Source organism: Nocardia rhizosphaerae (genome assembly GCF_042650365.1).
Classification (GTDB): domain Bacteria; phylum Actinomycetota; class Actinomycetes; order Mycobacteriales; family Mycobacteriaceae; genus Nocardia; species Nocardia rhizosphaerae.
Genome location: NZ_JBHSBA010000015.1, coordinates 1 through 56,421 on the forward strand (window position 1 = coordinate 1; position 56,421 = coordinate 56,421).

General features: G+C 69.8%; 53 protein-coding genes, 2 rRNA genes and 1 pseudogene (1 of these 56 only partly in view). 37 read left to right on the forward strand and 19 right to left on the reverse strand.

Annotation, left to right across the window (positions count from 1 at the left end; translation table 11 throughout):
• From ACFOW8_RS22160 to recN, 9 genes and pseudogenes are all read left to right on the forward strand, one after another.
• A 23S ribosomal RNA gene (locus ACFOW8_RS22160) occupies positions 1-165 on the forward strand; the annotation flags it as partial.
• Between the two features lie 95 nt (positions 166-260).
• A 5S ribosomal RNA gene (gene rrf / locus ACFOW8_RS22165) occupies positions 261-377 on the forward strand.
• A 359-nt stretch (positions 378-736) separates the two neighbouring features.
• Entirely contained in the window at positions 737-2,050 is a 1,314-nt protein-coding gene (locus ACFOW8_RS22170) for a hypothetical protein (protein ID WP_378553204.1), read from the forward strand.
• Positions 2,019-2,877, forward strand: a pseudogene (locus ACFOW8_RS22175) (tetratricopeptide repeat protein); the annotation flags it as partial. The gene ACFOW8_RS22170 and the pseudogene ACFOW8_RS22175, both read left to right, overlap by 32 nt.
• Before the next feature lie 775 nt (positions 2,878-3,652).
• Positions 3,653-4,546, forward strand: a complete 894-nt coding sequence (locus ACFOW8_RS22180) for an HAD-IIA family hydrolase (protein ID WP_378553206.1) — start codon at positions 3,653-3,655, stop codon at positions 4,544-4,546.
• Positions 4,547-4,559: 13 nt separating this feature from the next.
• Positions 4,560-4,844: a hypothetical protein gene (locus ACFOW8_RS22185; RefSeq protein ID WP_378553208.1), complete on the forward strand. Its 285-nt coding sequence runs from the start codon at positions 4,560-4,562 to the stop codon at positions 4,842-4,844.
• 1 nt (position 4,845) lies between these two features.
• Positions 4,846-5,667: a TlyA family RNA methyltransferase gene (locus ACFOW8_RS22190; protein ID WP_378553210.1), complete on the forward strand. Its 822-nt coding sequence runs from the start codon at positions 4,846-4,848 to the stop codon at positions 5,665-5,667.
• Positions 5,664-6,608 carry an NAD kinase gene (locus ACFOW8_RS22195; protein ID WP_378553212.1) on the forward strand — a complete coding sequence of 315 codons (945 nt, stop codon included), beginning with the start codon at positions 5,664-5,666 and terminating at the stop codon, positions 6,606-6,608. The genes ACFOW8_RS22190 and ACFOW8_RS22195 overlap by 4 nt, the downstream gene beginning before the upstream one ends.
• A complete protein-coding gene (recN, locus tag ACFOW8_RS22200) occupies positions 6,598-8,367 on the forward strand; it encodes a DNA repair protein RecN (protein WP_378553214.1) in 1,770 nt (589 codons plus the stop codon). The genes ACFOW8_RS22195 and recN overlap by 11 nt, the downstream gene beginning before the upstream one ends.
• A 26-nt stretch (positions 8,368-8,393) precedes the next feature.
• Here the strand turns inward: recN and ACFOW8_RS22205 are convergent, their stop codons facing one another.
• On the reverse strand, positions 8,394-8,813 hold the full coding sequence (locus ACFOW8_RS22205) for an SRPBCC family protein (protein WP_378553216.1): 420 nt from the start codon (positions 8,811-8,813) through the stop codon (positions 8,394-8,396).
• 202 nt (positions 8,814-9,015) lie between these two features.
• Here ACFOW8_RS22205 and steA point away from each other — a divergent pair, with 202 nt between their 5' ends.
• The 12 genes from steA to ACFOW8_RS22265 all read left to right on the forward strand — a co-directional run bounded on the left by steA (position 9,016) and on the right by ACFOW8_RS22265 (position 21,350).
• The gene (gene steA, locus ACFOW8_RS22210) at positions 9,016-10,215 is read left to right on the forward strand and encodes a putative cytokinetic ring protein SteA (RefSeq protein WP_378553219.1); all 1,200 of its coding nucleotides are present in this window, start codon (positions 9,016-9,018) and stop codon (positions 10,213-10,215) included.
• On the forward strand, positions 10,212-11,153 hold the full coding sequence (locus ACFOW8_RS22215; RefSeq protein WP_378553220.1) for a copper transporter: 942 nt from the start codon (positions 10,212-10,214) through the stop codon (positions 11,151-11,153). The genes steA and ACFOW8_RS22215 overlap by 4 nt, the downstream gene beginning before the upstream one ends.
• A 78-nt stretch (positions 11,154-11,231) precedes the next feature.
• Positions 11,232-12,953, forward strand: coding sequence for a CTP synthase (locus ACFOW8_RS22220; RefSeq protein WP_378553222.1), 1,722 nt, complete (start codon positions 11,232-11,234; stop codon positions 12,951-12,953).
• A gap of 22 nt (positions 12,954-12,975) precedes the next feature.
• Positions 12,976-13,638 (forward strand): NUDIX domain-containing protein, encoded by a 663-nt coding sequence (locus tag ACFOW8_RS22225; protein ID WP_378553224.1) that lies wholly within the window; start codon positions 12,976-12,978, stop codon positions 13,636-13,638.
• A 210-nt stretch (positions 13,639-13,848) separates the two neighbouring features.
• Positions 13,849-14,775, forward strand: a complete 927-nt coding sequence (gene xerD / locus ACFOW8_RS22230; RefSeq protein WP_378553226.1) for a site-specific tyrosine recombinase XerD — start codon at positions 13,849-13,851, stop codon at positions 14,773-14,775.
• Between the two features lie 245 nt (positions 14,776-15,020).
• Positions 15,021-15,854: a ParA family protein gene (locus tag ACFOW8_RS22235; RefSeq protein ID WP_378554637.1), complete on the forward strand. Its 834-nt coding sequence runs from the start codon at positions 15,021-15,023 to the stop codon at positions 15,852-15,854.
• Positions 15,851-16,756 (forward strand): segregation and condensation protein A, encoded by a 906-nt coding sequence (locus ACFOW8_RS22240; RefSeq protein ID WP_378553228.1) that lies wholly within the window; start codon positions 15,851-15,853, stop codon positions 16,754-16,756. Before ACFOW8_RS22235 ends, ACFOW8_RS22240 begins: the two co-directional genes overlap by 4 nt.
• 58 nt (positions 16,757-16,814) lie before the next feature.
• The gene (gene scpB / locus ACFOW8_RS22245; RefSeq protein WP_378553230.1) at positions 16,815-17,468 is read left to right on the forward strand and encodes an SMC-Scp complex subunit ScpB; all 654 of its coding nucleotides are present in this window, start codon (positions 16,815-16,817) and stop codon (positions 17,466-17,468) included.
• Between the two features lie 8 nt (positions 17,469-17,476).
• Positions 17,477-18,868, forward strand: coding sequence for a pseudouridine synthase (locus ACFOW8_RS22250; protein ID WP_378553232.1), 1,392 nt, complete (start codon positions 17,477-17,479; stop codon positions 18,866-18,868).
• A gap of 5 nt (positions 18,869-18,873) precedes the next feature.
• Positions 18,874-19,578, forward strand: coding sequence for a (d)CMP kinase (gene cmk, locus ACFOW8_RS22255; protein WP_378554638.1), 705 nt, complete (start codon positions 18,874-18,876; stop codon positions 19,576-19,578).
• Positions 19,575-20,993 (forward strand): ribosome biogenesis GTPase Der, encoded by a 1,419-nt coding sequence (gene der, locus ACFOW8_RS22260; protein WP_378553234.1) that lies wholly within the window; start codon positions 19,575-19,577, stop codon positions 20,991-20,993. The genes cmk and der overlap by 4 nt, the downstream gene beginning before the upstream one ends.
• Positions 20,994-21,074: 81 nt before the next feature.
• A complete protein-coding gene (locus ACFOW8_RS22265; RefSeq protein ID WP_378553236.1) occupies positions 21,075-21,350 on the forward strand; it encodes a YggT family protein in 276 nt (91 codons plus the stop codon).
• On the opposite strand, the gene ACFOW8_RS22270 is transcribed toward ACFOW8_RS22265, so the two are convergent.
• Positions 21,276-21,929, reverse strand: coding sequence for a TetR/AcrR family transcriptional regulator (locus tag ACFOW8_RS22270; protein WP_378553238.1), 654 nt, complete (start codon positions 21,927-21,929; stop codon positions 21,276-21,278). The two genes, ACFOW8_RS22265 and ACFOW8_RS22270, sit on opposite strands and share 75 nt — an antisense overlap.
• Positions 21,930-22,027: 98 nt before the next feature.
• Here ACFOW8_RS22270 and ACFOW8_RS22275 point away from each other — a divergent pair, with 98 nt between their 5' ends.
• Entirely contained in the window at positions 22,028-22,915 is an 888-nt protein-coding gene (locus ACFOW8_RS22275; RefSeq protein WP_378554639.1) for an alpha/beta fold hydrolase, read from the forward strand.
• A gap of 31 nt (positions 22,916-22,946) precedes the next feature.
• Here the strand turns inward: ACFOW8_RS22275 and ACFOW8_RS22280 are convergent, their stop codons facing one another.
• Together ACFOW8_RS22280 and ACFOW8_RS22285 are read right to left on the reverse strand one after the other, a co-directional pair.
• Positions 22,947-23,570: an NAD(P)-dependent oxidoreductase gene (locus ACFOW8_RS22280; RefSeq protein WP_378553240.1), complete on the reverse strand. Its 624-nt coding sequence runs from the start codon at positions 23,568-23,570 to the stop codon at positions 22,947-22,949.
• Positions 23,571-23,691: 121 nt separating this feature from the next.
• Entirely contained in the window at positions 23,692-24,903 is a 1,212-nt protein-coding gene (locus ACFOW8_RS22285) for a KasA/KasB family beta-ketoacyl-ACP synthase (RefSeq protein WP_378553243.1), read from the reverse strand.
• A gap of 72 nt (positions 24,904-24,975) precedes the next feature.
• Between ACFOW8_RS22285 and ACFOW8_RS22290 the strand changes: the two genes are divergently transcribed.
• Entirely contained in the window at positions 24,976-25,533 is a 558-nt protein-coding gene (locus ACFOW8_RS22290) for a TetR/AcrR family transcriptional regulator (RefSeq protein ID WP_378553245.1), read from the forward strand.
• Between the two features lie 45 nt (positions 25,534-25,578).
• On the opposite strand, the gene ACFOW8_RS22295 is transcribed toward ACFOW8_RS22290, so the two are convergent.
• Positions 25,579-26,703: a homoserine dehydrogenase gene (locus ACFOW8_RS22295; RefSeq protein WP_378553247.1), complete on the reverse strand. Its 1,125-nt coding sequence runs from the start codon at positions 26,701-26,703 to the stop codon at positions 25,579-25,581.
• Positions 26,704-26,902: 199 nt separating this feature from the next.
• Between ACFOW8_RS22295 and ACFOW8_RS22300 the strand changes: the two genes are divergently transcribed.
• The gene (locus ACFOW8_RS22300; RefSeq protein WP_378553249.1) at positions 26,903-28,159 is read left to right on the forward strand and encodes an aspartate kinase; all 1,257 of its coding nucleotides are present in this window, start codon (positions 26,903-26,905) and stop codon (positions 28,157-28,159) included.
• Between the two features lie 75 nt (positions 28,160-28,234).
• Entirely contained in the window at positions 28,235-29,086 is an 852-nt protein-coding gene (locus ACFOW8_RS22305; protein ID WP_378553251.1) for an alpha/beta fold hydrolase, read from the forward strand.
• 6 nt (positions 29,087-29,092) lie between these two features.
• On the opposite strand, the gene ACFOW8_RS22310 is transcribed toward ACFOW8_RS22305, so the two are convergent.
• Positions 29,093-29,809 (reverse strand): GNAT family N-acetyltransferase, encoded by a 717-nt coding sequence (locus ACFOW8_RS22310; protein ID WP_378553253.1) that lies wholly within the window; start codon positions 29,807-29,809, stop codon positions 29,093-29,095.
• Between the two features lie 668 nt (positions 29,810-30,477).
• Here ACFOW8_RS22310 and ACFOW8_RS22315 point away from each other — a divergent pair.
• Positions 30,478-30,714 (forward strand): hypothetical protein, encoded by a 237-nt coding sequence (locus ACFOW8_RS22315; protein WP_378553256.1) that lies wholly within the window; start codon positions 30,478-30,480, stop codon positions 30,712-30,714.
• Positions 30,715-30,732: 18 nt separating this feature from the next.
• Here ACFOW8_RS22315 and ACFOW8_RS22320 read toward each other — a convergent pair whose 3' ends face one another.
• On the reverse strand, positions 30,733-31,575 hold the full coding sequence (locus tag ACFOW8_RS22320; RefSeq protein WP_378553258.1) for an SDR family oxidoreductase: 843 nt from the start codon (positions 31,573-31,575) through the stop codon (positions 30,733-30,735).
• A 104-nt stretch (positions 31,576-31,679) separates the two neighbouring features.
• Here ACFOW8_RS22320 and ACFOW8_RS22325 point away from each other — a divergent pair, with 104 nt between their 5' ends.
• Positions 31,680-32,411, forward strand: coding sequence for a PaaX domain-containing protein, C- domain protein (locus tag ACFOW8_RS22325; protein ID WP_378553260.1), 732 nt, complete (start codon positions 31,680-31,682; stop codon positions 32,409-32,411).
• A 210-nt stretch (positions 32,412-32,621) separates the two neighbouring features.
• Here the strand turns inward: ACFOW8_RS22325 and ACFOW8_RS22330 are convergent, their stop codons facing one another.
• Together ACFOW8_RS22330 and ACFOW8_RS22335 are read right to left on the reverse strand one after the other, a co-directional pair.
• Complete coding sequence (locus ACFOW8_RS22330) at positions 32,622-32,921, reverse strand: hypothetical protein (protein WP_378553262.1); 300 nt, start codon at positions 32,919-32,921, stop codon at positions 32,622-32,624.
• A complete protein-coding gene (locus tag ACFOW8_RS22335) occupies positions 32,867-33,697 on the reverse strand; it encodes an SDR family NAD(P)-dependent oxidoreductase (protein ID WP_378553264.1) in 831 nt (276 codons plus the stop codon). Before ACFOW8_RS22335 ends, ACFOW8_RS22330 begins: the two co-directional genes overlap by 55 nt.
• 55 nt (positions 33,698-33,752) lie before the next feature.
• Here ACFOW8_RS22335 and ACFOW8_RS22340 point away from each other — a divergent pair, with 55 nt between their 5' ends.
• On the forward strand, positions 33,753-34,736 hold the full coding sequence (locus ACFOW8_RS22340) for an alpha/beta fold hydrolase (protein ID WP_378553265.1): 984 nt from the start codon (positions 33,753-33,755) through the stop codon (positions 34,734-34,736).
• Between the two features lie 200 nt (positions 34,737-34,936).
• A complete protein-coding gene (locus tag ACFOW8_RS22345) occupies positions 34,937-35,677 on the forward strand; it encodes an HAD family hydrolase (RefSeq protein ID WP_378553267.1) in 741 nt (246 codons plus the stop codon).
• Here the strand turns inward: ACFOW8_RS22345 and ACFOW8_RS22350 are convergent.
• From ACFOW8_RS22350 to ACFOW8_RS22370, 5 genes are read right to left on the reverse strand one after another with little or no spacing between them, the layout of a single operon-like run.
• Positions 35,624-36,847, reverse strand: a complete 1,224-nt coding sequence (locus ACFOW8_RS22350; RefSeq protein WP_378553270.1) for a peptide synthetase — start codon at positions 36,845-36,847, stop codon at positions 35,624-35,626. The genes ACFOW8_RS22345 and ACFOW8_RS22350 overlap by 54 nt on opposite strands.
• Before the next feature lie 28 nt (positions 36,848-36,875).
• Complete coding sequence (locus ACFOW8_RS22355) at positions 36,876-37,919, reverse strand: NAD-dependent epimerase/dehydratase family protein (RefSeq protein ID WP_378553271.1); 1,044 nt, start codon at positions 37,917-37,919, stop codon at positions 36,876-36,878.
• Positions 37,916-39,577 carry a fatty acid CoA ligase family protein gene (locus ACFOW8_RS22360; RefSeq protein WP_378553273.1) on the reverse strand — a complete coding sequence of 554 codons (1,662 nt, stop codon included), beginning with the start codon at positions 39,575-39,577 and terminating at the stop codon, positions 37,916-37,918. Before ACFOW8_RS22360 ends, ACFOW8_RS22355 begins: the two co-directional genes overlap by 4 nt.
• Positions 39,574-40,476, reverse strand: a complete 903-nt coding sequence (locus ACFOW8_RS22365; protein WP_378553274.1) for a 3-oxoacyl-[acyl-carrier-protein] synthase III C-terminal domain-containing protein — start codon at positions 40,474-40,476, stop codon at positions 39,574-39,576. Before ACFOW8_RS22365 ends, ACFOW8_RS22360 begins: the two co-directional genes overlap by 4 nt.
• Before the next feature lie 9 nt (positions 40,477-40,485).
• On the reverse strand, positions 40,486-41,535 hold the full coding sequence (locus ACFOW8_RS22370; protein WP_378553276.1) for a 3-oxoacyl-ACP synthase III family protein: 1,050 nt from the start codon (positions 41,533-41,535) through the stop codon (positions 40,486-40,488).
• A 706-nt stretch (positions 41,536-42,241) separates the two neighbouring features.
• Between ACFOW8_RS22370 and ACFOW8_RS22375 the strand changes: the two genes are divergently transcribed.
• Entirely contained in the window at positions 42,242-42,673 is a 432-nt protein-coding gene (locus tag ACFOW8_RS22375; RefSeq protein WP_378553278.1) for a DUF779 domain-containing protein, read from the forward strand.
• Between the two features lie 175 nt (positions 42,674-42,848).
• Complete coding sequence (locus ACFOW8_RS22380) at positions 42,849-44,084, forward strand: cytochrome P450 family protein (protein ID WP_378553280.1); 1,236 nt, start codon at positions 42,849-42,851, stop codon at positions 44,082-44,084.
• A 45-nt stretch (positions 44,085-44,129) separates the two neighbouring features.
• Here ACFOW8_RS22380 and ACFOW8_RS22385 read toward each other — a convergent pair whose 3' ends face one another.
• The 3 genes from ACFOW8_RS22385 to ACFOW8_RS22395 all read right to left on the reverse strand — a co-directional run bounded on the left by ACFOW8_RS22385 (position 44,130) and on the right by ACFOW8_RS22395 (position 47,394).
• Positions 44,130-45,335 carry a cytochrome P450 gene (locus ACFOW8_RS22385; protein WP_378554640.1) on the reverse strand — a complete coding sequence of 402 codons (1,206 nt, stop codon included), beginning with the start codon at positions 45,333-45,335 and terminating at the stop codon, positions 44,130-44,132.
• Between the two features lie 95 nt (positions 45,336-45,430).
• Complete coding sequence (locus tag ACFOW8_RS22390; RefSeq protein WP_378553281.1) at positions 45,431-45,844, reverse strand: roadblock/LC7 domain-containing protein; 414 nt, start codon at positions 45,842-45,844, stop codon at positions 45,431-45,433.
• A complete protein-coding gene (locus ACFOW8_RS22395) occupies positions 45,841-47,394 on the reverse strand; it encodes an ATP-binding protein (RefSeq protein ID WP_378553283.1) in 1,554 nt (517 codons plus the stop codon). The genes ACFOW8_RS22390 and ACFOW8_RS22395 overlap by 4 nt, the downstream gene beginning before the upstream one ends.
• A 473-nt stretch (positions 47,395-47,867) precedes the next feature.
• Here ACFOW8_RS22395 and ACFOW8_RS22400 point away from each other — a divergent pair, with 473 nt between their 5' ends.
• The 5 genes from ACFOW8_RS22400 (at position 47,868) to ACFOW8_RS22420 (ending at position 51,793) form a co-directional block, all read left to right on the forward strand.
• Complete coding sequence (locus tag ACFOW8_RS22400) at positions 47,868-48,701, forward strand: alpha/beta fold hydrolase (RefSeq protein ID WP_378553285.1); 834 nt, start codon at positions 47,868-47,870, stop codon at positions 48,699-48,701.
• A 133-nt stretch (positions 48,702-48,834) separates the two neighbouring features.
• Positions 48,835-49,707, forward strand: a complete 873-nt coding sequence (locus ACFOW8_RS22405) for a siderophore-interacting protein (RefSeq protein ID WP_378553287.1) — start codon at positions 48,835-48,837, stop codon at positions 49,705-49,707.
• 91 nt (positions 49,708-49,798) lie between these two features.
• Positions 49,799-50,260 (forward strand): MarR family winged helix-turn-helix transcriptional regulator, encoded by a 462-nt coding sequence (locus ACFOW8_RS22410; protein WP_378553289.1) that lies wholly within the window; start codon positions 49,799-49,801, stop codon positions 50,258-50,260.
• Positions 50,257-50,634: a DUF5313 family protein gene (locus ACFOW8_RS22415; RefSeq protein WP_378553291.1), complete on the forward strand. Its 378-nt coding sequence runs from the start codon at positions 50,257-50,259 to the stop codon at positions 50,632-50,634. The genes ACFOW8_RS22410 and ACFOW8_RS22415 overlap by 4 nt, the downstream gene beginning before the upstream one ends.
• Positions 50,635-50,680: 46 nt before the next feature.
• Positions 50,681-51,793, forward strand: coding sequence for a glutamate--cysteine ligase (locus tag ACFOW8_RS22420; protein WP_378553293.1), 1,113 nt, complete (start codon positions 50,681-50,683; stop codon positions 51,791-51,793).
• Between the two features lie 12 nt (positions 51,794-51,805).
• On the opposite strand, the gene ACFOW8_RS22425 is transcribed toward ACFOW8_RS22420, so the two are convergent.
• The gene (locus tag ACFOW8_RS22425) at positions 51,806-54,685 is read right to left on the reverse strand and encodes a UPF0182 family protein (protein ID WP_378553295.1); all 2,880 of its coding nucleotides are present in this window, start codon (positions 54,683-54,685) and stop codon (positions 51,806-51,808) included.
• A gap of 78 nt (positions 54,686-54,763) precedes the next feature.
• Complete coding sequence (locus tag ACFOW8_RS22430) at positions 54,764-55,576, reverse strand: SAM-dependent methyltransferase (RefSeq protein WP_378553297.1); 813 nt, start codon at positions 55,574-55,576, stop codon at positions 54,764-54,766.
• A 34-nt stretch (positions 55,577-55,610) separates the two neighbouring features.
• On the opposite strand from ACFOW8_RS22430, the gene ACFOW8_RS22435 reads away from it, so the two are divergent.
• On the forward strand, positions 55,611-56,421 hold the 5' portion of the coding sequence (locus ACFOW8_RS22435; protein ID WP_378553299.1) for a cytochrome P450. 368 nt of this gene lie beyond the right edge of the window; the window shows 811 of its 1,179 coding nt (coding positions 1-811); the start codon lies at positions 55,611-55,613; its stop codon lies off the right edge, out of view.

Consider the following 56,421-nt stretch of genomic DNA (forward strand, 5'->3'; position numbering starts at 1 on the left):
GGATAACCGCTGAAAGCATCTAAGCGGGAAGCCTGTTCCAAGATGAGGTTTCTCTCCCACTTGATGGGTTAAGGCCCCCTACAGATGATGGGGTTGATAGGCCGGAGCTGGAAGCACGGTAACGTGTGGAGGTGACTGGTACTAATAGGCCGAGGGCTTACTATCGAAGGTGTTACGCGTCCACTGTGCGGTTTTGAAACAACACACGACTACAGCTGCAGGCCGTCAGGCTGGCGCGGTTGTGGATAGTTTCATAGTGTTACGGCGGTTATAGCGGTGGGGAAACGCCCGGTCCCATTCCGAACCCGGAAGCTAAGGCCACCTGCGCCGATGGTACTGCACTCGACAGGGTGTGGGAGAGTAGGACACCGCCGGACAAACTGTTGCGATAGGGGACCCAGAACTGGGTCCCCTATCGTCGTTTGTGGTCCGGAAGCCGGCCACACCACACCGGGCGGACACTGCCCCGTCCTCCGCCCGTGGTTGAATTCTCGTAGGCGGGGCCACGACAACACTCCCCGGCGCCGGGGAATCCAGAAAGGGAACGCCGTGTCGGAACACAACGACGGACGGAAGCCTTTCCGCAGGGACGGAGACGCCCGCGGTTTCGGCCGCCGCGGTGAACCGGCCGACCGACCCCGCAGCGGAAACGACGATACCCGTGGCGGTTTCCGCCGCAATGACGACACCCGCGGCGGTTACGACCGTTCCGAAGGCAAGCGCGGCGGGTCCGATCGTGACGATCGCGGCTACCAGCGTCGTGACGACACGGGCCACGGCGGTTCCGGCTACCGGCGTTCCGACGACGATCGCCCGCGCGGCGGCGATCGTGGCGGGTTCCGTCGCGACAGCGACGATGGCCGGCGCGGCGGAACCGATCGCGGTGACCGCGGCGGGTTCCGTCGTGACAACGACGACCGGCCCCGCGGTGGCTTCCGCAGGGACGAGGGCGACGACCGGCGCGGTGGTGGTTCCGATCGCGGTGGTTTCCGGCGCGGCGACAGTGGTGATCGAGGTGGTTACCAGCGTCGTGACGACGCGGGTCGCGGCGATCGCGGTGGTTTCCGCCGGAACGAGGGCGACGACCGGCGCGGTGGTGGTTCCGATCGCGGTGGTTTCCGGCGCGGCGACAGTGGTGATCGAGGTGGTTACCAGCGTCGTGACGACGCGGGTCGCGGCGACCGTGGTGGTTTCCGCCGGAACGAGGGCGACGACCGGCGCGGTGGTGGTTCCGATCGTGGTGGTTTCCGGCGCGGCGAGGGCGATGACCGTTCGCGTGGTGGTTCGGATCGTGGTGGTTTCCGGCGCGGCGACAGTGGTGATCGAGGTGGTTACCAGCGTCGTGACGACGCGGGTCGCGGCGATCGTGGTGGTTTCCGCCGGAACGAGGGCGACGACCGGCGCGGTGGTGGTTCCGATCGTGGTGGTTTCCGGCGCGGCGACAGTGGTGATCGAGGTGGTTACCAGCGTCGTGACGACGCGGGTCGCGGCGACCGTGGTGGTTTCCGCCGGAACGAGGGCGACGACCGGCGCGGTGGTGGTTCCGATCGCGGTGGTTTCCGGCGCGGCGAAGGCGATGACCGTGCCCGAAGTGGGTCGGATCGTGGCGGTTTCCCTCGTGATGAGGGCGACGATCGTTCGCGTGGTGGTTCCGGGCGTGGCTTCCGTCGTGGCGAAGGCGATGACCGTGGCCGCGGTGGTTCCGAGCGCGGTGGTTACCAGCGTCGCGACGATCAGGGGCGGGGTTTCCGCCGGGAGGACGATCGTGGGCGCGGTGGATTCAAGCGGGGCGCCGAATCCGGTACGGGCCGTGGTCGATTCGTCGGCGAGGACGGCGAGCCGCTCGACGGCACCTACCGTGAGAAGCGCCGCGAGCGCGACGGCGATGTACTCGGCGTTGTCGCGTCGGCAGCCGCTGTCGGCGACACCGAGGCCGAATCGGCTGACGCCGGCTCGGATGTGGTCGACCAAACCGCCACGCCCGCGTCCACTGAGCAGTTCGACGACTCGCCCGCGGACGAGGAACAGCCGGAGCCCGCGAACCAGGTAGCTACCGAGCCGGCGCCCGCCGACGCGGACGCAGACACGGCTGCGGCCAGCGAGAGCGAATCGGCGCCGGCGGCGGAGTACGAGGAGCGGCGACGCGGCGGTGAGGGCGCCCGTACTCCGGGCGGCCGGTCCACCGACCGGCGCGCGGCTCGTCCCGACGAGCCCGATATTCCCGAAGACGTAGAGCCCTCCGATCTGGACCCAGCCGTGCGGCGCGACCTGCTGACGCTGGACAAGAACAACGCCGAAACCGTCGCCCGCCACCTGGTGATGGCGGTCGAGCTGCTCGAAGACGATCCGCGGCTCGCCTTGGCGCACGCCAGGGCAGCCCGGCAACGGGCAGGCCGCATCGCCGTGGTGCGGGAGACCGCGGGCGTGGTCGCCTACCACGCCGAGGAATGGGCGGAGGCGCTCTCGGAACTGCGGACCGCGCGCCGGATGTCGGGTGGATCCGGGCTGCTCGCGGTGATGGCCGACTGCGAACGCGGACTCGGTAGGCCGGAGCGGGCCATCGAACTCGGTCGCAGTGAGGAAGCACAGCGGCTCACCGGCGACGAAGCCACCGAGCTGCGGATCGTCGTCGCCGGTGCGCGGATGGACCTCGGTCAGTTCGACCAGGCCGTGGTCACCTTGCAGACCTCCGACCTGGATCCGGCACGGACCGGTTCGAGCGCCGCGCGCCTGTTCTACGCCTACGCCGACGCGCTCGTCGCGGCAGGCCGCACCGACGAGGGCCAGCAGTGGTTCCTCAACGCCGCCGCGGCCGATCTCGACGGCGAGACCGACGCCGAGGACCGCGCCGCCGAACTGACCGGCGACGCACAGTAGCGTCCGCTCCGGTGGCGTGCCGTGGGCCGGGACCCGATCAGAGGCCCGGTCCACGGCTCGTCGCAGCCACATACCCGCCACGGTCCTGGCTTGCGTTCCGCCGCACGCGCTGCGTCAGCGCGTCTCCGGGCGGTCCGACACCGCAGGTGTGCCCAGATGAGAGCCGTCGCGTCGGCTGCGTCCCCATACTCTCCGCGCACTGTCGCGTCTGTCCGCGGTGCCGCCTGCCCCAGCTTCCGTGTTTCCTGGGCGGGCGGCCCAGCCTCGTCGCCGACGGTTTCGTCGCTGCAAGTCCGCGCTCGCTTCGTCGGGCCGAGCTGCCATGTGGTGTCGCTTGCCTCGCCTCCTCAGCTACCGTGCCTCGCGTCGGCCAGGTGGGTGCGCCGGTTGCTCTCATGGCGCGGCTGATCGTGATCGATACACGCACCGGTGCGGCAACGCGCGGGCGCACCCCGACACCTCTCGTCTGTGCACGACAGACGGCCGTACTGCCTGGCCACGTCGGGTACTTCGCGACGTACGCACGCCGGCGGCCTGCCGTGGTGCCGGCACCGGTGGTGCCGAGGAGCGGCACGGAGTGAGCCGGTGACGAACGGCTGGTGAGCTGCCTCACCGCGCGGGACCGAAATCGGGCACACCGTGCACCGGCATCCGCCGCATGCTCGATCATGAAGGGGCGAGCACTGTTCGGCGACTGCGGGAACCGAAGTTGTCGGTGACCTCGCCTAGGGTCGGGAGCTGTACTCGGCCGGCAGTGACGACGGAGTGAGGGTGTGTGAATCAGCTACGCGATCGATACGACGCTTTGCTGCTCGATCTGGACGGCACGCTGTACCGCGGGCCGGAGGTCATCGACGGAGGGCCGAAAGCGCTTGTTCCGAACGGTGATTCGGCGCAGCGGCTGGTGTATGTCACCAACAACGCCTCGCGCGGGCCCGATGCGGTCGCCGCGCACCTGGCCGAGCTGGGCTACCCGGCGAGCGCCACCGACGTGGTCACCAGCGCGCAGGCCGCCGCCAGGATGCTCGCGCACCGGCTGGAACGAGGGCAGCAGGTACTCGTGGTGGGTACCGACGACCTCGCCGCCGAGATCGCGGCTGTCGGTCTGGTCCCGATCCGGCGGTTCGGTGACACGCCGCCCGCCGCCGTCGTCCAGGGACACTCCCCGGCCACCGCCTGGCCCGACCTCGCCGAAGCCGCCTACGCACTGCGGGCAGGGGCACTGTGGGTCGCCGCCAACACCGACCGCACCCTGCCGAACGAACGCGGACTGGCACCGGGCAACGGCTCCATGGTCGCCGCCCTGCGGACCGCATCGGACTCGGAACCACTCGTCGCGGGCAAACCGTTCGCCCCGCTGATGGAGGACGCGCTCGAACGGTCGGGGACGCCGAACGCGCTGGTGGTCGGCGACCGGCTCGACACCGATATCGAGGGCGCCAACGGGCTCGGGCTCGACTCGCTGCTCGTGCTCACCGGCGTCAGCACGCTCGACGAGCTGCGCACCGCGCCGTCGGCGCGGATACCAACCTTCGTCGCCACCGGGCTGGAAGCGCTCAACGAGGAGCTCGTGCCGGGCGATGTCACCGTGCCAGAGGTCGCGGAGTTGTTGCGGCGGTATCCCGGCCGGGCGGTCCGGGTGCGCGCGGCCGATTCCGAAATCCGATAGCGTTGACCACACGATGAATACTCCGAGTTCACCGCCGACCGGCGCGTCACAGCCACCTCGCCCAGGGATTCCGCTGCCCGGCAGTCACCTGCCCGGAGCCCAGGGACGGCCGGAACCGGCCGATCCGAACCGGATCAAAGCCGAGGTCGACGCCCTGCTCGCGGAACTCGGGGCGGCCGCGGTACCTGGCCCGGCGGAGAACACCGAAACCGGTGCCGACATCACGCGGCGCGCCCGCATCCTCGAACAGGCGCACGACGTGCTGGTCGACGCACTCGCGACCGTGGACAAGATCTGAGGTGGCCAGGCGAGCGCGGGTGGACGCCGAACTGGTCCGGCGCGGCTTGGCTCGATCGCGAGAACACGCGGTCGAGCTGATCGGCGCGGGCCGCGTCCTGATCGCAGGCAGCGTCGCGGTGAAACCGGCGACGGCGGTCGAGGCGGGGACACCGCTGATCGTGCGGGCCGAACCCGACGAGGTGTCGTGGGCGTCGCGGGGCGCGCACAAACTGCTCGGCGCGCTGACGGCGTTCGAGCCGCGGGGACTCGACATCGCGGGCAAACGGTGTCTGGACGCGGGCGCGTCGACCGGCGGGTTCACCGACGTGCTGCTGTCGCGGGGCGCAGGCGAGGTGGTCGCCGTCGATGTCGGCTACGGGCAGCTGATCTGGCGGCTGCAGAACGACGAGCGGGTGCAGGTGTTCGACCGCACCAACGTCCGCACCATCACCCCCGACAGCATCGGCGGCACCGTGCAGCTCGTCGTCGGTGACCTGTCGTTCATCTCGCTCGGCCTGGTGCTGCCCGCGCTCGCGGCCTGCGCCGCCGACGGCGCCGACCTGCTGCCGATGGTCAAACCGCAGTTCGAGGTCGGCAAGGAACGTGTCGGCTCCGGTGGCGTGGTGCGCGACCCGGCACTGCGCGCCGAAGTCGTCGGCGGGGTAGCGGCCGCGGCGGCCGCGCTCGGCCTGCGTACCGAGGGCGTGGTGGCCAGCCCGCTGCCCGGCCCGTCGGGCAATGTCGAGTACTTCCTGTGGCTGCGTAAGGTCGGTCCGTTCGAGTACGACGCCGCGCGCGTGACGGAGCTGGTCGCCCGCGCGGTCGAGGAGGGTCCGCAGTGAACACCGACGACGGCGGCAGGGAGATCCTGCTCGTCGCCCACCCCGGCCGCGCGGAGATCATCGAGACCGCGCACCGGGTCGCGAAGATCTTCGCCGAGGCGGGTATCTGCCTGCGGGTGCTGGCCGACGAGGCCGACAGCACGCGCTTCGAGAACGAGCCTGCGGGCTATCCGGTGCGCGTGGTGCCGCACAGCCCGTCCGCTGCGCTCGGCTGCGAGATGGTCCTCGCGCTCGGCGGTGACGGCACCTTCCTGCGTGCCGCCGAACTCGGCAGACCGACCGGGGTCCCGGTCCTCGGAATCAACCTGGGCCGCATCGGTTTTCTCACCGAGGCCGAGGCCGAGCACCTCGACGAGGCGCTGGCCCAGGTGGTCGACCGGGACTACCGGGTGGAGGACCGGCTCACCATCGATGTCACCGTCCGGGTCGACGACACCATCGTCGAACGCGGCTGGGCACTCAACGAGGCAAGCATCGAGAACGCCCAGCGGATGGGCGTGCTGGAAGTGGTGCTCGAAGTCGACGGACGGCCGGTGTCGGCGTTCGGCTGCGACGGCATCCTGATCGCCACCCCGACCGGATCCACGGCCTACGCATTCTCGGCGGGCGGGCCGGTGGTGTGGCCGGAGCTCGAAGCGATGCTGGTGATTCCGAGCAATGCGCACGCCCTGTTCGCGCGGCCGCTGGTGACCAGCCCGGACTCGCTGATCGCGGTGGAGACCGTGGCGACCGGGCACGACGCCATCGTCTTCCTCGACGGCAGGCGCACCCTTGCGCTGCCGCGTGGCGGACGCGCCGAGGTGGTCCGCGGCGCCCGAGCGGTGCGGTGGGTGCGGCTCGATTCCGCACCGTTCGCCGACCGGATGGTGCGCAAGTTCCGGCTGCCGGTCACCGGCTGGCGGGGTAGACAGCGAACGGAGAACAGCCGCGATGCTGACTGAGATCAGGATTGACGGGCTCGGCGTCATCTCGACCGCCACCGCCCAGTTCCACACGGGACTGACCGTGCTCACCGGTGAGACCGGCGCGGGCAAGACGATGGTCGTCACCAGCCTGCACCTGCTCAGCGGCGCACGGGCCGACGCGGGCCGGGTGCGGCTCGGCGCGGCCAAGGCGGTGGTCGAGGGACGGTTCGTCGTCGACGACGTCAACGAGGCCGCGAAGGCCGCGGTCGACGAGGTGCTGGAGTCGGCGGCAGCCGAAGCCGACGAGGACGGCAGCGTGATCGCGGTGCGCACCGTCAACAGCGACGGCCGTTCGCGCGCGCACCTGGGCGGGCGCGGGGTGCCCGCCGCGGTGCTCGGTGAATTCACCTCGCGCCTGCTGACCGTGCACGGGCAGAACGATCAGCTGCGCCTGCAGCGCCCCGAACAGCAGCTCGCCGCACTCGACCGGTTCGCGGGCGACGGGGTCGCCGGGTTGCTGCGCAAATACCAGGTGCAGCGCCGGTCCTGGCTCGATGCCCGGACCGAGCTGCTCGAGCGCACCGCGCGGAGCAGGGAACTGGCACTCGAGGCCGACCGGCTCAAGCATTCGCTGGCCGAGATCGACGGCATCGCACCGGAACCCGGCGAGGACACCCGGCTCGTCGACGAGATCCGCAGGCTCAGCGACCTCGATTCGCTCCGTGAGGCCGCGGCCGCGGCACACGAGGCACTGTCCGGTCCCACCGACGCCGCCGCCGACGGCGGTGGGGTGCTCGATCTGCTCGGTGGGGCAAGGGCCCGGCTCGACGGTGCCGACGATCCGGCACTGAGTGGCCTCTCGCCGCGCCTGGGTGAGGCGATCGCGGTGGTCGTCGACGTGACCACCGAACTCAGCGGCTATCTGTCGGAACTGCCGTCCGACCCGGGCGCGCTGGACTCGATGCTCACCCGCCAGGCCGAACTGAAATCGCTCACCCGCAAGTACGCGCCCGATATCGATGGCGTGCTCGCCTGGGCGGCGGAGTCCCGTGCCCGCCTCGACTCCCTCGACGTCTCCGAGGACGCGCTCGCGAAACTCGCCGGTGAGGTGGAGACCGCGGCCGGGAAGGTGCGGGAGGCGGCCCGCAAGCTCAGCGCCGCGCGCGCGAAGGCGGCGGGCAAGCTGGCCGCCGCGGTGAGCACCGAGCTCGGCGGCCTGGCGATGGGTAAGGCCCGGCTCGAAGTGCGGGTGCGTCCGATGCAGGCCGGTGCGCAGGATTCCGCGCCGCTCGAGCTCGACGGCGCGACGCTGCACGCCGGGTCCACCGGGGTCGACGAGGTGGAGTTCCGGCTCTCCGCGCATTCCGGCGCGCAGTCGCTGCCGTTGAGCAAGAGTGCCTCCGGCGGTGAGCTCTCCCGGGTGATGCTGGCGCTCGAGGTGGTGCTCGCCGGGTCGGAACACGGCGCGACCATGGTGTTCGACGAGGTCGACGCCGGGGTCGGTGGCCGCGCCGCGGTGGAGATCGGCAAGCGGCTGGCCCGGCTGGCCCGCACCCATCAGGTGATCGTGGTGACCCACCTGCCGCAGGTGGCGGCCTTCGCCGACACGCACCTGGTGGTGAACAAGTCCGACGACGGAAAAGGCAAGGTGGACAGCGGAGTTCGCAGGCTGACCGACGAGGAGCGGGTGGTGGAACTGGCCCGCATGCTGGCCGGTCTCGACGACACCGAGACCGGCCGCGCGCACGCCGAGGAACTGCTGGAAACCGCACGGGCGGAGCGCGCCCCGGCCTGAGCGGACAGCTCAGGCCGGTATCGAGCTCAGCGCAGCGCCTTGCGCACGCCGCCGAGCAGCTGGTTGGTCAGCTGTCGCAGGCCGAATTCGAGGACCGGAGCGGGCACGGGCAGGGACGGCTCGGATTCCATCGTGTAGACCACGCGGGTGCCGCCCGAGCTGGTGTCGGCGAAGGTGATGATGCCGACGTGCCGCTTCACCGGGGCGCCCTTGACGATCTTGTATTCCATCCGCTCGCCGGGGACGAGCGCGGTGATCTCCTCGGTGACGCCGGCCTTGCCGAAGCCGAGCAGATGCTGGGCGCCGACGCCGGTGGCCGGATCGCCGGGCTTGATCAGCTTGACCTGAATCGGCAGATGCGGGCTCACGGCCTCACGCTCGGCGAAAAGGCGGTAGACGATGTCGCGGGGGGCGTCGAAGACCGTCTCGACGGTACTGCGGGGCATGGTGTCTCCTGTCCGAGATATCTGTGACCCGCAGCATACGGGTAGTCCCCGGTCCCGGGTCGATCCGGCCGTCGTCGACGGATCGCGGTGCGGCCAGCGGCCCGGAACCCGCGCCCCACCGGGCAGTGTTGTGATGCTGTGAGATAGCTGCCGTTCGGCGCGCCTCCACCAAAGGTTGAGGGTTTGCGCCCATCATCGGCACATGAGGATGCCGGCGTTGTTGTCGAGGAATACGGAAACGCTGCCCGGTGTCACCGGGATCGCTCGGGTGGATCGGGACACCAAACGGTTGTTGCGGCGGGTCAGTCCAGGGGACGTGGTGGTCCTCGACGAGACCGACCTGGACCGCCACACCGCCGACCGGCTGGTGGAGGCGGGGGTCGTTGCGGTGATCAACACCTCGCCGTCGATCTCGGGCCGCTATCCCAACCTCGGCCCAGAAGTGCTGGTGGCCAATGGGATCGTGCTGATGGACACGGTGTCCTCGGATGCCTTCGGCAAGATCAAGGACGGCACCAAGATCCGCATCGACGCCGGCATCGTCTACGCCGACAAACTGACCAAGAAGGAACCCGAGGTCCTGGTCGAGGGCATCGAGTTCGACGAATCGGCCATCGCCGACCGGATGATCGAGGCGCGCAACGGCCTCGCCGACCACCTCGACGCCTTCGCAGGCAACACCACCGAATTCGTCCGCGCCGAGAGCGCGCTGCTCATCGACGGCATCGGCGTCCCCGAGGTCGAGCTCGACCTGCGCAACCGGCACGTCGTGGTGATCGCCGACGGCCCGGACCATCTCGAGGAACTGCGCAGGCTCAAGCCCTTCATCAAGGAGTACGCGCCGATCCTCGTCGGCGTCGGCCGCGGTGCCGACACCCTGCGCAAACTCAAGTACACGCCGGACCTGATCGTCGGCGACCCGGACGAGATCAGCACCGCGACCCTGCGCTGCGGCGCCGAGATGATCCTGCCCGCCGACACCGACGGCCACGCCAAGGGCCTCGAGCGCATCCAGGATCTCGGCATCGGCGCCACCACGTTCCCGTCGTCGGGTTCGCCCGCGGATCTGGCGCTCATGCTGGCCGATCATCACGGTGCGTCGCTGATCGTGCTCGCCGGGGCCCCGGCCTCGCTGGAGGACTTCTTCGACCGCGGCCGCCGCGACAGCACCCCGGCCACCTTCCTGACCCGGCTGAAGGTCGGCGCCAAGCTGGTCGACGCCAAGGCCGTGTCGACGCTGTATCGGCACCGCTCCTCCGGTGCGGCGCTGGCGCTGGTGGTGCTGGCGGCACTGATCGCGATCGTGGTGGTGATCCTGGCCTCGCACAACGGATCCGAACTGCTGGACTGGGCGATCGAGTACCGGGACCGGCTGGTGCACTGGGGCCGGGGTCTGCTGTGATCTCCTTGCGTCAGCACGCGGTCTCGATCGCCGCGATCTTTCTCGCTCTCGCCGTCGGCGTGGTCCTGGGCTCGCAGACCCTGGCCGCGGACATGCTCTCCGGATTGCGGTCGGACAAGACCGATCTGCGCGGTCAGGTCGACACGCTCACCACCCGCAACGCACAGCTCGGCGCCGAACTCGACGCCGCAGACCGGTTCATCGCCGGGTCGGCGGGCCGGATCCTCGGCGGTGCGCTGGCCGGCCGCAGTGTCCTCGTGTTCAGCACCCCCGACGCCGATCCCGGCGATATCGACGGGGTGAGCAGGGCACTCGAGTCCGCGGGTGCCGCGGTGACCGGACGGATCGCGCTGACCGAGGCGTTCGTCGACACCGGCGAGGGCGACCGGCTGCGCTCGGCGCTGACCAATATCGTGCCCGCGGGCGCGCAGCTGCGGACCGGCGCGGTCGACCAGGGGTCGATGGCGGGTGACCTGCTCGGCCTCACCCTGCTGCTCGATCCGGCGACGAATCAGCCACGCAGCACCGAGCCCGAACTCGCGCTGGTGCTCGAGACGCTGCGCGGCGGCGGTTTCCTCGCCTACGGCGACTCCCCGGTCCGGCCCGCGCAGCTGGCGGTCGTGGTCACCGGCAACGGTGTCGCATCCGACAATGGTCAGGGCGCGACTATCGCCCGCTTCGCCGGTGCCGTGCGGGCGCGGGCCGCGGGCGGTGTGCTCGCGGGCCGGGCAGGCGCCGCCGCGGGCAACGGGGCCATCGCGCATGTGCGGGCCCAGGCGCCGCTGGCGACCACGGTGACCACCGTCGACAATATCGACCGCGAGATCGGCAGGGTGACAACGGCGCTCGCCATGACCGAACAGCTCGACGGCGGCGCTGGGCGCTACGGCACCGGCCCCACCGCGACCTCGCTCACCATGGTCGCGATGCCGCGCTGAGCCGGCCGTCCGACACGCGTCCGCGTTAACGACCCGCAAATAACTCGGTGTCCCCGGTCCCTGTTATCGTGGAGTTCCGTGGGTCAAACACGGAATCAGGCTCGAACGGCCACCAAGCACATCTTCGTGAGCGGTGGCGTCGCCTCCTCTTTGGGTAAGGGTCTCACCGCCTCCAGCCTCGGTCAGTTGCTGACCGCGCGCGGCATGCGGGTGACGATGCAGAAGCTGGATCCGTATCTCAACGTCGATCCCGGCACCATGAACCCGTTCCAGCACGGCGAGGTGTTCGTCACCGAGGACGGCGCGGAGACCGACCTCGACGTCGGCCACTACGAGCGCTTCCTCGATCGCGATCTGTCCAAGGACGCGAATGTGACCACGGGCCAGATCTACTCGACGGTCATCGCCAAGGAGCGGCGCGGCGAGTACCTGGGCGACACGGTGCAGGTGATCCCGCATATCACCGACGAGATCAAGAACCGCATCATGGCGATGCAGGGTCCCGATCTGCAGGGACACGTGCCGGACGTGGTGATCACCGAGATCGGCGGCACCGTCGGCGACATCGAATCGCAGCCGTTCCTCGAGGCGGCCCGGCAGATCCGCCACGACGTCGGCCGCGACAATGTGTTCTTCCTGCACGTGTCGCTGGTGCCGTACCTGGCACCCTCGGGCGAGCTCAAGACCAAGCCGACCCAGCATTCGGTGGCCGCGCTGCGCAATATCGGTATCCAGCCCGACGCGCTGATCCTGCGCTGCGACCGTGAGGTGCCGCAGGGTCTCAAGAACAAGATCGCGCTGATGTGCGATGTCGACGTGGAGGCGTGCATCTCCACCCCGGACGCGCCGTCGATCTACGACATCCCGAAGGTGCTGCACAGCGAGGGTCTCGACGCCTATGTGGTGCGCAAGCTGGGGCTGCCGTTCCGCGATGTGGATTGGACCGTGTGGGGCGATCTGCTCGACCGGGTCCACTCACCCCGCGAGACCGTCGAGGTCGCGCTGGTCGGCAAGTACGTCGACCTGCCCGACGCCTACCTGTCGGTGACCGAGGCGCTGCGCGCCGGTGGCTTCGCCCATCGCGCCAAGGTGAACATCCGCTGGGTGCCCTCGGACGAGTGCGAGACCGAGGCGGGTGCCCAGGCGGCGCTGCGCGATGTCGACGCGGTACTGATCCCCGGCGGCTTCGGCATCCGCGGCATCGAGGGCAAGCTCGGTGCCATCGGCTACGCCCGCCGCCGCGGTATCCCGCTGCTCGGCCTGTGCCTCGGCCTGCAGTGCGTGGTCATCGAAGCCGCGCGCTCGGTGGGCATCGAGGACGCCAATTCGGCCGAGTTCGAGCCGGAGACGAAGAATCCGGTCATCTCCACCATGGCCGACCAGGAGGACGTGGTCGCCGGCGAGGCCGACCTGGGCGGCACCATGCGTCTGGGCGCCTACCCGGCGACCCTGCAGAAGGGCTCGGTCGTGGCACAGGCATACGGCACCGAGAACGTGTCGGAGCGGCATCGGCACCGGTTCGAGGTGAACAATGCCTACCGCGACGCCATCGCCGAGAGCGGGCTGGTGTTCTCGGGCACCTCGCCCGACGGGCACCTGGTGGAGTTCGTGGAGTACCCGGCCGCGGTGCACCCGTTCTTCGTGGCGACCCAGGCGCACCCCGAGCTCAAGAGCCGTCCGACCAGGCCGCATCCGCTGTTCGCGGCACTGATCAACGCGGCGCTCAAATACAAACTGGCCGAACGGCTTCCCGTAGACTTCCCGGAAGACGAGCTGGCGGAGCAGGTCAGCGAGCACTGAGCGGTCCGAACGGAAGCAGGTTATGAGCGAACCCGGTAGGCACGAATTCCAGACGGTCGGCAGCCGGGTGCTCTACAGCGGCGCGATCCTGGCCCTGCGCCAGGATCGGGTCGTGATGCCGGACGGTCGGGTCGCCGACCGGGAGATCGTCGAGCATCACGGTGCCGTCGCGGTGCTGGCGCTCGACGACGACGGCAATGTCGTGCTGATCCGGCAGTACCGCCATCCCGTCGGCGCCAGGCTGCTCGAACTGCCCGCCGGGCTGCTCGACATCGACGGCGAGGACCCGCTCACCGCGGCCAAGCGGGAGCTGGCCGAGGAGACGGGCCTGGCGGCGGCCGAGTGGTCGGTGCTGGTCGATGTGGCACTGTCGCCCGGTTTCACCGACGAGGCGCTGCGGGTGTTCTTCGCGACCGGGCTCACCGAGACCGACCGGCCTGACCCCGAACACGAGGAAGCCGACCTGGAGCTGGTGCGGATGCCGGTGGCCGAGGCGGTCCGCGCGGCGCTGGCGGGGGAGATCGTGAACGCGACCGCGGTCGCCGGTGTGCTCGCCTACGCGGCGGCGACGGCCAGTGGCGTGCCGTTGCGCCCGGCCACCGCACCGTGGCCCGGTCAGCCGACGGCGTTTCTGCGGCGCAAAGCCGAACAGCGGTACTCGGGGGACACCGGCGGCGGCGCATGAGCCGGTGCGGCGAGCGGCGAAGGGCCGATGCCGAGCAGCCGGTCATGCCGGAGCGGAGTGTCTGCTGGGTGCGGGCATGAGTGCGCGGGGCAGCGACGCAGCCGGGCGTGCGGTCGTAGCGGAGCCGAGCGCAGGCGAGGGCACAGCTGTGCGGGGGGCGTTCGTCGTCGACCGGGCCGCCGTGGTCGGCGGAGACTAGGCGAGGCGGGCGTGCTCGCGCGCGAGATCGACGCCTACCTCGACCATCTGGCGGTCGAGCGCGGAGCCGCGCGTAATACCCTCGGCGCCTACCGCCGCGATCTGGCCCGCTACCGGGCCTTCCTCGACGGGCGAGGTATCGCCGCCCTGAGCGCGGTGGCCCAGGGTGATGTCGCCGAGTTCACCATGGCCCTGCGCTCCGGCGGTGCCGATCATCCGCCGCTGGCGGCCGGCTCGGTGGCCAGAGCACTGATCGCGGTGCGCGGGCTGCACCGGTTCGCCGCCGCCGAGGGGCTCACCGACACCGACGTGGCGCACGCGGTGAAGCCGCCGGCGCCGGGGCGGCGGCTGCCCAAGGCGCTGCCCTACGACCAGGTGCTTCGGGTGCTGGAAGCGGCGGGCGGGGACGGTGCCGACGGGGGACCGCGTGGTCTGCGCGACCGGGCGCTGCTGGAACTGCTGTACTCCACCGGTGCGCGGATCTCGGAGATGGTCGGTCTCGACGTGGATGACATCGACGTCGAACAGCGCTGTGTCGTGCTGCGCGGCAAAGGCGGCAAACAGCGCCTCGTCCCGATCGGCAGGCCCGCGCTCGCCGCCGTCGACGCCTACCTGGTGCGTGGCAGGCCCGCCCTCGCCGCGACCGGAAAAGGCGCGGGGCCCGCTCTTTTCCTCAACGCGCGCGGCGGCAGGTTGTCGCGGCAGTCCGCGTGGCAGGTGCTGCAGACCGCGGCCGAGCGTGCGGGCATCGGATCGGCGGTCTCACCACACACGCTGCGCCACTCCTTCGCCACCCACCTGCTCGACGGCGGCGCCGACGTGCGCGTGGTGCAGGAACTGCTCGGCCACGCCTCGGTGACCACCACCCAGATCTACACCCTGGTGACGGTGAGCACGCTGCGTGAGGTGTGGGCGACCGCCCATCCGCGCGCCAGATGACCTGTCATCGGTCATGTCCGGCGGGTATCGTGCGAACACGCCCGGCGTTGCCATGCTGTACCTCACCGGTCCGAGCGGTAGCGTCTACCAAGAGCTGGACCGTACGAAAGCGAGACCCGCGGCGAAGCGGGCTCGCTACCCTCGACAGGGGTTACCGGCAGGAAACGTATAAGGAGCAGCGGATCGTGACGACAGCGGAAACACCGTGGGACGGTGCACCGGACCAGGTCGCCGAGGCCGTCGAGATGGGCCCGACCGGTCGCCCGCTGCGTCTGGTGCCGGAGCCGCCGCGGGTGCAACGTCACGGTGACGCGCTGGTGGTGGCGATGTGCAACCAGAAGGGCGGGGTCGGCAAGACCACCTCGACCATCAATCTCGGTGCCGCCCTTGCCGAATACGGCAGACGCGTGCTGCTCGTCGACCTCGATCCGCAGGGTGCGCTGTCGGCCGGCCTCGGCGTGGCCCACCACGATCTCGACCTCACCGTGCACAACCTGCTGATCGGCGGGAAGGCGACCGTCGACGACGTCTTGCAGACCACCAAGGTCGACGGCATGGACCTGCTACCAAGCAATATCGATCTGTCGGCGGCCGAGATCCAGCTGGTCAACGAGGTGGGCAGGGAACAGTCGCTCGGCAGGGCGCTGGCCGGGGTGCGCGATCGCTACGACTACGTCCTCATCGACTGCCAGCCCTCGCTCGGCCTGCTCACCGTCAACGCGCTTGCCTGCTCCGACGGTGTGATCATCCCGATGGAATGCGAGTACTTCTCGCTGCGCGGGCTGGCCCTGCTCAACGACACCGTCGAGAAAGTGCGTGACCGGCTCAATCCGCGGCTGAGCCTGTACGGCATCGTGGTCACCATGTTCGATGCCCGGCTGCTGCATTCGCGTCAGGTGATGTCGCGCGTCGTCGAGGTGTTCGGCGACCTGGTCTACGACACCGCCATCTCGCGGACCGTCCGCTTCCCCGACGCCAGCGTCGCCGGGGAGCCGATCACCACGTGGGCGCCGAAATCGGCGGGCGCCGAGTCGTACCGGGCGATGGCGCGCGAGGTCATCCACCGGTCTGGCCGGTGATCGACGCAGTACCCGAGGTGCACGACAACGATGGAGCGAGGCCTCAGGGCCGAGAATCCGCGGCGCCAGCCGCCAACGACGCAGGATTTCATCTGCGGCTGAAGAACTTCGAGGGGCCGTTCGATCTGCTGTTGCAGCTGATCAGCTCGCGCAAGCTGGATGTCACCGAGGTGGCGCTGCACCAGGTCACCGACGAGTTCATCGCCTACACCAAGGCACTGACCGCCGAACTCGCCGAGAACACCAAGCTGCGCGCGGACAAGATCCTCGACCAGACCACCGAGTTCCTCGTGGTCGCGGCGACGCTGCTCGACCTGAAGGCGGCGCGGCTGCTGCCGTCGGGGGAGATGACCGACGCCGACGACCTGGAACTGCTCGACGCCCGCGACCTGCTGTTCGCCCGGCTGCTGCAGTATCGCGCGTTCAAGCAGGTCGCCGAGCTGCTCGGGGAGCTGGAGGCGGCGGCGCTGCGCCGGTATCCGCGGTCGGTCGCGTTGGAGGAGCAGTTCGCCGGCTTGCTGCCGGAAGTGACGCTCGGCGTCGATGTCGCCGCGTTCGCCGAGATCGCGGCCGCCGCGTTCCGGCCGCGCCCGATCGCGCAAGTGGGCCTCGGGCACCTGCACATGCACACCATCTCGGTCGCCGAGCAGGCAGAACTGGTGCTGGCACGGCTCAAGGAACGTGGCCCCGGCGGCTGGACGACCTTCGCCGAGCTGGTGGCCGACTGCACAGTGCCGGTGGAAATCGTGGCGCGCTTCCTGGCGTTGCTGGAGCTGTACCGCGGCAAGACCATCGCGTTCGACCAGCCCGATCCGCTCGGACCGCTCGCGGTGAGCTGGCTCGGTGAGCTGGACCCGGACACCGAAGCCGCCGCGTTGACCTTCGAGGAGGACTACGGATGATCGCGACGGGCCCGGAGTCGGTAGTGGTGGGTGTCGCGAGCGTCGGAGGAGGCAGGATATGACCGAGGTGGCGGAGTTCACGTCCGAGCCGCTGGAGGAGGCCGAACTGCGGTCGGCGCTCGAGGCGATGCTGCTCGTCGTCGACGCTCCCGCGCCGGTGGAACAGCTGGCCGCGGCCACCGATGACACCGCGGAGCGGGTCGAAGCCACCCTGCGCGCGATGTCGGCCGAGCTCACCGCGCGGGGCAGCGGCATCGACCTGCGTTTCGTCGGTGACGGGTGGCGCTTCTATACTCGACAGCAGTACGCGCCCTATGTCGAGCGGGTACTGCTCGACGGCGCCCGGACCAAGCTCACCCGGGCGGCCTTGGAGACCTTGGCGGTGATCGCCTACCGCCAGCCGGTGACCCGCACCAGGGTCAGCGCGGTCCGCGGGGTGAACGTCGACGGAGTGATGCGCACACTGCTGGCCAGGGGTCTGATCGCGGAAGCGGGTCAGGATCCCGAGACCAACGGCACGCTGTACCGCACCACCGAGTTGTTCCTCGAACGGATCGGGCTCGCCTCCCTCGGCGACCTGCCACCGCTGGCGCCGCTGCTTCCCGGCGTCGACCTGATCGACGAGATCAGCGAGAGCCTGGAGACCGACCCCCGGTTCACCAGGCTGCAGAAACCGACCGAGTCCGACATGGACCTCGGCACCGACGATTGACAGGACAGATGAATAATTCCGCTCGCCGAGATGGCACACCGGATCGAAGAAGACACAGCGACCAGCCCCGCGGCGGCGCGAACCGGAGCACGGGATCGCGCACCGGCGCCGCGCGCGGCGGGCAGGGCGCTCGCGGCGAGGCCACCGGCCGCCGCGGCACCAGCGCGGGGGGTTTCTCCCGCGATTCCGGCGGCAGGCACGGTACCTCCGCCGGTGGTTTCTCCCGCGATTCCGGCGGCAGGCACGGTACCTCCGCCGGTGGTTTCTCCCGCGATTCCGGCGGCAGGCACGGTACCTCCGCCGGTGGTTTCTCCCGCGATTCCGGCGGTCGCCGGGGTGCGTCCTCGGGTGGCTTCCAGCGCGACAACGAGTCAGGGGGCCGCCGCGGTGGTACCTCCGCCGGTGGTTTCCGCGACGGCGGCCGCAGGGGCACCGGATCCGGTGGCTACCAGCGTGACGATGCCGAACGCGGTGGATACCCCCGTGGCGGCGCGCCGCGCGCCGGTGGCACCGCCCGTCCCGCCAGTTCGCAGGCACCGGCCCGCAAGACCAAGTCGGCCAAGCCACAGCGCAAGGTCGTCGCGCCGACCATCCTGAACAACGCCAAGCCGGCCAGGCACCAGCATGCCGAACAGGCCGAGGGCCCGAAGAAGCTGCCGTGGGGCGAGGGCGAACGCCTGCAGAAGGTGCTCGCCAGGGCCGGGGTGGCCTCGCGCCGCGCGGCCGAGGACATGATCGCGGCCGGTCGCGTCGAGGTCGACGGCAAGATCGTGCGGGAGCAGGGTCTACGAGTCGATCCGGACAACGCGGTGGTGCGCGTCGACGGCACCCGTGTCGTCGTCCGCGAGGAGCTCGTGCACCTGGTGCTGAACAAGCCGCGCGGCTGGCAGTCGACCATGTCCGACGATCTGGGCCGCCCGTGTGTCGGCGATATTGTCGCCGAGCGGATCGCGGCCGGTCAGCGCCTGTTCCACGTCGGCCGTCTCGACGCCGACACCGAGGGCCTGCTGCTGCTCACCAACGACGGCGAGATGGCCCACCGCCTGATGCACCCGTCCTTCGAGGTGCCCAAGACCTACCTGGCCACCGTGCAGGGTGAGGTGAACTACCGGCTGATCGGCAAGCGCCTGCGCGAGGGCGTCGAGCTCGAGGACGGCCCGGCCAAGGTCGACAAGTTCGCGCTGCTGGAAGCCTACGAGGGCCGTTCGCTGGTGAAGGTCGTGTTGCACGAGGGCCGCAAGCACATCGTGCGTAGGCTGCTCGACGAGGTCGGCCACCCGGTGATCCGGTTGGTGCGCACGCACCTGGGGCCGGTGGCGCTGGGCGACCAGCGGCCCGGCACCCTGCGGGTGCTCGGCCGCGACGAGATCGGCAAACTCTACGAGGCGGTGCAGTTGTGAACAGGATGACCGGAGTCGGCACCCTTGTCGTCGCGATGGACGGTCCCTCCGGCACCGGCAAGTCCAGTGTGTCGCGGCGGCTGGCGACCCGGCTCGGTGCCCGCTACCTCGACACCGGCGCCATGTACCGGGTCGCGACACTGCGCGTGCTGCGTGCCGGGGTCGACCTGAGTGACCCGGTCGCCATCGCCGATACCGTTGCGGCGCTGCCGTTGTCGATCGGTACCGACCCCAGCCACGAGGTGATCGAGCTCGACGGCGAGGACGTCTCGGCCGAGATCCGCGGCGACGCGGTCACCAAAGCAGTCTCCGCGGTGTCGGCCGTGGCACCGGTGCGTGCGCAGCTGGTCGCCCTGCAGCGCGAGATCGCCGCGGTGGCGGGCCGGATCGTGGTGGAGGGCCGCGACATCGGCACCGTCGTGCTCACCGACGCCGACGCCAAGATCTATCTCACCGCCTCGGCGGAGGCGCGCGCCCAGCGGCGCAACGCCCAGAACGTCCGCGAGGGCCGCGGCGACGACTACGCGGCCGTGCTGGCCGACGTGCAGCGCCGCGACACCCTCGACTCCACCCGCACGGTGTCGCCGCTGCGCCCCGCCGCCGACGCGGTGCTCGTCGACACCAGCGACCTGACGATGGACGAGACCATCGACGAGCTCTACCGCGTGGTGGCCCAGCAGCTTTCGGCCACGACAGGAGGGTCGCGATGATCGACGAGGACGTACTGGTCGGCGACGGCACCTGGTCCGACGAAACCGACTGGGAGATCGCCGATCTCGAAGGTGAACACACCGACGGCGAGCAGCTCGCGATGCCGACGGTCGCGGTGGTCGGCCGTCCGAACGTGGGCAAGTCGACCCTGGTGAACCGCATCCTCGGCAGGCGCGAGGCCGTCGTCGAGGACATTCCCGGCGTCACCCGCGACCGCATCTCCTACGAGGCCAGCTGGGCCGGGCGCCGATTCCTGGTGCAGGACACCGGCGGCTGGGAACCCGACGCCAAGGGCCTGCAGCAGCATGTGGCCCGGCAGGCCGAGGTGGCGATGGAGACCGCCGACGCGATCCTGCTCGTCGTCGACGCGACCGTCGGCGCCACCGCCACCGATGAGGCGGCGGTGCGCAAGCTGCGCCGGTCCAAGATCCCGGTGATCCTGGTGGCGAACAAGGTCGACGACCAGAAGATCGAGGTGGAAGCGGCCACCCTGTGGTCGCTGGGTCTCGGTGAGCCGCGGATGGTCTCGGCCGCGCACGGGCGCGGCACCGGTGACCTGCTCGACGATGTGCTCGCCGCGCTGCCGGAGACCCCGCGCGAGGGGACCGGTGTGGCGGGGCCGCGGCGCGTCGCCCTGGTCGGCAAGCCCAATGTCGGCAAGTCGAGCCTGCTGAACAAGCTGTCCGGCGACGAGCGTTCGGTGGTCCACGATGTCGCGGGCACCACCGTCGACCCGGTCGACTCGCTGGTCGAGCTCGGCGGCAAGGTGTGGAAGTTCGTCGACACCGCCGGGCTGCGGCGCAAGGTGTCCAATGCCTCGGGCACCGAGTTCTACGCCTCGCTGCGCACCAAGTCGGCGCTGGAGGCTTCCGAGGTCGCGATCATGCTGATCGACGCCTCGGTGCCGATCACCGAGCAGGACCTGCGGGTGATCAGCCTGGTCGCCGACTCGGGTCGCGCGCTGGTACTGGCCTTCAACAAGTGGGACCTGGTCGACGAGGACCGCCGGTACATTCTCGAGCGCGAGATCGATCGGGATCTGGTGCGGGTGCCGTGGGCGCAGCGGGTCAACATCTCCGCGCACACCGGGCGGGCCGTGCAGAAGCTGGTGCCGCAGATGGAGACCGCGCTCGAGTCGTGGGACAAGCGCATCTCCACCGGCCGGTTGAACACCTGGCTCAAGGAAGTCATCGCGGCCACCCCGCCGCCGATGCGCGGCGGGCGCCAGCCTCGCGTCCTGTTCGCCACCCAGGCGAGCACCCGTCCGCCGACGTTCGTGCTCTTCACCACCGGCTTCCTCGAGGCGGGTTATCGCCGCTTCCTGGAGCGTAGGCTGCGCGAGGAATTCGGTTTCGACGGCTCGCCGGTGCGCATCTCGGTGCGCGTGCGCGAGAAGAAGGACCGCAAGAAGTAGCTCGTCCCGTGGGCCCTCGGCAATCGCCGAGGGCCCACGTCGTTTCCGGGTATCGTCGAGGAACAGGGAATGGAGAGCCTCATGAGTCTTATCGGCACCCTGATCGGCTACGTACTGACGGTGTTCCTGCTTCTGCTGCTGGCCCGCATGGTCCTGGACTGGGCGGATATCCTCGGCAAGCTGCCGCCCTTGGCACTGCGGGCCCGCTCGGCGGTCCACGCCGCGACCGAACCCGTGATCGCCCCCGTCCGCCGCCTCCTCCCGCCGATCCGTTTCGGCAACTCAGCCATCGACCTCGCCTTCACCGTCGTCTTCATCGCCGTCCTGATCCTGCGCGCCATCGCGTTCCGGCTGTAGCACCCGGTCGAGCATGTGCTCGACCAGCTGCGTCGCCCGTGCGGCCAGACCGTCGTCGGTCAGCATCCCCTGTGCGAGACCGCCGATCGCGACGACGAGCAACTCGGCGTCGGCGCGAATCGTCGAATCGTCGGCGGCGCGTAACGCTCGGACCTGGGCGCCCACCGCGTCGACGATGTAGTTCGGTGCCCCCGCTGTGTCTGCTGCGCCGAGGTCGGGGCCGGTGAGCGTGGCGGCATGAAAGATGCCCAGGACAACCGTGTTCTGCCGACTCGGTTCGTCCATCGGCAGGAGCCCGATGAGGATGGCGCGGATGACATCCCGCGGGCCCGCGCCGGGAGCTAGGGCGGCCAGTCCTCGGCGCAGCCGCTCACCCGAATCCTCGACGACCGCGCGGTGGGTGGCAAGGAGGAACTCGCGCTTGGTGCCGAAGTAGTACTGCACCGAGCGCACCGATACCCCGGCCTCGGCGGCGACCGACTGGAAGGTCGCCGCGTCCAACCCGCCCCTGGCGATGACCCGCCGTGCGGCACCCGTGATGGTCCGTCTGCGTTCGTCGTGATCGGCCAGCCGTGGCACGCTGCTCTCCTTCCCTGGGCTACCCACTGCGGTCTTGATGATACGACCATACCATCTTTGTGGTACGGTTATATCACCAACGAAGATATGGGGTGGAGATGGCCAAGCTCGGCAAGTTCAAGAACGACGCGGCCCGCGAGGAGTATTTGCAGGCCTATCGCGCACTGGAGCGGGGGTTGCCCGTGGAGACCACGACGTCCGATATCGAGACGTCGTTCGGCAGGACCCGGGTGCGCGCAGCGGGTCGCGGAACAGGTACTCCGATCGTGCTGCTGCACTCACTCGGCGGCAACAGCCTGTCCTGGAACCACGTGATCGCGGACATCGCGCGTGACCGCGCTGTCTACCTGCCCGAGATGATCGGCGTACCCGGGCTCAGCGTGCAGACCGCGCCGATCGATGAGAAGGGTTTCGGAACCTGGTTCGGGGACTTGCTCGACGGCCTCGGCGTCGATCGGGCGCATCTGGTCGGCTATTCGCAGGGCGGCTGGCAGGCGATGGCGATCGGGACCGAGCAGCAGCGCAGGCTGGCGAGCCTGACGGTGATCGAGCCGGGCGGCACCTTGACGAAGATCAAGTGGAGCGTGCTGTGGACGATGATCAAGGTCGGGTCCCGGCCGACCGACAAGAACCTGCGCAGGATGAATGCCTGGCTCAATCCCGGTGTCACGCTGACCGATGCGGAATTCGCCGGGGTCAAAGCGGCGCTCGGCTACGTTCCCGCGATCGGCTTTCCGAAGATGTTCACCGACGAGCGTTTGGCGATGCTCACGATGCCGTCGCTGTGGTTGTTCGGCTCCGAGTCGCTGGTCGTCGACAATGCCCTCGCCGGCCGGCGCTTGCGGGCGAATGTGCCCGCCGCTGAGGTCGAGGTCTTTCCCGGCGCCGGGCACGGCATCTTCCACCAGATTCCGGCCGAGGTCACCGCACGGGTTCTCGACTTCACCCGCCGCTACGAACCGAACGACGTGCGCCGCGGCGGGTGATGTCCGCCGCGGTGGTTCGGCAGGTCCCGCATCAGTTCGAAATGGCCGTTGCCTGGTGCAGGTAGGTGTGGTCGGTGAGCTGTTGCAGCATGAAGTCGGCGATATCGGCGCGGGAGATCTTCAGCGCCAGACCGGTTTCGGTGGCCGGGAAGCCGCGGCGGTAGGTGCCGGTGGCCGGGCCGTCGGTGAAGGCGCTCGGGCGCACGATGGTCCAGTCGAGACCGCTGGCCCGCACGTACTCCTCCTGCTCGACGTGGTCGGCGTAGGCGGGCCGCAGCAGCATCCCGAACATGACGTACTTCCAGACGAAGTTGAGGTTGGGCCTGCTGTCCCCGACGCCGAGGGTGGTCTGGCAGATCAGCCGCTGCACGCCGGTGCGCTGCATGGCCGCGATGACCGTGCGGGTGCCCTCGGCCCTGACCACACCCTTGCGGCCGTTGCCGAGGGCGACGAGCACCGCGTCCTGACCGGTGACGCACCGTTCGACGGCCGCCGGGTCGAGCACATCACCCTCGATCACCCGCAGGTCGGCGGATGTGGAGCCGACCCGGCTCGCATCCCGGGTGAGCGCGGTGATCTCATGGCCCTGTTTCAGCGCGTGCTCGACAATGTGCCGACCGAGGGTCCCGGTGGCTCCGAAGACTGCGATTCGCATGGTGTTCTCCTCGAACTCTCGAAAGCTGTTGTTTCGTTGGTGAATCCAGTACAACAACTTCGAGCTGGACGAACCATGGCCCACGGTCTCGCCGACATAAGTAGGCGTCTACCCGCTCGGCTCAGGCTCGCCCGAGCGCCAAGGCGACATTGTGCCCGCCGAACCCGAAGGAGTTGGTCAGGGCGTAGTCGATGCGCTGTCGGCGCGGCGCACCCGCGACGATATCGAGCTCGACGTCCGGGTTCTCCAGGTTGAGCGTCGGCGGCACGACCTGTTCACGCAGGGTGAGGGCGGTGATGACGGTTTCCAGCGCACCGACCGCGCCGATGGAATGGCCGAGGGCCGATTTCGGGGCGTAGATCGAGGCTGTCGGGGTCACCGCCATGATCGCGTTGGCTTCCGAGGCGTCACCGATCGACGTCGAGGTCGCGTGCGCGTTCACATGCTGGATGTCCGAAGTATTCAGTCCCGCGGTGGCGATTGCTGCGCGCATGGCGCGGGCGGCGCCGTTGCCCTCCGGTTCGGAGGCGACGATGTGATACGCGTCGGAGGTGATGCCCGCACCGAGGACTCGCGCGTGCGGGTGCGCGCCCCTGGCCCGTGCGTGCCGTTCCGATTCCAGGACGACCAGCGCCCCGGCCTCGCCGAAGACGAACCCGTCCCGGTCCCGGTCGAACGGACGAGAGGCGCGCTCGGGCTCGTCATTGCGCGTGCTCATGGCCCGCATCATGGCGAAACTCGCGATGGGCACGGCGTGAATGCGGCCCTCGACGCCACCGGCGACGACCACGTCGGCCTCACCCGTGCGGATCAACCGCCAGGCGTGCGCGATGGCCTCGGATCCGGACGAGCACGCCGACACCGGCGCGTACGCCCCTGCTCGTGCACCGATTTCGAGGCTCACCGCCGCAGCCGGGCCGTTCGGCATCACCATCGGTACGGTTGTCGGGGCCACTTTCCGGTAGCCACCTGCGCGCATCGCGTCCACTGCCTCGATCAGGGCGTCGCCGCCGCCGAGACCGGTACCGATGACGACCGCGAGCCGCTCACCGTTCACTTCCGGCGTGCCCGCCGCACGCCATACCCGTCGGCCGAGTACCAGGGCCAACTGCTCCACATACGAATGTCTGCGCCGCTCGACCCTGCTCAATTCGCCGACCGGATTCCCGGTCAGCTTGCCGCCGATCCGGACCGGGAGATCCGCGGCGAACTCGTCGTCGAGCAGCGTGATCCCGGTGTGTCCCAGTAGCAGCTCCGACCAGGTCGCCGCCATGTCGTCGGCCAGCGAGGTGGTGGTGGCGTAGGCCGTCATGACCACGTCGTCGGTCGACATGGCGCGAGTTTCTGAAGCGACTGTTACATTCACGAGGTCATGGATACCTGTAACAGTCGCTACAGTCAACTTATGGCCCGCCCTCTCGACCACGCCAAACGCGCCGAACTGCTGGCATCCGTAGTGCGCTATATCGCCGAGCACGGTCTCGCCGATCTGTCCCTGCGCCCGCTCGCCGCCGAACTCGGCACCAGCTCGCGCATGCTGATCTACTACTTCGACACCAAAGAGAACCTGCTGGTCCAGGCGCTGGCGACACAGCGGCCGGATATCGCCGCCGTGTTCGCCGGTGTCGACGATGCCGCGGAACTCCGGGAACGGGCCTGGAGCTTCTGGAAGGCGAACTCCGCGGGTGCGGACCAGACCAGCGTCAGGGCGATGCTCCAAGTCATCGGTGCCGCGTGCGCACCCCATGGGCCGTACGCCGACTATGCCAACGACGCGATCACGATCTTCGTCGAGGCGTTCACCGCCGGATTGCGCTCCATCGGCACCGACGACGAACCGGAAGTCGTGGCGACCCTGCTCATCTCCGGCCTGCGGGGAATCCTCCAAGACCGCTTGATCACCGGCGACGTCGAGCGCACCGACCGTGCGGCTCGTCGTTTGATCGACCGGATGGTGCGCTGAACCCGGCCGGTTCGCGATCGCGGTCGGCGACTGCTCGGTGCGGTGTCAGTCGTGGGTGCCTTCGACGCGCAAGCGGGTGGTCACCGCGCGGACGGCAGGAGCCTCGGTGAGGGCGTCGATGGTGTCGGTGAGGGCTGATTCGGGGGACTGGTGGGTGAGGACGATGAGGTGGGCGTCGGGGCCGTGGCGTTCCTGGCGGACGCGGGCGATGCTCACGTTGCCCGCGGCGAAGATCTCGGCGACTCGGGACAGGGCACCGGCGTGGTCGGTGACCAGGAGATTGAGGTAGTAGCGGGTGGGGGTGTCGCCGAGCGGGGCGATGGGGAGCTGGGCGTAGTAGGAGGCGCGGGGGGCGCGGCCGCCGTTGACGCGGTTGCGGGCGGCGGTGACGAGATCGCCGAGCAGGGCCGCCGCGGTGGCGGGGATGGTGGGGGCGCCGGAGAACATCAGCCTGCCCGCGCCGGTGGCATCGATGGCGACCGCGCTGAACGGTGGCTCCATCTGGGCGATGGGATCGGTCGCCGGGAGCAGGGCGGGGTGGACGCGCACCGAGATCTGCTCCTTACCGCCGGCTTCCGGCCGTTCCCCGACCCTGGTGCACACGGTGAGGGTGCGCAGGCACAGCCCGAGAGCGGCGGTGGCGGCCAGATCGTCCGCGGTGACCTGGGCGGGTTCGGCGCAGTGCACGTCACCGACCTCCACTCTGGTGTGGAAGGCCAGGGTGGCCAGGATCGCGGCCTGCGCGGCCGCGTCGGCAGTGGGCAGCACCGCGAGCACCCGCTCCACCCGGTCGCCGGACAGTGACTGGGTCAGTGGCCGGACCACCGGAACGCCACCGGCCACAGCGGCTTCGAAGAACAAGTCGCCCCCGCAGTGCTCCGCCGCCGCGGCGAGCCGGTGCCCGTGCTCGGCCACCAGCACGGTATCGGCCGTGACCACCGACGCGCCTGCCTCGAGCGCGCCGAGTACCGCCGCCGGATCCCCGGTGGTGTCGACAACCAGCTCCGCCTGGGCGCTCGACGGGACGACGATCAGCTCGGCTCCCGCGCGCTCGCACAGGTCGTCCGAGGTATCGCGCAGGATCCTGGTGACCTCGGCGCCGAGTCCTTCCGCACCGAGGACGGCGACCCGGAGCGCAGGTCGCGGGGAACGAAAGAGCTGATTGGTCATGGGAATTCGCCTAACCGCCGTGAGCTGCCGAGCCGGGAACCGGCGGCTGTGCCACCCCCGTGCAGCCAGTATCGCGGCCGAACCGATTCGGCGGCAGCCGTTTTCACCACCAATCTGCACAGCCGTGCCAGAAATCCCTGGATACTCGGAGTGGTCGCCCCGCCGATCGCGCGCGGGGGAGCAGGGGAGAGGACGAGGTATGGCCCTGGTTGTGCAGAAATTCGGTGGTTCGTCGGTGGCGAGCGCGGAGCGGATCCGGCGGGTCGCCGAGCGGATCGTGGAGACCAAGAAGCAGGGTCACGACGTGGTGGTGGTCTGCTCGGCCATGGGTGACACCACCGACGAACTGCTCGACCTGGCCGGTCAGGTGGCGCCTGCACCGCCGCCGCGGGAGATGGACATGCTGCTCACCTCCGGCGAACGCATCTCGAACGCCCTGGTGGCGATGGCGATTCACGCACTGGGCGCGGAGGCCAGGTCGTTCACCGGTTCGCAGGCCGGTGTGATCACCACCGGCGCGCACGGCAACGCCAAGATCATCCAGGTCGATCCGGACCGGGTCCGCCGCGCGCTCGACGACGGCGAGATCGTCCTGGTCGCCGGGTTCCAGGGCGTGAGCCAGGACAGCCGCGATGTCACCACGCTCGGGCGCGGTGGCTCCGACACGACCGCGGTGGCACTGGCCGCGGCGCTCGGCGCCGACGTGTGCGAGATCTACACCGACGTCGACGGCGTGTTCACCGCCGATCCGCGCATCGTGTCCGACGCGCAGAAGCTCGACCGGATCTCCTATGAGGAGATGCTGGAGATGGCCGCCTGTGGGTCGAAGGTGCTGATGCTGCGCTGCGTCGAGTACGCGCGCCGTTATCACGTTCCGGTGCATGTGCGCTCGTCCTACACCGACACCGTCGGCACCACGGTCTTCGGCTCCATGGCCGATATCCCGACCGATCAGGCGGTGCTCACCGGTGTCGCGCACGACCGGTCGGAGGCCAAGGTCACCGTGATCGGGCTGCCCGACGAACCCGGGTACGCGGCACGGGTGTTCCGCACCGTCGCCGACGCCGAGGTGGGTATCGATATGGTCGTGCAGAACACCGGCACCGGCCGCACCGACATCACCTTCACCCTGCCCGCCGCCGACCGCGCCCGCGCGGTGGCGCTGCTGCGCGAGCGCCGCGCCGAGATCGGTTTCGCCGATGTCCGCCACGACGATCGGGTGGGCAAGGTGTCGCTGATCGGCGCAGGCATGCGCGACCAGCCCGGCGTCACCGCGACGTTCTGTGAGGCGCTGGCCGAGGCGGGGATCAATCTGGACCTGATCGCCACCTCCCAGATCCGCATCTCGGTGCTGGTCCGTGACACCGATCTGGACGAAGCGGTGCGGGTGCTGCACCGTGCTTTCGATCTGGGCGGCGCCGAGGTCGCCGTGGTGCACGGCGGGACCGGACGGTGAGCATGGTTGACCGTGAACTGAATTCACAGTAATTTACCGAACAGTCAATAGTGGCTGTCGATCGGAGGTCGTTCCGTGCGCACCCGTCTCACCGCGTTCACCCGCGACGGATTCCATTTCGACGTGGTGGACTCCGGTCCGATCGACGGCCCGGTCGTCGTCGCCCTGCACGGGTTCCCGCAGACCGCGAGTTCGCTGGCCGAACTCGCCGCGCTGCTCGGAGCCCGTGGCTACCGGACCGTCGCGCCCGATCAGCGTGGCTATTCGCCGGGCGCCCGGCCGCGGGCGAGGTCGGCCTACCGGATGGCGGAACTGGTCGCGGACGTGGTCGCGCTGATCCGCGAACTCGGCCGCGGCCCGGTGCACCTGGTCGGTCACGACTGGGGTGCCATGGTCGCGTGGTCGCTCGCGGCGCGCCACCCCGACCTGGTCCGTACCCTGGTGACGATCTCGGTGCCGCATCCCGGCGCGTTCGCGCGGTCGCTGGTCACCGGTGACCAGCTGTTCCGGTCGTTCTACATGGGGTTGTTCCAGATCCCGGTGCTGCCGGAACGGCTGCTGACGTCGCGGCCCGCCGTGCTGGACCGGGCCCTTGCGACCACCGGTATGGCGCCGGACGTGCTCGCGCGGGTGCACCGCGAGATCGTCGCCACCGGCGCGCTCCCGACCGCGCTGAACTGGTACCGCGCGCTGCTGGTACCGGGCAACCGGGTGCTCTCGGCGCCGCTGGTTCCGGTGCCGGTGACCCATGTCTGGAGTTCCGGCGACACGGCGTTGTCGCGCCGCGGTGCCGAGCTGACCGGCCGCTTCGTCACCGGCGACTACCGGCTCGCGGTGGTCGAGGGCGCCTCGCACTGGTTGCCCGACGAACGCCCCGATGAACTGGCGGAGATCGTCGCGGCGCGGATCGCCTCGGTTCCCGCCTGACCGCGGTCAGCCGATCGGGGCGGCGAATGGGTGCAATGCCTCGGCGGTCGCCGGGATCAGCGGCGCGCGCCTGACCTCGACCCGGGCGGCCAGCTGTTCGGTGATCCGCAGGCGCACGCCTGCCCACTCGTCGCGCAGGATCGAGTAGAAGGCGGTATCGCGCACCGCGCCGTCGAGTCCGCGCGAATGTGCCCGGCGCACACCGTCGCTCACCGCGCCGAGCCGTTCGATCGCGGCGCGGGAACGCAGGTTGCGGGCATCGGCCCGCAGCGTCACCCGGCGCACGCCCCAGCCGTCGAAGGCGTGGGTGAGCATGAGCAGTTTGGCCTCGAGGTTCACGATGCCGCCGCGCACGGCCGGGGTCAGCCAGGTGTTGCCGATCTCCACCGCGTCCGGGATGGCCCGGCCGGGGTGCGTGACCACCGGCTCGGCCGACAGCGGCCAGGTCAGCGGGCCCTGCCAATACTCGAGCCGGGTGAATCGGGTCGATCCGACCACGCATTCGTCCTCGATGGTCACGATCGCGAAAGCCAGGGCGGTGCCGGCCAGCTGCGCGGCCTCGGCCTGGAAGACGTAGGTGCGCGCCTCCTGCTCGCCGTGCGGGACGATGGTGAACCCGGCGGAGCCGAACGCGGCGCCCGCCGCGACCAGACCGGGAACGTGGTGGGGCGCAAGGGGCTCCAGCCGAGCGATGCGGCCGTGCAGGATAACGGGTGCGGGCATGGTGACCGGCGTCCTTCGTCTGATGAGGGTCACCGGAGCACGAGGCGTGGATCTCACGCGGCAGGTGCTCGCGGCGAAGCGACACGAACGATCCAGCAGCATCGAAAAATAACTGGATGGACGATAGCCGAACGACGCGTCTTCTCCAGGATGAACGGACGACATGTCGTCGGCGAAGTTGCCCGCGCGGCTCCGGTCACGGCGTGGTGACGTGGACGTGCGTGTGATCGCGGCTGTGTCGCGACGCATTCGTGCACGTCATAGCCGTAACGGTTGGATAAATCACATGGTTGTGCGCACGCTGGACGAGCGCCCGATTGGTCTCTATTTCGCCAGGTCGACCTGGTATTTGCCAGAAGTGTGCGAGAGTTACCCACTCGTGTCGAACATGTGTTCTGTGTGATGCAAGTCACATGACACTGTTGTTCGACAGTGGAAGCTGGCACGCTCGTAATTGCTGAACGTTAACCGTTCGTGATCAACGGGTGGGATCGACGCCGACCCGCTCGCATGAACGAGCCGCCCTTCCGTTCCGGCGCGAGGGCAGAGAAGGATCCACGACGGATCACCTACCGGCCGCACGGGGACGGCTGCCCGGAAGGGGCCTCATGGTCATGAGCAGCGTGCACTTCGAATCGAATAGCAAACTAGCAGTTACCGGACGGGAGGTGCGTGAGCGCGTGTCGTCGGCCGCCGATGCGACGATCGCGCCGCTCGCGATGCCAGGGCTGATCCTCGGCCTGCTTCTCGTCGGACTCGGCCTCGCCGGGTTGCCACGGCTCGGCGACTGGGTGGGGAACTACGGCCCGGTGCTCGTCGGGCTCGCCTACCTGCTGTACCTGGGGGCGGCGGGCTGGCTGCTGCTGTGGAGTGCGGCCACCGTGCGGTCGCTGCACCGCCACTGACCGCGCTGCCCCTCGGTGTCAGTCCTGCGGCGGATCGACGAAGATGTCGTACTCCAATTCGCTGATGTCGCCGCCGTATACCGACAGATCGGTGACACCGTGCGCGCGCAGTACCTCTACGTCGAGGAAGGTGTTGCCCGTGGTGGTGCGGGCATCGCTGCCGAGGACGGCCACGGCGGCGTCGGCGACGATGTCGGGCGTGCGGGCCTTGGCGACCGCCTCGTCGCCGCCGAGCAGGTTCTGGACCGCCGCGGTCGCGATCAGGGTCTGCGGCCACAGGCAATTCGCTGCCACGCCGTGCTCGGCGTACTCCGCAGCCCAGCCGAGGGTGAGCAGCGACATCCCGTACTTGGCCACCATGTAGGCCGGATGCGAGCCGAGCCAGCGCGGCGCGAGGTTCAGCGGCGGCGATAGGCTCAGGATGTGGGCGTTCTCGCTGCGGCGCAGATGCGGCAGGCACGCGCTGGAGAGCAGGTAGGTGCCACGGATCTGGATCTGCTGCATCAGGTCGAAGCGCTTGACCGGCAGTTCCTCGGTGGGCGCGAGCGCGATCGCCGAGGCGTTGTTGACGCAGTAGTCGATCCCGCCGAACCGGTCGACCGCCTTGGCGACGGCGTTGTTCACCGAGTCCTCGTCACGCACGTCGCCGACCACGGCCAGCGCCTGGCCGCCCGCGGCCTCGATCTCGGCCGCCGCGGTGTGGATGGTGCCGGGCAGGCGTGGGTCGGGCACATCGGTCTTGGCCAGCAACACCACATTGGCGCCGTGGCGGGCCGCGGCGACCGCGATGGCCAGCCCGATGCCCCGGCTGCCACCGGACATGATCATCGTGCGCCCGGTCAGTGGGTGAGCAACGGTCATGGGGAGCTCCTTGTCGTCGGCGACGCCGGTGCGGCGGCTGCAGACCGTTGACGTTACATATTCGCCACGATTGTGGCAATAGTGAAATAGGTAGACTCGTCCCCGTGCAACCCCTCGTGACCGGCTCCGATACCGAGATCCGCGCGGTGTCGGCGCGCTCGGCGCTGGTCCGCATCCTCATCGCGGCGCGGTCCCCGACGATGACCTCGCGGCAGATCTGCGCCGCGACCACTGCCGTCGGCTACCCGGAGGCGACCGTGCGGGTCGCGGTCTCGCGCATGGTCGCCGCGGGTGAGCTGCGCCGGGAGAACCGTGCCTACACCCTCGCCCCCGCGCTGCGGGCGCGGCGCGCCGAACTCGCCGCACCACCGACCCGCGCGTGGCGCGGCGACTGGGAGCAGGTCGTGGTGACGGCCACCGGCCGCCCGGCCGCCGACCGCGCCACGCTGCGTGCGACCTTGATCTCGCTGCGGCTGGCCGAGTTGCGCGAAGGAGTGTGGATGCGGCCCGCGAACCTGGACCGGGACCGGCCCGCCGCGCTCGGCGAGACCACGCTGCACCTGCGTACCGCGCCGGTGGACGATCCCGGCGGGCTCGCCGCCCGGCTGTGGCCGCTGCGCGCGTGGTCCGCGCGGGGCCACGCCCTGCTGGCCGCCATCGAAACCGCCGACCCCACAGCGAAATTCGCCGCGGTGTGCGCCGGACTCGATCATCTCACCACCGATCCGGTGCTGCCCGCGGAGTTGCTGCCCGCGGACTGGCCGTCGGCGGAACTGCGCGCCGTCACCTCCGCCTACCTGACCTGGTTCGACACGCTGAGCGCGGCATCAGGATAAGGCGATCGCCGCGGTTGTCCGGGGTGTGGCTACCGGACGGACCGGGCTGCCGCGTCTACGATGGACCCTGCCGTGCGACGTGGCGGCGCCGCATGGTGCATGGGGAAGGACCCGCCCCGAGATTGTCGGGGCGGGTCGCACCATCTTTTCCGGGGCGATCCGAGAGTGCTGTTCTCTACTGTGGCGCACCGGATTCCGGCTCGGAAGTGATCACCGGATACCCAGCATCCCGAGTGCGAACCCGGCATAGTCGGTGGCGATCTGTTCTGGGCCGGCCGGACCGCCGAGCCGGAACCACTGGGGCAGTGCGGTACACATGGTGCTGATCGCGCGGCCCGCGGCGCGGGCGTGCGTGGTCGGCAGGTTCGCCTCGGCGAGCGCGGCATCGATGTCGGCGTCGAGCAGATGCTGGAGCTCGTTGCGTGAGAACGTGATCCGTTGTCGGTCCGGTGGGTTCAGGCGTCGACATCGGTGAAGCCGTAGTCGGTGGCCAGGTCGGCCACCTTCCACGCCTGTCCGGCGCGGGCGTGCAGATCCGGGGCGGCGGCCAGTGCCACCACGGCGCGACCGGCGAAACGAGGTGATTCTGCGGCGTTCAGGTCGAAAGTGCCCTCGCCGGGCAGGGTGACCTCTCGACGGCCGTGCTCGTCGGCCGGAACCAGTTGCAGCAGTTCGGTGTTCACGATGCCCGGCCAGATCGAGACCGCCGTGGCCCCGGTGCCTGCGAGATCGTGGGCCAAGTCGGCGGTGAGCCGGTCCAACGCCGTCTTGGCCACGCCGTACACGGCATTGTGCAGGTAGCGCTCGGCGCCGGGGGAGGAGACGTTGACGATCAGCCCGTCCGACTCGATCAGCAGCGGCGCGGCGAAGACAGCGGCCACGTAGTGGGAGCGCACACCGACATCGAAGGTCTCGTCCCACGCCTTCGGTGGCACGTCCCAGAACTTGCGGCCGAGCCAGCGGGCGGCGGCGGGGGAGTTGTAGACATTGTTCACCAGCAGGTCCAGGCGCCCCTGTTCCTCGCGCACCTGGGTGAAGAGTTTCTCGACCGCGGCGTCGTCGGTGTGATCGCAGACAACGGCCACGCCGTGCCCACCGAGCGCGGTGACCTCGGCCGCGGTGTCGTGCACCGTGCCGGGCAGCCGGCCCGCGGCGGCGCTGCGGCCGGTCACGTACACCGTCGCCCCGGCCGCGCCCAGTTCCAGCGCGATGCCTTTGCCGATACCGCGACTGGCGCCGGTGACGACCGCGACCCGGCCGCCGAGAATCTCGGGTGTTCCGCTCATGACCTCCAGACACTACCGTCAAAATAGGAACACGTTCTAGAAATGGGAGACGGTAGTGGAGCTGACCCGACGATTCCTCGACACCGGCGCTGTCCGGATGCACGTCACCGAGCAGGGGCATGGCTATCCGGTGGTGTTCTGCCACGGCTTCCCGCACACCTCGTTCCTGTGGCATCGCCAGCTGGCCGCACTCGCCGCGGCGGGGTACCGGGCCGTCGCGCCCGATCTGCGCGGCTACGGCCACACCGACGCGCCCGCCGACATCGCGGCCTACACCAACGCGGCGGTCATCGGTGACCTGTTGGCCCTGCTCGACGATCTCGGTGCCGAACAGGCGGTCTTCGTCGGCCTCGACTTCGGCGCCCAGCTGGTGTGGGAGCTGGCGCTGCGTGAGCCGGGGCGGGTGGCGGCGGTCGCGGTGCTGAACAATCCGTTCTCGCCACGCCCGCCGCGCGCGCCATCGGAATTCTGGACCGACGCGGCGCAACGGCACTTCCTGCACCTGGCCTACTTCCAGGAGCCCGGCGTGGCCGACGCCGAGCTGGCGGCCCGGCCGCGCGAATTCCTCGCGCGCGTCTACTATTCGCTCTCCGGTGACTACCACTACCTCGACACCTGGCAGAACCCACCTGGGCTCGGCTACCTCGACGTGCTGCCGAAGGCGCCGGAGCTGCCGTGGTCGTGGCTCAGCGAGGCCGAATTCGACACCGTGGCCACGGAATTCGAGCGCACCGGTTTCACCGGCGGGCTGAACTGGTATCGCAATCTGGACCGCAACTGGGCGCTCACCGAGGCGTTCGCCGCCGCGAAGATCGAGGTGCCGACCTACTTCCTGTACGGCGAGAACGATCCGGACATGGAGGGCTTCAGCGGGCGCGATCCGCTCGCCACCCTGCGCGCGAACGTCACGGATCTGCGTGCGGTCGTGCAGGTTCCGCGGGCCGGGCATCTCGTGCAGCTCGAACGGACCGACCTCGTCGACGCGTTCCTGCTCGACGCGCTGCGCGATCTCGGTGTGCCTGCCCGCACCCGCGCGTAGCGCACCGCGACCTCGCCGACCTCGTGGCGTTCTCCCACACCCTGGTCATGTGGTCGCGGGCGACCTCGACGGTGGTGGAACGGACGGTCGCGTCCGCGTCGGTCGAGCCGCCGGGGTAGCTGCCGTCGATGCCAGCGGCGTGGCCAGGCACTTCGGTCCTGTGCCATGCTCGAAAGCGCGCGGAAGCGAAGGAGTGTCCAGTGCCGATCCGGGGTGTGCTGTTCGATGTCGACGACACGCTGTTCGACTATTCGGCCTCCGATGCGGCGGGTCTGCTCGCGCAGTTGCGTCAGGACGACCTGCTCGCCCGTTTTCCCGACCCCGCCGCCGCGGTGGAGCTGTGGCACGGGATCACCGAGAGCGAGTACCCCCGGTTCGTCCGCGGTGAGCTGAGCTTCACCGGCCAGCGGCTGGCCAGGGCACGCGCCTTCCTGTCGCGCGTGTGGTGCACCGCGCCGGCCGACATCCCCGACGCCGAGGCACTCGCCTGGTTCGACGCCTACTCCGCGCACCGCCGAGCTGCCTGGGCGGCCTTCCCCGACGCCGCGCCGCTGCTGGAAACCCTGGCGCCCGCGTTCCGGCTCGGCATCGTCTCGAATGCGGCGGTGCCGCCGCAGCGCCGCAAACTCGAAGCCGTCGGCCTGCTGTCCTACTTCGGTGACCGGTTGGTGTGCAGCGAGGAACACGGCGCGGGCAAACCGGACGCGAGCATCTTCCACGCCGGATGCGCGCTGCTCGAGCTCGATCCGGGCGAGGTCGCCTACGTCGGTGACCGATACACCGTCGACGCGCTCGGCGCGCACGACGCCGGTCTGCACGCGTGCTGGCTGGATCGCGGGAATCTGCGGGGCCGCACCGATATCCGGCCCGGCGTCCATGTCATCGAGTCACTGGCCGAACTGCCCGGCACCTTCCCCGGTCACCGGATTCCCGGCGCGTAGTTCGGATTCCAGCATCGCGGTGATCCGGTCGAGCAGCGCCTCCAGCCGTTGCGGGATCCCGTCGCCGTTGCGCGCAGACACCGTGAGTTCGGTGTGCCCGTCGAATTCGGTGAGCCCGAACAGCAGTGGCATCGCGACACTGTGCTGCGGCAGCACGATCAACCCGGTGGGCCGGAAGCCGGGTACCGCGAGTTCGTCGGCGCCGCTGCGGCCCATGTGGGACACGGTCGCCGAGGCGAGGTTGCGGCCGAAACGCGCGCCGAGCCAGTTGGTGGTGTGCAGAATGCCCCGGTTCACCGCGTCGGGGACCAGGGTGATCCGGGTGTTCGCCAGCTGGTTGAGTTCGCGATCCGCCCCGAGCCCGGCCTTGACGCGGTCCTTGACCTCGGTCCAGTCCTGACCGGGTGCCAGATCGAGGAACAGCGGTAGCGCCAGGTTGGCAGTCGAGCGCAGCGCGGGATCGTGCCTGCGCAGGTCGACCGGCATCATGATCCGCGAGGTGCCCCTGGTCTCGGCGGCCAGCAGCGCGCAGACCCTGGCGAGCGCGCCCGGCCCCGCCGCCTCGATCCGCCGGTGCCGCAACAGATGCCGGGGCGCGCCCCGGCGCTGCCTGCCCGCGCCGACCGCGCTGCGGTACCGCGGCACCATCGGCGTCGGCTTGCCGGGAGCCCCGAGGCGTCCCACCAGCTCCTGGTCGGCGATCGGGTCCCGCTGGGGGACCGGGTCCTCGCCGCGCAGGGCGCGCAGGACATTGGTGGCCCACAGCACCATGCCCATGCCGTCCATCACACCGTGGAAGACCCGGAAGATCAGGGTCACCGGCGCGCCGGTGAGCAGCAGCACCTCCACGGTGGCCGCAGGGGTGGGACCGATCGGGCTGGTGAGCACGGGATCGGTCTCGAGCTCGGGCGCCCACAGCGCGTGCCCTGGCACCACCCGTACCGCGGGGGCGATGCCGCTGTCGACCCAGTCGGTGCCGCGCCGCACCAGGCGGGCGCCAGGGGTGACGGCCGCCGCGGTGGTCACCGCCCGGCGCAACCGCTCCGGGTCGATCTCCCCGTCCCCGGGAATGACCAGCTGCATGAGAAACGGCGGCGCGAGTTCCCGCATGGGGAAGTACATGCGCTCGGTGGTCGAGATCGGTCGACGGAAGATGTTGCCGCGGTTCATGTTTACCCTCCGGAGTATCGGGCGGTGACTACCGCAGGTCGGCGGTGAGCGACTCGATGCCCCCGCGTGCCGCCAGCCAGGTCAGGAATTCGGCGAGCCCGGTGTCCCGGTCGGTCACCGGCGCGTAGCCGAGATCGCGCCGCGCGGCGGTGGTGTCGTAGGTGGCGCTGCGGGTCATCAGCGCGACGGCGTAGCGCGACAGCGGTGGCGACCACCGGGTCGCCACCGCCGGGATCCGCCACACCGCCTCGATCACGGCGACCACAGCGGCGAGCACCCGCGGATTCGGCCGCCGCGCCGGCGGCTGGTAGCCGAGCCGGGACGCGACCTCACCGAGAAACCGCCAGACGTCGGTCTTCTCGGCATCGGCGATGAAATACGGCTTCCCGCCGACGGCCGGCGCGGTGAGCGCCAGCTGACACGCGCGCACGATGTTGTCGACATGGCACAGTGAAGCCTCCACCGTCCGCCCGCCGGACAGATCGGGCAGCCGGCCCGCCGCCGTCCGGCCGAGCAGCCGCACGATGGGGCCCGACCGGTCACCCGCGCCCCAGATCGCGCGCGGTCGCAGCGCGAGTGTGGTGAACTCCGGGGTGTTCGCCGCGAGGACCGCGCGTTCGGCGGCCGCCTTGGTCTCGGAGTAGTGATTGAGATACCGGCGCGGATACGGCAGCGACTCGTCGACGTCGAGCTGGTCGCCGCCGTCGCGGTCCATCAGGGCGCTGGGGCTGGAGATGAACACGAACCGGCTCGCGCCGCCGCGCCGGGCGGCGGCGAGCAGTTCCTCGGTGGCGCGGACGTTCTCGAGCAGGAAGCGGGCCCGCGTGCCCCGTTCGTCGACGCGAGCCGCGCTGTGGACCACCACGTCGACGCCGTCGGCGGCGTGGTGCAGCGATGCGGGGTCGGCGAGATCGCCGTAAACCAGCCGCACCCGCTCGCGCGCTGGGCCGAGGTCGGCGAGCACACTGGTCGGCCGGACCAGGACCGATACCTCGTGTGTCCCTTCGGCGACCAGCGCGCGCACGATCGCGCCGCCGAGGAAGCCGGACGCGCCGGTGACCAGTACCCTCATCGCTTCGCCTCCAGCTGTTTCGCCGCCCAGCGGGCGAGTTGTTCCCGCCCGATCTTGGCGTTGTGCCGGATGTCGACCGGGAATCCCGGATGCGTCAGGAACTCCGCGATCGGCGCCACGGTCTCGAATTCTGTTGCTCGCGTGCGTAAACGGGTGAGAACGGCGTTCGGCTCGGCTCCCGATTCCAGCTCCACACACAGCACCGGACGCTGCGCGCCGCGCGAGCCGAGCCCGACCAGCGCGCTTCGTGCCACGCCTGGTATCGCGTTGAACACCTGCTCGACCTGCACCGTGAACATCGGTCCGGCCGCGGTCTGCACGCGCTGGCTCTTGCGCCCGCAGAACCAGATCCGGCCCTGCTCGTCGATCCAGCCGAGATCGCCGGTACGGTGCCAGATCCGGTCGCCGTCGGCGATCTTGCCCGCCGTGTTCGCCGCCGCGGGCCAGTAGTAGCGGGTGCTGACATTCGGTCCGGACACGGCGATCTCGCCCACGTCCGACGACCCGGCCGCAATCTCGACACCGTCCCAGGCGGGTACCGGGTCGTCGGTGATGGTGAGCAGTCGCACCGACACCCGGTCGGCGGGGCGGCCGATGCAGGTACCGTCGCCCGCGTGCGCGCGCTCGACCAGGCCGTCGAGCAACTCACGCGACTCGATCGTCGACATCGGCAGCGCCTCGGTGGAACCGTAGCCCGCGTAGATCTCGACGTCGGGGTGCAGCACCTCGCGCAGCCCGGCCACACACCAGTCCGGTACCGGGGCGCCGCCGGAGAAGATGCTCGCGAGCGAGTCCAGTTCGGCGGGCTGGGTGCGCAGGTGGGTCAGCAACGGGATGAGCACGGCGGGGGAGGCGAACATGGTGCGCACCCCGAAGGTGCGGATCGCCTCGACCACCTGCGCGGGATCGGTCGAGCCGACCCTGCTGGGGATCAGCGGTGGCAGCACGCACCGCGCACCGAGCAGCAGATCCAGCACACCCACCAGCGGCAGGGTGATCAGTGAGGTCTCGGGCGGGGTGTGCCCGCGCGCGGCGTGCACCTGCTCCACCATGGCGGCCAGATTGCCGTGGGTGAGCTCGACGGCCTTGGCCGGGCCGGTGCTTCCCGTGGTGAACGCGATGATCAGCACGTCGTCCGGGTCGGCGGGCACCCGCTCGGGCAGCACGCCCGCAGGCGTGCGGCCCCAGTCGCGCAGCGTCGGACCGCCCCAGAACCAGCGCCGCCCCACCGTCACCGCCGTGCGCACATGCCGGAAGCTGCGCGCGAACAGCAACCGCACCAGGTGTGCCTGCGGAATGCCGACGAACGCCTGCGCCTGCACCGCGCGCAGGCAGTGCACCATCCGCCGCACCCCCATGCCAGGGTCGATGACCACCGGAACGGCGCCGATCTTCAACAGCGCGAACAGGATTGCGTACAGCTCCGGGCTCGGCAACACCAGCACGATGGTGCGGGTGCCGCTGCCGACACCCGACGCGGTGAGCCGCTCGGCGATCGTGTCCGACCACCGATCCAGCTCGCGATAGGTGATCCGCCGGTAGTCCGGTGTGCCCGCCGCGGTGGTGCCGTCGGGGTAGATGACCGCGGGCCGATCGGGCTGCTCGGCGGCGAAGCGCCGGAACTCGTCGATGGTCTGCCAGTAGGTCGCCGTCGTCACGCGATGGTCTCCGGGAGGTGGTACAGCGCGGCAGCCGCCGACGGTCCGGCCCCGGCGGCCACGAACAGTACGTGCGTGCGGCCCGCGAGGGTGCCCGCCGCCAGCGCCCGATGGAAGGCCAACGGCAGCGCGGCGGTGTGCGGGTCGCCGTCGGTGAGGTCGGGTAGCAGCACCGCGTCCTGGTCGATGCCGAGCGCGTCGGCGAGCCGCTTCGGGAACTGCGGCGCCGGTGTGGAGGCGATCAGCGCGATCCCGGCGGGATCGATCCCCGCCTCGGCGAGTGCGTTCCGTCCGGCGTCGGTGGCGACGGCCAGGATCCGGTCCTCGAAATCGGGATCGCGGTCGACGGTCATCAGCGAGCGGCCGACGGTGCCCATGGTCGCGATGTCGACGTAGGCCTGTTCGGCCGGGCTGCCGCCCGACCTGGCGGTGCGCACCGGCCCGAAACCCTCCGGACCATCGACCTGCTCGAGCAGTAGCGCGGCACCGGCGGTGGCGTAGGGGAATTCGGCGTCGGCCGTGGAACGGGCCAGCGACGGATGGGTGTCGCCCGCCACGATCAGCACGTGTTCGGTGCTGCCGGTGGCCAGGATCGACCCGGCGACCTGGACGGCGTTGAGCACCCCGACCGCGCCGTTCATCAGGTCGAAGGAGAAGGTCCGCCGATCGCCGCGGGTGTAGTCGAGGCCGATGCCCGCGGCCTTCTGGATCAGCGCCGAGACCGCGGGCTCGACCGTGTTCGAGTCGCGGAAGATGCCGGTGTTGATCAGCACGCCGACCTGATCGGGCCGGATTCCGGCCTGGCGCAGGCTGTCCCGCGCGGCCTGCCCGCTGAGTTCGACGATGCTGGTGGTGTCGGCGGCACCCGCGGTGCCGGTCGATCGGATACGCACGCCCATGACGAAACCTCAGACCTTCAGCGAAGAGATGGTGGTGGACAGGAATCCCGCGACGACACCGGAGGCGGCCGGGACCATCAGCAGCTTCGAACCCGCCTCGATGGTCTGCTCGACGAGCCGGTCGTGCAGGACGATGAAATGCGATGTGGTCGAGGTGTTTCCGTACTTCTCGATCACGTTCAGATCCGGCGGCATCGGGGTGCCGAACTCCCTGGCGGCGACACCGTTCATGTACGGCACGGCCGCCGCGCCGAACTGGTGATGGATGATGTAGTCGAAGCCCTCACCGGCGAAGTCGGCGCCGTGCTCGTCCAGGAAGTCGCGCTGCGCGTCCGGCCACAGCACGAACCTCGCCTCGTTGTGCATCTTGCGGTTGTCGGTGTAGAGCGCCACCCCCGCGGACTTGTCACTCGGCATGCCGAGGCACAGGTGCGAGTGCTCGGCGGCGGTGAACAGTTCGACGTAGTGGATCATGTCGGACTCGTCGGTGGCCTGATCCAGTACCACCGCACACCCCGAGTCGCCCACCGACAGCGAGGCGAACTGCAGGTCGTACTTCTCCGAGATCTCGTTCACCGCGGTCTCGGCGATCGGGGTGATCGCCTCCCCGCTGACCACCATGCCGTTGCGCACCACCCCGGACCGGATCATCCGGTCGAGCAGGTAGGTGCCGGTGAGCATGCCTGCGCAGGCATTGGACACGTCGAAGGTGATCGCGCCGTCGGCACCGAGCGCGCCGGCGATGGTCGAGGCGAACGAGGGCTCCATGTACATGCGGGTGCCCTGGTTGCTGCGAGTGATCGAGCAGGAGATGATCACGTCCAATTCTGCTGCGCCGTACCGGGATCGGGACAGGCAGTCCTGCGCGGCCCGCATGGCGAGGGCGAACGAGTCCTGCGCGCGGTCCGGATGCGTGTCGCGCACCCGTCGTTCCTTGATTCCGGTGATGCGTTCCAGATCGAACGAGGGCGGGACTTTCAGACGCGAAATCAATTCGGCGGTGGACACGATATTCGACGGAAGATATGCGCCGATCGACTCGAAACGCGAATGCAACACGGGAACTCCTGAATACGTCGGACGTCGCGCCAACCGCGTCGGTGGCCGGTGATGAACGGGGACGTTACCGGAGAGTAGGGGTGTCGCGGCTGTGGCGAAAGTCGCTCGCGCGCTGAATCTTCTGTGCGAGTTCACAACGGTGTTCCGGGCCTGGAGCGAGATCGGCAACTGTGCTGCGGCGCACATGTGGGCCGGTCATGTGCCGGTATCCCGCGCTGGGCGAACGATCAGCTAACCGCTGGGCCTGCGCCGCGCGATGACGTGGAGCCACCGCATCGATAGCTCCGGCGTGAGAGACGTCACGTGACCGATGCCGGACGAATTTCCGTCGAATTCCGCGCAGGTTGTTGTGCGAGACAAATGGTCTGGACGAATTTCGTCGCGGCGAATGATCGGTTGGCGGGATCGCCCGGCCGCTGTCGGCCGTGCGATCCGAGAGCCGGATTCCTGGTCCGGGAATCGGTGCGGTGGCTCCCCGGTTCGTGGGCGGTGATCGGTGGTCGCAGCGGCGGGATCGCCCGCCGCTGCCCCCGGTGGGCGGGCTGGTATCGGTCGCACTCGGCACGCTATGGTGCTCGGCAACTCGGAACCGGTGAAATGTCCACTACCGCAGAGGAACCGCGATTCCACACCAACCCCGGACCAACCTTGTCCACCCATAGTGTCTGGCGAACACGACGAGCCGTCGATCTGCAAGGAGCGCACCATGCCCAACCACGCCGGGTCCGCCCACCGCGAACGCCCACCGCACATCCATCCGCTCGCCCATCGGCATCGGGCGGTGGCCACCACCGACGACGCGAGCAGGCTGCTGCGGCTGCTGGCCGAGATGCACGGGCCTGTCGTGCTGTACCTGCCCGCCGACTCCGCCGGGTCGACACCGATCTGCTTGCGCCGCAGTGACTTCCATCCCGACGTCGACGACGTGCTCGCCGGGCGGACTTCGGCGAAGGCCGAGCTCTGGCTGGCCGCCAAGTTCCGGGACGGGCTCGACGACCTCGATCTCGGCGTCGACGTGCGCACCGACCTCGCCACCGACCGCGATTCCGGCTCGCTCGCCACCGCGTGCGGCTTCCGGTTCGCGCTGCGCATCCGGGCCGCGAGCGAGGCCGCCGAACTCGTCGAGGAAGCCTCGTAGCGGTCGCTCCAGCCTCCTGGACTGATCAGTCGTGCCGAACCGGCCCGACTCGCTGCGGTAGCAGACCTCGGCCGGTAGCATCGCTAAGCGAATCGGAAGATTCAAGTACTGCAAGATGTTTCGATGCGATCGCCTGGACTGGGGTCGGAGGAAACACCGGTGATCGAGAGGTTTCATGGTGGAATCGGTAGCGAATCGGCTGGTAATCGACCCGACAGGGGAGGACATCCAGGGCGAGATCACACGCATCAGGGCGCAGGGGCCCGCCACCAAGGTGGAACTGCCGGGCGGTGTCGAGGCGTGGTCGATCACCGACGCGGCTCTGCTGGAGAAGCTGCTCATCGACCCGCGGGTGTCCAAGGACGCCTCCCAGCACTGGCCCGCGTTCGTCGCGGGGGAGATCCCGCCGGACTGGCCGCTGTATCTGTGGGTGGCGGTGTCGAATATGTTCACCGCCTACGGCGCTGACCATCGCAGGCTGCGCAAGCTGGTGGCACCCGCGTTCACCGCGCGACGCACCGAGGCCATGCGCGCCCAGGTCGAGCGGATCACCGGCGAGCTGCTCGACGCGCTGGCCGCCACTCCCGCGGGGGAATCCGTGGATCTGCGTGAACAGTTCGCCTACCCGCTGCCGATCCAGGTGATCTCGGAGCTGATGGGTGTGCCCGAATCGCTCGGACCTGGTTTGCGCACCTGCGTCGACGGCATCTTCGACACCACGCTCACCCCCGAGCAGTCGCAGGCCAACTACATGGAGATGTACCGAATCCTCGGCGAACTCGTGGCGTTGCGCCGTGAGCAGCCGGGTGACGACATGACCAGCCTGCTCTGCTCCCAGAAGGACGAGGACGAGGACGGCAAACTCACCGAGGAGGAACTGATCGGCACCCTGCTGCTGGTCATCTCCGCCGGCCACGAGACCACCGTCAACCTGCTCGACCAGGCGATCACCGCGCTGCTGACCAGGCCCGAGGTACGCGCGCGAGTCACGGCGGGCGAGATCACCTGGGCCGATCTGGTCGAGGAGACACTGCGGTTCGAGTCGCCGGTGGCGCACCTGCCGCTGCGCTTCGCGGTGTCCGACATCGAGATCGACGGTGTCCGCATCGCCCAGGGCGAGGCGATCCTGGCGAGCTACGCCGGGGCGGGCCGCGATCCGCGCAGGCACGGCGAGACCGCCGACGAGTTCGATCCGGCCAGGGCCGACAAGTCGCACCTGGCCTTCGGGTACGGCGCGCACCACTGCCTCGGTGCGCCGCTGGCCCGGCTGGAGGCGCTGGTCTCGCTGCCCGCGCTGTTCGAGCGGTTCCCGGACATGAGCTTCGCGGTGCCGGTCACCGACCTCGGCACCGTGCCGAGCTTCATCTCCAACGGGCACGCGCGGCTGCCGGTGCACCTGCACGGGAAGTAGGCGGGCGCACCCTGCTCGGCCGCTCGCGCCGAGCAGGGTGCGCGCTCAGCCCAGCGGCGGCGTCTTCGGGAAGCGCACCGGTAGTCCGGCCAGCGCGCGGTGGAACGGGCCAGGGCGCCACACCAATTCGCTCTCCGGCACCGCGAGCTCCAGCTCGGGCAGCGCGTCGAGCAGCTGGTCGATGGCCTCCTGGGCGATCAGATAGGCCGGTGATTTCGCCGGGCAGCCGTGCGGGCCGGTGCTCCAGGCCAGATGCGCGCGGTTGTCCAGGAAGTCACCGCTGCCGATCGACGGGTCGTTGTTGCAGGCGGCCATGCTGATCACCACCGGCTGATGGGCAGGCAGCCACACGTCGTCGACCAGGATCGGCTGGCGCGGATAGGTGGTGCAGAAGTTGGCCATCGGCGGGTCGGTGTAGAGCACCTCGTCGAGGGCGTCGCGGGTCGACAGGCTGCCGCCGAGCAGGCTGCCCGCGAACCGGTGGTCGGTGAGCATCAGCCGGACCGTGTTGAGGATCAGGTTGAGCATCGGCTCGATCCCCGCGCCGTACATGGTGAGCAGCTGGTTCATCAGCTCCTCGTCGGTGAGCTGCTGCGGATGGTGGACCAGCCGGGTGGCGATGTCGTCGCCCGGCTCACGCTGTTTGAGCCGCACCACGCCGTAGAGCGCGTCCTCCATCATCTGCGCCCCGCGCACCGCGGTCTCGCCGCCCTCGAACATCTGCGCCATGCCGGTGGCGATATCGCCACCGAGCTCGTCGGGGACGCCGAGCATCGCGTTGATCGTCGCGAAGATCACCGGAAAGGCGTACTGGCTCAGCAGATCCGCCGACCCGTCGGTGCAGAAGCTGTTGATCACCGGCATGGCGATCTGCTCCACCGTGCGATGCAGCCGGTACAGATCGACGCCGGCGAGCCCGGCCACGGTCACCTGGCGGTAGCGCACGTGTTCGGCGCCGCTGGTGCGAATCGCGTTGGGGCGGTACCGCATCATCGGATAGACCGGGCAGTCCACCGGGATCTCGCGCTGCCACATCCGCGGGTCGGCGGGGAAGTGATCGGGGTCGTTGAGGATCTGCACCGCGGTGCGATAGCCGATCACCAGGGTCGCCGGGACGCCGGGAACCAGATCGACGGGGACCAGCGAGCCCCAGCGGTCCCGCATGGCGCGGTAGGCGCCCTGCGGGTCGGCGGCGAACTCCGGCGAGTACAGGGCCACCCGCTCCTGTCCGTCGCGGGAATCCGGGGTCACCGGGAAGCGGGTTGGTTCGAGGTGCAGTGAGGCATCCAGCGGCACGGCGTGTTCTCCTCTCGGTGGAAACAGGACGGTGGGCGCGAACTCGGCACTCACGACGCGCCCTCCTGGCGCGGTGCCGTACCGAGTTCCCTGCCGACCCTGGCGGCGAGTTCGTTCATCCGATGGGCGACCAGGGCGAGGTCGACGTCGGTGGTGGTGGCGACCCCGAGGTGGGTGCCCGCGCCCGCCGAGGTGATCAGGATCATGCCGTCCTCGTATTCGGTCATGTTCTGGCGCACCGCATTTCCCGGAGCTCCGCAGAACTCGCCGAGAGCCTTGCCGAGCGAACGCAGCCCGGAGGCGGCCGCGGCGAAGCGTTCGGCCTCGTCACGGGTGATGCCGGGGGAGTGGGCCATGCGTAATCCGTCGTCGGAGAGCAGGACCGAGAAGCGGACGCCGTCGAGGGCGAGGCCGTCGAGTAGCCAGGCCAGGCGGTTGCTGCTGTCGGCGATCGGCGTGCTCATCGGATGTCCTGTCCTTCCGTCGAGTGCTCGGCCGCGGCGCGACCGTGTCGGGACCCGGTGTGCCAGGCGGCGGCGAGCTCCGGCCTGCCCGGCAGCTGACCGGTGTCGGCCCGCTCGTCGAGCGGGGTGACCACGCGGCGGCGGCGCTTGGGCAGCCCGCCGCTGGTTCTGGCGTAGTCCTCGGTGTCGGCGTGATCCGGGGCGTCCACCGGCGGTCGGTGCCTACCGGTGGTCTCCGGCCCCGGCAATGCGGCCGTGGGCGGCGGCGGTGCCGCGGTCGGCTCGGGTGCCGTCGCCGCGTGCGCGGCCACCACCGCGGGCGCGGCGACGGGTTCGGCCGGGGCCACCACCGAGGAGGCGGCGACGGCGGGTTCGGGTGCGGCGACCGCCGCGGGCTCGGCGGCGAGTTCGGGAGCGTCGGGCTCGGGCTGTTCGAGCTCCGGTCGGCGCAGGTCGGCGGCGCTGACCAGCAGCGCGGTCGGGATGAAGACCATCGCGCGGGTGCCACCGTAGATATTGGGCCCGTCGACATAGGCGGCGAATCCGTAGCGGCGGGCCAGGGCGGCGACGCCGGGGAACCCGACGCGCGGTGACGGACCGAGCGAGTTGATATCGACGACGCGCTCGCCGGAGAGTACCTGCCTGGCCTCCTCCATCTGTTCCTGGCTCATCCGCACGCCCGCGTCGTCGATGATCAGGGTGACGCCGTGATGGCCCTGCTGAAAACTGATGTCGACGAACGACGAGGGCGGGGAGTAGCGCAGCGCGTTGTCGAGCAGGGTCGCCACGGTGTGCACCAGCGGCTCCACCGCCCGGCTGACGATCACCTGGTCGCAGTGACCCGCGCGCACCCGCAGATAGTCGCGCACCCGGCTGGTCGCGCCGCCGATCACCTCGGTGACCGTCTGCTGCGGCCAGCGTCTGCCGGGCAGGCCACCGGAGACGATCACGTAGGACTGGGCCTGCCGGATCATCTGCTGCACCGTGTGATCGATGCGGCTCAGCACCGCGTAGACCTCGTCGTTGCGGTTCTCCCGCAGCGCGTTGCTCACCACCTGACCGACATCGGCGCCGAGGCTGACCACCGTGGTACCGAACGCGCGCACCGCGCTGCTGGTGGCCGCGCGGGCATCGGCGGCGACCTGGGCCCGTGCCGCCGCCTCGGCCGCCTCGACGCGGAGCACGGCGCGTTCCTCGGCCACCCGGTCGACGGCGGTGGCGGTGTCGTGCCGGATCCGGTGCAGATCCTCGGCGTGGGTGACCGCGATCCCGGCCAGCTTCCGCGCGAACGGCGAACCCTGGAGCAGGGCGGGCACTTCCGCGGTGACCACCGGCTCGACCTGCTGGGCGACGGCCTCGGTGATGCGCGGCAGGGTGAGCTCGGCGAGCCGGGTCATCGCCTCCTCGTGCGCGAACAGTTCGCGTTCGGCCGTGTCGAGCCGGGCGCGGACCCTGCGCTCGTTGCGTAACGCCAGTACCGCCACGCTCACCGCGCCCAACAGCACCAGGGTGGCGATACCGAACAGGAGGACCACGAGTGTCGGAGTCATCGGTTCCTTAAGCCGTCACCGACCGTAGATCCCAGGTGGCCGGTATCCCGCCGGTCCCTCCGGCGAGCCGTCTCGCCGCGGTGACCTGGCCGAAATGGTTGTACCGCTCCACCATTCGACATCGACACCTGCGAACCCGGCCGATCCGGGCTCACCTACCTGCGCTAACCGGCGATTCCGGACACCGTACCAGTGTTTCGTTATCGTCTCGAAATGTAGCGCCACCGGGGCGGATTCGTCTCGATCACGAATTATGGTGGGGGGCAACATTATTGATAGTGTTCGCGGCGGTGGTGTGGCGGATGGGCCCCGCAGACCTGTTCGCCGCATCACCTCCGCACCCGCCCCCGGCGTGGCCGTATTGCCTGCGAAACGTCCCGATCAGGTGAAACTCCGCGATTCCCGCGTCGGCTCGAGCTAGCGTCGAGGCAGCGGCCACGACGGTGTGGCGGCGCGGAAGGGGACATCCGGCGATGCCATATCTTCAGGTCGACGGCAATTCCATCGCCTACGCCGAGGCGGGCTCCGGGCCGCCGGTCGTCCTTCTGCACAACCTGGGCGGCGACCGCACCATCTGGCGGCCTCAGTTCGAGCACCTGCGGGCCACGCACCGCGTCGTCGCGATCGACCTGCTCGGCTACGGCGAATCGGACACCCCCGACGACGGCTACACCATCGAACGGCAGCTGGCCGTGGTGGCCGATGTCGTCGCGGCGCTCGAGCTGCGGGAGATCACCCTGGTCGGGCACTGTTTCGGCAGTGCGCTCTCGCTGCTGTTCGCCCGGCGCGACCCGGAATCGGTGCGTTCGCTGGTGCTCAGCAGCCCGCTCACCCCGGCCACGCTGCGGCCCACCCGCACCGGCCTGGCCGCCGCGCTCGGTACGCGGCTGCGGCTGGATCCGGTGCTGTCGCCGGTGCGGATACCCGGCCCGCTGGCCGGACTGATCGTCGCCGAGCAATTCGGCACCGGCGGGCCGCACACCCGCGAAACCGCGGCACACCTGCGCACCCGGTGGACCGAACCGCGCCGCCTCATGGTGACCGCCGCCCTCGCCAGGCAGATCCCGCGCCTGGCCGACCTGGACAGCTTCGCGCCACCCGCCGGGTTCCCGCCGATCACCACGATCTGGGGCGGCCGCAATCGAGTGCTGTCGGCACGCGCCGGTGCCACCCTGAACGCGACGCTGCGGCCGGTACGTGAGATCGTCGTCGCGGACGCTGGCCATCTGGTCATGGTCGAAGCTCCCGAGACGGTCACCGCCGGAATCGTCGCCGCGATCGACCATGCGAAGAGGGGCGCTCGATAAGCCCTGGGGTGCCGAATTCCGATGACGCCGCCGACATCGTGGTCGTGCGATCGGTGGTCGAGCAGCTCATCTCCGGTCTTGCCATCGGCAGAAGGGCGTAGCGACCCCTGCGGATCTAGGTTAGCCTTACCTAATGACTACTGCTGTGCAACGTCCGACCATGGCCTATGCGACGGTCCGGGTGCGTCGCGTGGTGCGGCTGACGCCGCGGATGGTCCGCGTGACGCTCGACTGCGCCGATGCCGCCGCGCTCGGTGACGTCGGGCCGGACCAGTACACCAAGCTGTTCTTCCCGCTGCCGGGGCAGGATCGACCCGTCGTGCCGCCGCCGCCCGCGGCGGCGGGCAGTGTGCTGAGCTGGTATCAGCGCTATCTCGCCATGCCCGACGAGCTCCGGCCGCCGATGCGTACCTATACCGTGCGGGCGCAGCGGCCCGGCCTCGGGGAGCTCGACATCGACTTCGCGCTGCATCCCGAACATGCAGGTCCGGCCTCGGACTGGGCGGCGCGCGCTGTCCCCGGCGCGGAGATCGGTCTGCTCTGCCCGCCGCACGCGCTGTACAGCCCACCGCCGGACCCGGCGTGGCAGCTGCTGGTCGGGGACGAGACGGCGATCCCAGCGATCGGCGCGATCGTCGAGCGCCTCGCCCCCGGCGCGGCGGTGCGGGCCTTCGTCGAGGTCGCGGGCCCCGACGACGAGCAGCGGTTCGACACGGCGGGTGAGGTGCACATCGACTGGGTGCACCGCGGCGCGCGGCCGCACGGCGACGCGGTCGTCGACGCGGTCTGCGCCGCAACGCTTCCCGGCTCCGTGCCGTACGCGTGGATCTCCGGCGAGGCGAACCTGGTGAAGCTCGTGCGCCGCAACCTCGTGCGCGAGCGTGGCGTGGACAAGCGGGTCATCACCTTCACCGGCTACTGGCGGCGGGGGCGCAGTGAGGAGGACAACGGCCGCGAGAAGGTGCGCAGGGCGGCCTCCGGCGCACCGCTCGTCGAGGAGGACTGAACCCCGCCGCCCGCACTGGTGACGCCACTAACGGTTAACGCACTAACTATTAGTGGCATAATCCTGTGGGGACGAAGGAAGGTGATTGTTCATGACGGCACTCGACGATCCGCTGCGGCTGGACCGGCAGGTGTGTTTCGCGCTGGCGGTGGCCAACCGATCGGTGCTCGCGGTGTACCGGCCGCTGCTCGAGCCGCTCGGACTCACCCACCCGCAGTATCTGGTGATGCTGGCGCTGTGGGGCGAGGCACCGATGTCGGTGAAGGCGGTCGCCGAGGCGATCCAGCTCGACTCGGCGACCCTGTCCCCACTGCTCAAGCGGCTCGAATCGGCCGGGCTGATCACCCGGCGCCGTGACCCGCACGACGAGCGCACCCTGCTGATCGACCTCACCGCGGCCGGCGCGACGCTACGCGAGCACGCCGAACGGATCCCACCCGCGGTCGTCGAACGGCTCGGCGTGAGCCTGGCCGATCTCGAGGAACTGCGCGATGTGCTCACCCGGGTGAACAACGCCGCCCGGCTCGCCACGGAATCGGAGGCCCGGCGATGACCCGAACCACACCCACCCTGTGGCAGCGCCTGCGCTACCTCACCGGGGCGACCCTGCCGCCGTCGATGTCGGACTGGGTACTCGCCGATCTGACCGGCCCCGGCGCCACCCGCCGCTATCTGCTGCGCTTCCTGGTCCCGGTGCTGCCGGTGCTGTGCCTGTTCCTGCTGGTGCCGGGCCCGCTGTGGATGGGGCTGTCGATGATGGCGCTGCTGTACATACCGCTGATCTACTTCACCGTCGCGCTCACCTATGTGTACCGCAGGCACCGGCTGGTCAGCCACGGTCTCGACCCCGCCCTCGCCGACGCCGAGGAACAGGCGCGGGCCGAGGCCGAACGCGCCGCCTACGAGGCCCGTCACCAGCGCGGCTGATCCGAGTCCCTGTCGATCCGGCCGGATCGGGAGTAGCGTCCGAGCTGTGGCTGAGGGCGACCTCGCGCGGGTGCCGACGGTCGGGGTCGAGGAGGAGTTCCTGCTCACCGACCCCGGCACCGGCGCGCCGGCACCCGAGAACGCCAGGGTGGCCGCGGCCGCGCGCGCGGCAGGCATCGATCTGCAGCTGGAACTGACGCGCTGCCAGGTGGAAACCCGCACCGGCGTGCACTCCCGCATCGACGACCTGCTCGCCGAACTGCGCGCCACCCGCCGCCGTGTCGCCGAGTGCGCCGCCGCGCACGACGCGCGGCTGCTCGCGGTGGCGGTGCCGCCGACCGTGCCCGACGGCTACCCGGTGACCGATACACCCCGCTATCAGCGCATCGCCAACACCTTCGGCATGCTCGCCCACGAACAGGGCCTGTGCGGCTGCCACGTGCACGTCGCGGTGCCCGACCGGGTGCGCGCCGTGCAGGTGAGCAACCATGTGCGGCCGTGGCTGCCGGTGCTGCTGGCGCTCACCGCGAACTCGGCCGTCTACCGCGGCAGTGAAACCGGCTACGCCAGCTGGCGCAGCATCCTGTGGCGCCGCTGGCCGAGTGCGGGGCCGCCGCCGTACTTCGCCTCGCTCGCCGACTTCGACGCCACCGTGTCGATGATGTTCGCCAGTGGCAGCATCCTGGACAAGAAGATGGTGTACTGGGACGTCCGGCCGTCGGAATCCTTTCCGACCGTGGAGATCCGGGTCAGCGACATCCCCGCCACTGCCGCCGAGTCGGCGCTGCTCGCCGCGCTGATCCGCGGCATCGTCACCATGGGGCTGCGGTCGATCGCCCGTGGTGAACCCGCGCCCTCGGTCTCCGGCGAGGTATTGCGCGCGGCCTATTGGAACGCCGCGCACACCGGTCTGGACGGGCACCTGCTGCATCCGATCCACGGTGGCGTCGTCCCGCACTGCGAACTGCTCGGCGACCTGCTGCGCCGGATCGAACCAGCCCTGCGTGACTGCGGCGACGACGCGTTCGTCACCACGGCGATCGCCGGCCTGCGGGAGCGGGGCAACGGGGCGAGGCGGCAGCTGCGGGCGATACGCACCCGACATGAGGTGACCGATGTGGTCGCCGAACTGGAACACGCGACGCTGGAGGGATGCTGAGCGGCGACCCGATCAGCCGGGCGGGCGCAGGATGTCGAGTTGCTGCTGCAGCCGTTCCAGCGCCGCCCGCGCCGCCTCCAGCTCCGCCTGCAAGCGGGCGATGGCGGCGTCGTCGACCACCGGCGGTTCCGTCTGCGCCTGCGGTTCGCCGGGCGCGGGCCGCGACTGCCCAGGGGGCGGCGGCGCGCCCGGCCCGCCGCCGGGCGCGGTGGCCATGTTGCCGGTCTCGGGACCGAAGACCTGATCGAGCGCCTCGGCCAGGGTCGGGGCATAGCCCACCCTGACCCCGCCGGTGCCAGGCTCGCGATAGCTGACGAGCACCCGCGCCAGCTGGGGGAAGGTCGAGCCGTTCGGCGTGGTCGAAATCCGTTCGGTGAACAGCGGTTCCACATAGAGCACCCCGCCGTTCGCGATCGGCAGCGTGATGAGGTTCCCGTACTGGATCCGGTTCGACCGTTCGAGCAGCGTCCGTTCGGAGGCGACCCTGGTGTCGGAGATCATCGAGTTCTGGATCTGCTGCGGGCCCTGGGTGAGGGTGTCGGTGGGCAGTTGCAGAATATGGAACCGGCCGTACTCCTCGGGGTCGGACCGCACGGAGATGTAGGCGGACAGGAACTCCCGCCGGAACCCCACCATCGCGCTGGCCAGCCGGAACGAGGGTTGCGCGGTCTCTGGATCGCCGAGCAGCACGTAGAACGGCGGCTGCTGCGGGTTCGCGTCCACCGTCGGATCGCTCGGTACCGACCAGAAGGCGTTGTTGGTGAAGAACTCCCGCGGATCGTCGACGTGGTAGCGGGCCAGCATCTCGCGCTGAACGACGAAAAGGTCCTCCGGATAACGGAAGTGGGCGCGCAGATCGGGACTGATCGCCGACTCCGGTTCGACCGTACCGGGGAACACCCGCATCCACGCGGCCAGCACCGGATCGGTCCGGTCGACCTGATACAGCGTCACCGTGCCGTCGTAGGCGTCGACGGTGGCCTTCACCGAATTGCGCACATACGAGATCTCGGCGCCGAATTCGGTGGGCGTACCGAGGGTGCTGCGCGCGGCGTAGGGGTAGCCGTCGATGGTGGTGTAGGCGTCCACGATCCAGACGATCCGGCCGTCGACCACCGCGGGATACGGATTGCCGTCCACGGTCAGCCACGGCGCGACCAGCTCGACCCGCTCGCCGGGCGCCCGGTGGAAGATGATCTTGGAATCGGACCCGATCGCCCTGGCGAACAGGATGTTCCGCTCGGTGTAGGCGGTGGCGAAGGCGAAGCGGTTGAGCCAGTTGCCGATCGGCACCCCACCCGCGCCGGTGTAGGTGTACTTGGTGGTATCGGTGTCGTATTCGCGTGGGTCGCCACCGCCACCGACGATCGCGTAGTCCGGGTCCGTCCGCGAGATCACCTCGCCGTAGTAGATCCGCGGCTGCGCCACCGGGATGACCTGCCTGCCCCCTGGCAGGGAGGCGATATCGCTGACCGCGTAGATCGGATAGCCGCTGTTGCTCGCCGAGCTGTCGGCGGTCGCGTCGCGGACCGCGGCGTTGACCCGGTTGGCGGGTGCGGCGACGAAACCGTCGCCGTGGGTGTAGACGGTGTGCCGGTTGACCCAGTGGGTCTGGTTCCCGCTGAGCGCCTCCGGGGTCAGCTCCCTGACCGCCACCACATAGTCGCGCAGCCTGCCGTCGATGCGGTACCGGTCGAGGTCGAGATTCTCGGGGAAGCTGTAGAAGTTCTTGAGCTGCTGCTGCTGGGTGAACGTGCGCGAGAGCACCGCCGGGTCGAGCAGCCGGATGTCGGCGATCGTGGTGGCGTCGGCGGGAACCTGCGGCGGCGGGGTGGCGCCGACACCGGGATATGGCTCGTACTCGACCCGATCGGCGCCGATTCCGTACGCCTGCCTGGTGGCGGCGATATTGCGTTCGATGTAGCGGCTCTCCATGTCGGCGGCGTTGGGGCGCACTGAGAACTGCTCGACGGCCAGCGGCCAGACCCCGCCGACCACGATCGACGACAGCAGCAGCAGCGCCCCCGCCATCGCGGGCACACGCAGGTCACGCAGTACGACCGCGGAGAACACCGCGGCGGCGCAGACCAGCGCGATCGCGAACAGCACCAGCCTGGCGGGCAGCACGGCGTTGATGTCGGTGTATCCGGCACCGGCGAACGTCGGCTCCCGCCGCCTGCTCGACAGCAGCTCGTACCGGTCCAGCCAGTAGGCCACCACCTTCAGCACCAGGAACAGCCCGAGCAGCACCGCCAGCTGGACCCGGGCCGCCACGGTGATCTCGAACGACCCGCCGCCCACGCGCAGCCCGCCGAAGAGGTAGTGGGTGGTGAGCGAGGCGAGGAAGGCGAGGATGACCAGGGCGAAGCACCAGCTCAGCAGCAGCCGGTAGAACGGCAGATCGAAGACGTAGAACCCGATGTCGTGCCCGAACTGCGGGTCGTCGACGCCGAACGAGCCGCCCCGCAGGAACAACTGGAACGTCTCCCACCGCGAGCGCCCGATGAGGCCGCACAGCAGGCCGATGCCGACCGCGATCCCGGCGCCGAAACGCCACGGCCAGCGCGCGACCACCGTCCTGATCTCGCCGATCGGGTCCTCGCCGCGGGTGGCGGGCAGGAACACCGGGCGCGCGCGATAGGCCAGCCACATCGCGAGGAACAGCACCGCGCTCGTCAGCACGGCGAACAGCCCGAACAGCGCGATCTCGGTCAGCAGTACCGTCGACCAGACCCGGCGATAGCCGACTTCGCCGAACCACAACCAGTCGATGTAGGTGTGATTGAGCCGCGGCAGCACCATGAGCGCGAGCAAGAAGACCGTGGTCGAGACCAGCAACAGCCGCATGCGGCGGGGCAGCCGCCCCGCTGCGGTGTCGTCGCGTGTGCTCATCAGCCACTCCCGAGACCGGCCGGGCCCCCGCACCGGCGTAGGTCGTCACCCGCGATTCTACGCGGCGCGATCTTTCCCTCAGGGAATTCGGGCGACGGCGCCGAGCATCGAGACCGCTTCCTTACGCGGATGCGGGCGCCACTCGGTGGGCCGCCAGTCGATCACCGAGACGATGCCGGGATCGACCAGCTCGAGACCGTCGAAGAAGCGGGTGAACTCGGCGGTGGACCGGAGCCGGAACGGGACACCGCTGCGCTCGTTGGCCTCGATGGCGGCGTCGAGATCCTCGGCGGAGAGGTGGTCGTCGGTCGCGTGGGTCATCGTCAGGTAGCTGCCCGAGGGCAGGGCCGCGCAGAGTTCGCGGACAACGTCGTAGGGCCGCATGTCGTCGGTGAGGAAATGCAGGACCGCGCACAGCATCAGGGCCACGGGCTGATCCAGGTCGAGCGTGCCTGCCAGCGCGGGGTTGTCCAGGATCGAACCGGGATCGCGCAGATCCGCGTCGATGTAGGCGGTGGCGCCCGCCGGGGTGCTGTCGAGCAGGTCGCGTGCGTGGTAGAGCACCATCGGGTCGTTGTCGACGTAGACGACCCGGGATTCCGGCGCGATGTCCTGGGCCAGTTCGTGCACATTGCCCGCGGTGGGCAGCCCGGTGCCGATATCGAGGAACTGCCGGATCCCCGCGATGGAGACCAGATACGGCACCGCGCGCCGCAGGAAGCTGCGGTTCTCCAGGACGGCGAAATGGATGGACGGGAAGGCCGTCGCGACCGCGTCGGCCGAGGCGCGGTCGGCTTCGAAATTCGCACTGCCACCGAGCCAGTAGTCGTATCGGCGGGCCGGGTGCGGTTTGCTGACATCGACCCGGTCGGCAGCGGATTCGAAGTCCACAGCGCATGTCCTTTCTCTCGGCTACGGTCGTGCCATGCCCCTGCAGTTCAGCCCTTACGACTTCGCTGTCCACGCCGATCCGTACCCGTACTATGCCAGGTTGCGCACCGAGGCCCCCGTCTACCGCAACGACACCGACGACTTCTGGGCACTGTCGCGACACGCCGACGTCCACGCTGCATTGCGCGATTCCGACCGCTTCTCCAGCGCCAACGGCCTGCGGATGGAGCAGACGTTCTGGGGGCCGCAAGCGGAGAAGTTCTTCTCCTTCGTGGCGATGGACCCGCCCAAGCACACCAGGATGCGCGGCCTCGTCGCGCGGGCGTTCACCCAGCGGCGGGTGCAGAGCCTGGAGCCGCGGCTGCGGGAAATCGCACAGCGCACACTGGAACCGCTGCTCGCGCGCGGCAGTTTCGACATGATCGCCGACTTCGCCGGACCGTTCCCGACCGACGTCATCTCCGAACTGGTCGGCGTGCCGGAGGACGATCGGGAGCTGCTGCGCAAGCTCGGCATGGAGATCATGTACACCGACGCCGAATCCACCGAGCTGCGGCCGGAGGCGATGCAGGCCATCGGCGCGCTGGTCGGGTACTACACCGAACTGACCATCGCCAGGGCGGGCGACCGGACCGGCGATCTGCTCTCCGGGCTGCTCGATGCCGCCGACGGGGACGACCGGCTCACCCCGGAGGAGATCGTCGGCGTGCTGATCCTGCTGGTCGGCGCCGGGATCGAGACGGTGATGCTGAGCCTGGGCAACGCCTGGCACAGCGCCGCGCTGCATCCGGATCAGCGCCGCGCGGCCTTCGACGGGCGCATCGACGACTGGATCGCCGAGTCGA

Excerpts from the sequence above, each read along its gene's own strand:
- ACFOW8_RS22185 (WP_378553208.1), top strand. The coding sequence starts at position 4,560 with ATGAATACTCCGAGTTCACCGCCGACCGGCGCGTCACAGCCACCTCGC.
- recN (WP_378553214.1), top strand. The coding sequence starts at position 6,598 with ATGCTGACTGAGATCAGGATTGACGGGCTCGGCGTCATCTCGACCGCC.
- ACFOW8_RS22205 (WP_378553216.1), bottom strand. The coding sequence starts at position 8,813 with ATGCCCCGCAGTACCGTCGAGACGGTCTTCGACGCCCCCCGCGACATC.
- steA (WP_378553219.1), top strand. The coding sequence starts at position 9,016 with ATGAGGATGCCGGCGTTGTTGTCGAGGAATACGGAAACGCTGCCCGGT.
- ACFOW8_RS22225 (WP_378553224.1), top strand. The coding sequence starts at position 12,976 with ATGAGCGAACCCGGTAGGCACGAATTCCAGACGGTCGGCAGCCGGGTG.
- ACFOW8_RS22235 (WP_378554637.1), top strand. The coding sequence starts at position 15,021 with ATGGGCCCGACCGGTCGCCCGCTGCGTCTGGTGCCGGAGCCGCCGCGG.
- scpB (WP_378553230.1), top strand. The coding sequence starts at position 16,815 with ATGACCGAGGTGGCGGAGTTCACGTCCGAGCCGCTGGAGGAGGCCGAA.
- ACFOW8_RS22250 (WP_378553232.1), top strand. The coding sequence starts at position 17,477 with ATGAATAATTCCGCTCGCCGAGATGGCACACCGGATCGAAGAAGACAC.
- cmk (WP_378554638.1), top strand. The coding sequence starts at position 18,874 with ATGACCGGAGTCGGCACCCTTGTCGTCGCGATGGACGGTCCCTCCGGC.
- der (WP_378553234.1), top strand. The coding sequence starts at position 19,575 with ATGATCGACGAGGACGTACTGGTCGGCGACGGCACCTGGTCCGACGAA.
- ACFOW8_RS22265 (WP_378553236.1), top strand. The coding sequence starts at position 21,075 with ATGAGTCTTATCGGCACCCTGATCGGCTACGTACTGACGGTGTTCCTG.
- ACFOW8_RS22275 (WP_378554639.1), top strand. The coding sequence starts at position 22,028 with ATGGCCAAGCTCGGCAAGTTCAAGAACGACGCGGCCCGCGAGGAGTAT.
- ACFOW8_RS22280 (WP_378553240.1), bottom strand. The coding sequence starts at position 23,570 with ATGCGAATCGCAGTCTTCGGAGCCACCGGGACCCTCGGTCGGCACATT.
- ACFOW8_RS22285 (WP_378553243.1), bottom strand. The coding sequence starts at position 24,903 with ATGTCGACCGACGACGTGGTCATGACGGCCTACGCCACCACCACCTCG.
- ACFOW8_RS22290 (WP_378553245.1), top strand. The coding sequence starts at position 24,976 with ATGGCCCGCCCTCTCGACCACGCCAAACGCGCCGAACTGCTGGCATCC.
- ACFOW8_RS22295 (WP_378553247.1), bottom strand. The coding sequence starts at position 26,703 with ATGACCAATCAGCTCTTTCGTTCCCCGCGACCTGCGCTCCGGGTCGCC.
- ACFOW8_RS22300 (WP_378553249.1), top strand. The coding sequence starts at position 26,903 with ATGGCCCTGGTTGTGCAGAAATTCGGTGGTTCGTCGGTGGCGAGCGCG.
- ACFOW8_RS22310 (WP_378553253.1), bottom strand. The coding sequence starts at position 29,809 with ATGCCCGCACCCGTTATCCTGCACGGCCGCATCGCTCGGCTGGAGCCC.
- ACFOW8_RS22320 (WP_378553258.1), bottom strand. The coding sequence starts at position 31,575 with ATGACCGTTGCTCACCCACTGACCGGGCGCACGATGATCATGTCCGGT.
- ACFOW8_RS22335 (WP_378553264.1), bottom strand. The coding sequence starts at position 33,697 with ATGAGCGGAACACCCGAGATTCTCGGCGGCCGGGTCGCGGTCGTCACC.
- ACFOW8_RS22350 (WP_378553270.1), bottom strand. The coding sequence starts at position 36,847 with ATGAACCGCGGCAACATCTTCCGTCGACCGATCTCGACCACCGAGCGC.
- ACFOW8_RS22355 (WP_378553271.1), bottom strand. The coding sequence starts at position 37,919 with ATGAGGGTACTGGTCACCGGCGCGTCCGGCTTCCTCGGCGGCGCGATC.
- ACFOW8_RS22365 (WP_378553274.1), bottom strand. The coding sequence starts at position 40,476 with ATGGGCGTGCGTATCCGATCGACCGGCACCGCGGGTGCCGCCGACACC.
- ACFOW8_RS22375 (WP_378553278.1), top strand. The coding sequence starts at position 42,242 with ATGCCCAACCACGCCGGGTCCGCCCACCGCGAACGCCCACCGCACATC.
- ACFOW8_RS22380 (WP_378553280.1), top strand. The coding sequence starts at position 42,849 with ATGGTGGAATCGGTAGCGAATCGGCTGGTAATCGACCCGACAGGGGAG.
- ACFOW8_RS22390 (WP_378553281.1), bottom strand. The coding sequence starts at position 45,844 with ATGAGCACGCCGATCGCCGACAGCAGCAACCGCCTGGCCTGGCTACTC.
- ACFOW8_RS22395 (WP_378553283.1), bottom strand. The coding sequence starts at position 47,394 with ATGACTCCGACACTCGTGGTCCTCCTGTTCGGTATCGCCACCCTGGTG.
- ACFOW8_RS22400 (WP_378553285.1), top strand. The coding sequence starts at position 47,868 with ATGCCATATCTTCAGGTCGACGGCAATTCCATCGCCTACGCCGAGGCG.
- ACFOW8_RS22405 (WP_378553287.1), top strand. The coding sequence starts at position 48,835 with ATGACTACTGCTGTGCAACGTCCGACCATGGCCTATGCGACGGTCCGG.
- ACFOW8_RS22410 (WP_378553289.1), top strand. The coding sequence starts at position 49,799 with ATGACGGCACTCGACGATCCGCTGCGGCTGGACCGGCAGGTGTGTTTC.
- ACFOW8_RS22415 (WP_378553291.1), top strand. The coding sequence starts at position 50,257 with ATGACCCGAACCACACCCACCCTGTGGCAGCGCCTGCGCTACCTCACC.
- ACFOW8_RS22425 (WP_378553295.1), bottom strand. The coding sequence starts at position 54,685 with ATGAGCACACGCGACGACACCGCAGCGGGGCGGCTGCCCCGCCGCATG.